The sequence below is a fragment of the Roseobacter sinensis genome (assembly GCF_025755255.1).
Classification (GTDB): Bacteria; Pseudomonadota; Alphaproteobacteria; order Rhodobacterales; family Rhodobacteraceae; genus Roseobacter; species Roseobacter sinensis.
Genome location: NZ_JALIEB010000011.1, coordinates 111,856 through 167,868, shown reverse-complemented (window position 1 = coordinate 167,868; position 56,013 = coordinate 111,856). Strand labels below are relative to the sequence as shown.

Genomic DNA, 56,013 nt, shown 5'->3' with positions numbered 1-56,013 from the left:
GCATTAAAACACTGAATCCGGATGACGCAAAGCCTTCGGCGGTTTCGTTTACAACTCGTTTACATCATGTTCACAACTTCGCTGCCTTTGGCGCGCAGATCGCAGCTACACTTCTTGACAAAAGACCGGCCCACACGACTGGGCAAGCTTACATAGGGAGGATGGACATGCTGCGCATGAAGCGTCGTGAGTTCTTGCAAACGTCTTCACTTGCGGGGGCGGGCGTTCTGGCTGCCAACAAGGCCTGGTCCCTCAACCGGCTCGAGCCCATCGAGGACACGCTTGGCGAGGATTATCCCTATCGCGACTGGGAAGATCTCTACCGCCGCGAATACACCTGGGACAAGATCGGCAAGGCGGCCCATTGCATCAACTGCGTCGGCAACTGCGCCTTCGATGTCTATGTCAAAGACGGCATCGTCATCCGCGAGGAACAGCTCGCCAAATACCCACAGATCAACCCCAATGTCCCGGACGCCAATCCGCGCGGCTGTCAAAAAGGCGCGATCCATTCGGCGGCCATGTATGAGGGTGATCGCCTTCGCTATCCGATGAAGCGCGTCGGCGAGCGCGGCGAAGGCAAATGGCAGCGCATGGAGTGGGACGAGATCACCGAAGAGATCGCAGACAAGGTGATCGACATCTTCGAGAACTACGGCCCCGGCAATTTGATGACCCACACGGGCTCTGGCAACCTGTCGATGGTCCGCTTCGCTGCACCCTACCGGTTTGCCTCGCTGGTGGGCGGTGTGCAGCTCGATATCTTCACCGATGTCGGCGATCTGAACACCGGCACGCATCTCGCCTATGGCAACCCGCTGGAAAGCTTCACCTCGGATGCCTGGTTCGATGCCGACTACATCATGATGTCGCTCTTCAATCCGAATGCGACGCGGATCCCGGATGCCCATTACATTTGGGAAGCGAAGTGGAACGGGGCGCGGGTCGTTTCCGTCGCGCCTGACTATAATCCATCTTCGATCCATGCGGATCTGTGGATGCCTATCAAGCCGGGCGCCGACCCGTTCCTGTCGATGGCTTTCGTGAACGTGATCATCGAGGAGGCGCTCTATAAGCCAGACTTCATGAAGGAACAGACCGATCTGCCGGTGCTGGTTCGGACTGACACGGGGATGATGCTGCGTGAGGCTGACCTCGTAGATGGCGGCTCGGATCAGAACTTCTATCACTGGGACCTGAACACAGACGCCGCTGTGATGATCAAGGGCTCAATGGGGGACGCCGCCAAGACCAAGACCATCGCGCTCGATGGCGTTGATCCCGCGCTGGAAGGCACCTTTACGGTCGACGGCATTGAGGTCACGACGGTCTTTGAGAAGGTCAAGGAAGAGGCCGCCAAGTTCACCCCTGAGGCGACGCAAGCTGACACTGGCATCGCCCCGGACATGGTCCGGCAAGAGGCCCGCGCCTTTGCAAATGCCAGGAAGGCGATCCTGATGCTGGGCTTCAACATCGGGCGCTATTCCAACGGAATATACACCGGTTGGGCGCAGTCGCTGATGCTTGCGCTCACCGGTCATGGCGGCAAAACCGGCGGCGTCGACACCTCTTGGATCGACTGGAAGCACATCCCCTGGCTCAGCCTTGCGCTCTATGGCTTTGAAAAATTTCCCCGGCTTGAGCCCGGCGGTATGGCCGAGTTCCAGCGTGGCCACATGATCGACCACGCCCGCAAGCATTTCGACAACGCCAAACTCAAGGAGCGCGTGGGCTTCGATCTCGATGAGATGGAAGAGATGATCAACGAGAGTATCTCGGAAGGCTGGATGCCATATAACGGCGAGATGAAGGGGCTGATCTCGATCGCCGACAACAAGTTCCGCCGCAACAAATTCGCCGACAAATATCGCGAGCGCATCCTCGAGGAGGTGAAGGACCTCTTCGTGGACATCAACGTGCGGATGGACAGCACCGCGCAATGGGCGGATTACCTGCTGCCCGCCGCAAGCCACTACGAGGCGTGGGATCTGCGATCGGTTGGTTACCACCGCTTCATCAACGTCTTCTCGCGTCCTGTCGACCCAATTGGCGAAGCCAAGCCCGACTGGGAAATCATGGTGCTCTTGTCGCAGAAGATCCAAGAGCGCGCCATCGCCCGAGGGATCACCGAAGGCTATGAAGACGGTGCTGTCACGCGCGATCTGCACACGATCTACGACGATTTCACCATGCAAGGCGCGCTGCTGACCGATTACGACGCTACCAAATGGCTCGTGGACAACAGCCCCGAGATGGGCGGTGTCACACTTGAGGATGCCGCCGAGCAGGGCTTTATCGTGATGACGGCAGAGGGTGGGAACAACCAGCCGATCCCGGTGGATGAGCCTTACAATCCCTTCGTCGCGCAGACAGAGGACAAGAAGCCCTATGAGACGCTCACAGGCCGCATCACCTTCTTCTGCGACCAGAAGACGTTCATGAGAATGGGCGCAACCGTGCCCACCGCGCGGCATCATGCGGGGGCAGAAGCGTCAAACTACCCGCTATCGTTTTATTCCCCGCACACACGCTGGGGCATTCATTCGAACTGGCGCTCGAACAAGTTCATGATGCGCCTGCAACGCGGCGAGCCCAACATCTACATCAACCCGCAACTCGCGGCCGAAAAGGGCATCACCGATGGCTCCAAGGTGCGGATCTTCAACGGGATTGGCGAGTTCTTTGCCCAGGCCAAGTTCTACCCCAGTCTGCCCACCACTGCGATCATGATGGAGCATGGCTGGGAGCCGCACCAATACGAGCAGGCCAAGCCCATGAACAACGCGATGGCGAGCCTGATCCAGCCGCTGGAGCTTGCGGGCGGCTGGGGGCACCTCGGCTTTAAGCTCTTCAAATGGAACGCAAATCAGTTGGCGCATGAAAGCAGCGTCGATGTGGAACCGGCGTAAGCCAGGATCGAGGGAGGATTAGATCATGGCTGTGAAACGTCAGCTTTCCATGGTGATGGACCTGAACAAATGCATCGGCTGCCACACCTGCACATCGGCCTGCAAGTTGCAGTGGACCAACCGAAATGGCCGCGAATACATGTACTGGAACAATGTCGAGACCATGCCGGGCACGGGCTATCCGAAGAATTACCAGGATATGGGCGGAGGTTTCGACGCGGACGGCGCCTTGAAGATGGGAACGGAGCCCACCGCCGAGGACTACGGCGTGCCTTGGGACTACAACTACGAAGAGGCGCTGATGACCGGGACCGACCCCTGGCTGCGCCCGAACGTAAAGCCCACTTGGGGTGCGAACTGGGACGAGGATGAGGGCGAAGGCGACTATCCGAACACCTACTATTTCTACCTGCCAAGGCTCTGCAATCATTGCGACAACCCGGCCTGCCTGGCGGCCTGTTCGCGGAATGCCATCTACAAGCGTCAGGAAGACGGGATCGTCCTGATCGACCAGGAACGCTGCCGCGGTTATCGCTATTGCGTCTCGGCCTGTCCCTACAAGAAGGTCTATTTCAACGAGGAAATCTCGAAGTCCGAGAAGTGCATCTTCTGCTACCCGCGCATCGAGAAAGGTCTCCCCACCGCGTGTGCGAAGCAGTGCGTCGGGCGTATCCGCTGGATTGGATATCGCGATGACGAGGCCGGGCCGATCCATACGCTGGTGGACAAGTACAAGGTGGCGCTGCCGCTGCATCCGGAGATGGGCACAAAGCCAAATGTTTTCTATGTTCCGCCATTGTCGCCGCCGAAGATCGGAGATGATGGCGAAGCTGCGGCTGAAAGCCGCGTCCCGCTCGACTATTTGGAGAGCCTTTTTGGCGACGGGGTCAACGCGGCGCTGGAGACGATCACCGCCGAGCGCGCGAAGAAGGCTGCGGGCGACGAAAGCGAGCTGATGGACACGCTCATCGGCTACCGGCACGCTGAAATGTTCAAGCTAAGCTGATGTCTATTGCTGCGAAAAAGCGCCCACCCATGGGCGACAGCCCCGCACGGGCCCGCGCGAAGGAAACGATCTGGCGCTTGTCCGCGCTGGCCTTCGGACATCCGTCGGAAGAGGTCTATCAGGCGGTGTCCTCCGGGGCGTTCCACACGGCCTTCTCGGACGCCTGGGCGGATGCCACCGGGTCGCCTTGGCCAAAGATGCCTGCCTCGCCGGATTACGCCAGCTTCGAGGCGGGCTATATCAGCGCATTCCTGCATGGTCGGGGCGGCAAGCCCAGTGCCGCGCTGCTCGCGGGCGACCACGAGCACATTCTGGCAGGGCTTTCACGGCCCGTTTTCATGCTGAATGTCGCGGCCTTCTACAAGCATTTCGGCCTGAAGGCCGCGACCGACGACGAGGGCAAGAATGACGAGCCAGACCATCTGGCGAGCATGCTCGAACTGATGGCGGTGCTTAGCCATCTTGAAGCGCGCGCGCTTGCGAGTGGCAAGGACACCAGCGGATATCGCCGGGCGCAGCGCGACTTTCTCTGCCGCTACTTGGGCACAACGTTGGAAACCGTGGCGGGGCTCTTGCGCCGCACGCCGATCCCGCATCTCGACCCGACATTGGCGCAGCTGGTTCAAGACCTTGCCCTGTGGTCCGAGATGCAGATCAACGAGTTAGAGGCACGCGTGGGTCTATTCCGCGATCCGGATGCGCCCAAACCACATGCCGCCCCCGCCGCTCAGGCGGAACAGAACCTCTGGGGATAGGGAGACTCAAGATGCCAACGAAATTTGTGACCTTGGCGACCTTAGCTATCTTAGCCGCGCCGACCATCTCCACCGCGCAGACGCTTGCGGAAGCGAATGTCAAACTGCTTGAACCCTACGACACGGTGAAGGTCTCGAAGATCCCCGACGGGATCTACTTGCGCAGCATCAACGACCCGGACGACATCATCTGGGAGCGGCTGCCTGAATATCGCGTGGAAATGAACCCGGCCTTTGCGGCACATGAATCCGTCGAACTGCGGATCAACTACGACGCTGAGACCACACAGCTTTACATGACATTGGCCAGGACGTCTGAACGGTTCTATGTGCGCCTGCGCTGGGTGGATGACACGCGCGACACGGCGACAACCTTCGGCCGGTTCCGCGATGGCGCCGCGGTGCAATTCTCGCTGGGTGATGACGAGACGTCCCCGGTGATGGGTGATGGCCCGGAGAATGCGGTGAACATCTGGTATTGGCGCGCTGACGACAATTCGGTTCAGAACCTGGCCGCTGGTGGGCCCGGCAGCACGACTTTACTCGACGAACAGCCCGTGACTGGCGAAGCGATGTACTTTGAAAACGACGGAGATCCAAACGAGTGGGTCGTGGTCATGTCGCGCGCCCTCGTATCGGAGGGTGCGCATACAGCTTCGTTCGATCGCGACATCGTGCCGATGGGCTTTGCGATTTGGCAAGGTGCCGAGCAACAGCGAGATGGCCTCAAAACTGTGCTCGACGGTTGGGTCCTTCTGGACATGTCGGCGGACTAGAGCATGCAGTTCCTGACGCCCGAAGAGAAAGCCAGCAAACCGCCCGAGGACTGCGGCCTTGGTCATGCTTGCGAATTTTGCCCGCAAGAAGCGGTGTGTCGGCTGGATAAACCGCATCACAACAAGGTCCTGATCGAAAACCGCCTGGCAGAGATCGACCAGATCATCGTCGTACTTGCCAACAAAGGCGGCGTCGGAAAAAGCACGGTCAGCGCCAATTTGGCAGCAGGGCTGGCCAAGGATGGGTTCCGCGTGGGCGTGGCCGATGCCGATATCCATGGGCCGAACCAAAGCCGGTTCTTTGGGTTTGCTGGCGCCAAGATCCGCAACTCGAAGGCCGGGCTGCAGACGCACGGATTTGTGGGCGACGGCTGCGCATACCCCGTTCAGGTCGGCTCGCTGGCCTTCATGCAGGAAGATGACACCAACCCCATCGTGTGGCGCGACGCCTACAAGCACGACTTCATCCACCACCTGATCGGCAGCTTTGACTGGGGTTCGCTCGACTTTTTGGTCATCGATATGCCGCCAGGGACGGGCAACGAGTTGATCACGCTGTGTGACATGCTGGAAGGCAGCGACGTCTCGGCACTTCTGGTTACCTCGCCGCAGGCGGTAGCGCAGATGGACAGTCTCAAGGCCGGGCGGTTTTGCAACGAGCGCGGGCTGCCTGTGATCGGCGCTGCCGTGAATATGGCGGGCGTGCAGTGCCCTCATTGCAAGGAAGAATTCCACCTATTCCCAGATGCCGGGGTGACCGAGGCATTGTCCTCTCTGGGGATCGAGAAAATTGCCGATATCCCCCTGGCCGCTGAACTGGCCCTGGGGTCTGATATGGGCGAGCCGATTGTCGTGGCGCAGCCCGACACGGTCGTGGCGCGGGCGTTTGCCCCGATAATCGCGCGCGTGGCCGCTCGGGGACGCAGGCGTTTCGAACAGGCCGTGGCGACCAGCATGACGGGTCTCTTTGCCGAGAACTTGAGCGATGCAGATATGCAGGCCGCGTTGGCGGACTTGCCGGACGGCAGGACATTAGAGGCAGAGATCTCGGCTTTGCTGGGGCAAGAGGCCGCGCGTCTGGGCCAAGCCAGCATGACAACGAAGGACAGCGACTGAATGGACGGAACGCAGGAAACCCTGTCGCGCCGCGGCCTGTTCCGCGGCCAGTTTGGCGCCACATCCCAAACGGAAGAGGGTTGGTATTCGGTCGAAGGCATCGCTGCAGGTCCAGGCGATGTGTTCTGGGACGGCTGGGCGGACGAACAGGGCGTCTTCGTCACCGGCGATGATGGCGTGATCTTCCATTTCGATGGCTCTGATTGGACGCGGCTGCAGTGCCCCGCGCCCGTGCCCATCCACGCACTTTGGGGCACGGACCGGAGCAATCTATGGGCCGTGGGCTGGATGGGACTGATCCTGCGCTTTGATGGCGAGACTTGGCATCAAGACCGCGGCTGCGTGGTGGATACCTCGGGCAAATACCCGTCGGTGCCCGACAACACGCCGCTTTTTGACATCTGCGGGCTGGAGGATGGACGCGCTTGGGCGGTCGGCGACCGCGGCACCATCCTGCACTTCGACGGTACCGACTGGCAGAGCGAAGACAGCGGCACCCGCGCGCATCTGCGCTCGGTTATCGCGCTTTCGGGCGGGCAGCTTTTGGCCTCGGGCGGGGATGGAACGGTGCTGCTGCGCGGCGATGGCGGAGATTGGCAGAAACTGGACAGCGCCGTATCCTCCAACTTCACCGCCGCCTTGGCCTTAGGTGATCGCAGCGCCTTGCTTGTGGGCGGGCGGTACTTTGTCGATGCCAACGGATTTCGCGGCGACGTCGTACTGTGGAATGGCGACACGTTCGAGACGCTGTTCCCAAGCGCCCAGTTCAGCCGGTTCCGCGAAATTGGGCGAACGGAGAAGGGCATCATCACGCTGGGTGATGCTGGACAAATCCACCTGATCCGGGAAGGCGAGGTTGCTCGGGTACAAAGCGGGACAAGTCATGATCTTTTGGGGTTGGTCTGCTTACCAACCGGCGAGGCACTGGCGGTCGGCGATTTCGGCACAGTTCTCGTCGGCGATGCAGAGGCGCTGGAATGCTTTGCACCGGCCATTGCCGCGGGAGAGGTCGCGCCGAATTGGACCCCACAAGAGAGCGGCACGGATCGGCAACTTTGGGGCATCTGGTGCGACCCGGAAGAGGGTGCGCTTTACGCATGTGGCGAAGAGGGCACCGTCCTGATCCGGGATCGTGGCCAGTGGGAGGCGCTGCCACCGGCAGGGGATCTCGGCATCCACGATCTGACACGCGCGCCTGATGGCGGGCTCTTGGCGGCCGGGCAGCTCGGCGAAATCCATCACTTCGACGGCAGCAGCTGGCGCAAGCATTTCGATCTCTTCATGGATGTGACGATCCTGTCGCTTTGGAAGCATGGAACGGACCAGATCTTTGCCGCCGGGGATGAGGGGCTGGTTCTGCATTGGGCGGGTGACAGCTGGGAACGGATGCCATCGGGAACCAAAAGCGCGCTTTATGGTCTCTGGGGGATGGACGCAGAGCATCTGCTCGCCGTCGGCGATTTCGGTCAGGTCATGCGCTGGAATGGTACCCGCTGGGATGAGTTCAACGCCGGGACCGAGCACTTCCTCTTCGATGTCTGGGGCCGCGCGCTGGACGATATCTTCATTGTGGGGCTGTCTGGGACCATTGGGCATTTTGATGGAAAGCGCTGGCAGATCACGCCGGCCCGGGCGCGCAGTGATCTGCTGGCCGTGACGGGGACTGAACACGACGTGGTGGCAGTTGGTGCCGCGGGCGTGGCAGCGCGCCATGACGGTCTGCGCTGGCATATGGAGCCAACGGGATCGACAGCGGGTCTTCGCGCAGCCACCGTAGATCGCGATGGCCGATATTATGCAGCAGGCGATGGCGGCACAATCCTGATCCGAGACCCTTCGTAACTGCGTTCGAGTGAGTTGAAACTTTCGACGATGATTTCAGACCTCATTTGGGACAGTTGATGCCCCCCCCGGGGGACCGAACGGGCCCGCGGTGTCCATTTTCCGCCCTCTGAAAGGATGGTCAAAACACACAATAAAGACGGGACGAAATTGCGTCACAAACCGGTCGAGGTCTTCCCAAAGGCCTCGTCGCTCGGTCTTGTTCCTCGGGCGCGAAGGTCTGAGCTATAGAGTCGCGAATGGCGGCTTTGAGAGCCCGCTCCGCAGCGACGGGCATGAGAAGGGAGCGGAAGCTCCGGGCCGTTCTCACCACGGTCAATGCTTGCTTTGCTGCGCTTCATGGCTGTTCGCGTACGTTGCAACATTCGGTACTTTGGGCTCGCATTCAGATTTCGCCGCTGCCGCGCCCAATCGCGGTTCTTCGGACGTGAACGGCAGCACATCGCGAAGTAAGCGGCGAGATCAGAGCGTTGGGCAAATCGGCCTCCGGTGACACACACCCACGGACCTTGCCGCAAGGGCATTAGGCGGCGATGAGCCCAGTTTGACTGATGCTGCACTACGCTCGAAGGTCCGTGTTGCATTACCGTCTGACGGCGCTCAATTGCAGCATTTTGGTTCTCGTCGAAGTTTCCGCGGACGCCTATCACAGCGCCATCATTGTCTCGGCGGAAGCGACGTTATAGCGTGGAGGCATTTCAACGAAGCGCAATTCAAACCATAGCGAGGGCCATCCTGTGATTTGCCGCACTGTCGTTAGTTTTTTTGTAACTGCCGGGTTTGTTACCACGGCGACCGCCCATGAACCCGTGATTTGGAACAACACCACGTATCAGGTGCGTTTGAGCGAGGAAGAGAGCGGCGGCGCTCTAGGGATCTTTATGGCGGAAATGGATGGACCAGGTGGTCCGCCCATGCATGTGCACGAAGATGCGGATGAAGCCTTTTACATCCTCGAGGGGCGCGCACGGTTTGTCGTCGATGGCCAAGAGATCGAGGTCGGCCCCGGAGATGTCGCGTTTGCGCCTGCCGGGGCAGAGCACACGTTTCGGATGCTGAGCGAAGAAGGCGGAAAGCAGATCACCATTCTCACGCCCGGAGGCTTTGAAGGGTTCTTCCAGGCGGTGGCCGCCGAAGAGTTGAAGATTCCTGCGGACATGGCACGCATCGGCGAGATTGCCGCCGATTTCCAGCTCCGGTTCACGGGTCCGCCGTTGGCACCGTAGCCACGGCATCGGTCGACGCTTGGCGAGAGTTTTGGCATGACCGTCTCAGTTGGGTAGTATGCCCCTGAGCTTGGATCGAGATTTCGTCACTTCGATAACGAGCCGCTCGCCCAAGTGCTACGGACCGGGGCAAATGACGCCGCGTTGGACAATCTCGCCACAAAAAAGTGATGCTCGGATGTACTTCGCTTTGTCGAATTCGGCGTGGCGCCAGTCGTGATCTCAATCAATCGTTCGATCCGCGTCCGGGCCTGCCCAAGCGCTGCGCGAACACGATGGCCCCATCTCTCGGGGATCGAGGTAAAGCTCTTTCAGGTTTTCACCAGGGTGCATTGGGTCTTCAAGCAAGCTCATCAGCATATCCTCTCAATGGTGGTCCACAATCTCGACATCGGCAGGGCAGTTCGGCGTCCAGACAGGGCAGATGAGCCATTGCCCGTTGATCCGCACGGAGTGTTGTCCAGCCCGGTTCTCTTTTGGTTCTTCCAGATGGTTGCCGGGTGGGAACCGAAAACTCTTCAAAACAACCGCACCATCCATCGCCGAGAGCACTGCCAGATTACATATCCAACAAGCACAAAGTCTTGTTTATCAAGAGGGCTTGTCCCCAATAATTATCACCGATCGGAGTTCAGAACGCTGGCCTTGGCGCACATGCAGCGAATTGGTGCTCCGTCCGCGTCTTGCTCATTGCCGTCCAGGTCCTTGCCGCACTACGAGCGAATGGCAGATATCGCCGCCGCTTTGCAGCGTCATGAATCTAGCGGTTGTACCGATTTTCGTGCTGCGTGCGCTTGCAGCACGAAATCACAACGACCGCCATGGGCACTTCTGCGACCTTTGACGCGCGACGCATCAATGACAGCGCGCTGCTCATTGTTGATCCTGGCGGAAGGGAGACAACCTGCTAGCGCCGATCAGCTTTGAATGATCGCTAGGCGGCAATATCGGAGCACAGGCTATCGAGTTGCCCCTTAGGAATGGATGCCCTTAGTTGTGGAGAGGCACATCGAGCTCGGGAAAGAACATTCACCGTTTTTGCCCGGGTTCATCATCATCTTTCAGTTTGGCAGCTTGACCCCACAAGGAGCCTGTCATATCACGGCAAAAGCAGAGCGGGCGTCGTATACTGGCTATTACCTCAGCCTTCCAAGCTGATGAAGCGGGTTCGATTCCCGCCGCCCGCTCCAACACGCTCCCCTGATACCACCGCACCACAGTTTCCGTCTTCGCGGGACGCGGCATATGCGCACTTTGCGCGCGGAAACGCAGCCGGTCTCTTGACCCTTTTGGCGCAGAAAGCCATGACAGATGGCGGAGGACGAAGGGATACACATGGCAGAGGCAACGCCCCCCGGACCCGGGCAAACCGAAGAACGTGCGAAATCGAAGAGGATTGGCGCGCTCGCAGCACTTTGGCCCTTCGTCTGGCCCTACCGCAGCTTGCTCTTTTGCGCCCTTGCCGCCCTAGTGATGACCGCGGTGGTGTCGCTCACGCTGCCCATGGCCGTGCGCCGGGTGGTCGACAATTTCGATACTGAAAACGCCTATATCCTCGACCAGTACTTCGCCGCGGCCCTGGGCATTGCGGCCCTGCTGGCAGTGGGGACGGGACTGCGCTATATGCTCGTCACCCGGCTGGGAGAGCGGGTCGTGGCCGACATCCGCAAGGCCGTCTTCGACCGCGTCATTTCCATGAGCCCTTCCTTTTTCGAGCAGGTGATGACCGGCGAAGTGCTGAGCCGGATCACCACCGATACCACGCTCATCCTCTCGGTCATCGGCTCCTCGGTCTCGATCGCGCTGCGCAACCTGCTGATCTTCGTCGGTGGGCTGGCGCTCATGCTGCTGACCTCGCCGAAGTTGACCGGGCTGGTGTTGCTGATCGTGCCGGCTGTGATCGTGCCCATCCTTGTACTCGGGCGCAGGTTGCGCGTGCTCAGCCGCGAAAACCAGGACTGGATCGCGGCCTCCTCCGGCAACGCATCGGAGACGCTGTCCGCAGTTCAGACCGTACAGGCCTTCACCCATGAGGCGGCCAGCCGTGCGCAATTCTCGCATGTGACAGAGCTCTCGTACAAGGCCGCGCGCCGTCGCATCTCGACCCGTGCGCTGATGACGGTGATCGTGATTTTCCTGGTCTTTGCCGGGATTGTTGGGGTGCTCTGGATCGGCGCGCGCGACGTGCGCGCCGGTGACATGACGCAGGGCGCGCTCGTGCAATTCGTGATCTACGCGGTGATGGTCGCAGCCGGCGTGGCGGCGCTCTCCGAGATCTGGGGAGAGTTGCAGCGCGCCGCTGGCGCCACCGAAAGGCTCGTGGAACTGCTGCAGACCAACGATACGGTTCAGGATCCGGAGGAGGGCTTGCCGCTGCCCGACCCCGTCAAGGGACGGATCGTGTTCGAGAACGTCACCTTCGACTACCCGTCGCGGCCGGGCATCCACGCGCTCGATGGCGTCAGCCTGACCATCGAACCCGGGGAGACGGTGGCCTTTGTCGGGCCATCCGGTGCCGGCAAGACCACCATTATCCAGATGATCCTGCGGTTCTACGATCCCGCTTCGGGGCGGATCCTGCTGGACGGCGTCGATCTGGCGCAGTTGCGCCGGGATACCTTCCGCAAGGCTGTCGCATTGGTGCCGCAGGACCCGGTGATCTTTGCCGCATCGGCCCGGGACAACATCCGCTTCGGCCGCCCCGAGGCAGCGGACGCGGAGATCGAGGCCGCGGCGCGGGCGGCCGCAGCCCATGACTTCATCGCCGCGCTGCCGGATGGGTATGACTCTTATCTTGGCGAACGCGGCGTGATGCTGTCGGGCGGGCAGAAGCAGCGCATTGCCATCGCGCGGGCGATCCTGCGGGATGCGCCCGTGTTGCTTCTGGACGAGGCGACAAGCGCGCTCGATGCAGAAAGCGAACGGGCAGTGCAGGCGGCCGTGGACACGCTGAGCGCTGGTCGCACCACGCTGATTGTCGCGCATCGCCTGGCAACCGTAAAGAAGGCCGACCGCATCATCGTGCTGGACGAAGGCCGCGTGGTCGCAAGCGGGCCGCACGACACGCTGGTGGCCGAAGATGGTCTCTACGCCCGTCTCGCACGGTTGCAGTTCACTGACGGGATGGCCGCAGAGTAGCGCGCAGGCCGCGCGGGATGTCCCTACGTCAGCCGCGTTTTACGCAGCGTCCCGTCGCTGCGGACAGGCTCTGAGCGCTTGCACAATGCCGTATTAGCCCGCATCCTCTCGGCCACGGAGAAAAGACCCCCGAAAAGGGGTTTCTGGGAGGACAATGAATGAGCTTTGCCGGGATCGAGGATCGCGATGCAATCGAAGCAGCGATGTCGTGGGAAGAGCGCCCGCTGCCCAAGACGCTTTACGGGATGCTGAGCCAGACCGCCGAGAGGTTTCCGAACCACAATGCGGTCAGCTATCAGATCTTCTCGGGCCCCAAGGACAAGGCCGAGACGCTGACCTGGTCCGCGCTGAAGGACCGGGTCAGCCAGGCGGCCAACCTCTTCCGCTCGCTCGGCGTTGGTGAGACCGATGTCGTGGCCTACGTGCTGCCGAACGCGAATGAGACGGTTCTGGCCTTGTTGGGTGGGGCCGTCGCGGGGATCGTGAACCCGATCAACCCGCTGCTGGATGCCGAGCAGATCGGATCGATCCTGCGCGAGACCAATGCGAAGGTGGTCGTGACCCTGCGGCCCTTCCCGAAGACCGACGTGGCGGACAAGACCGCTGAGGCGGTGGCACTGGCGCCCAACGTCAAGACCGTGCTGGAGGTGGATCTGCTGCGCTATCTGACGCCACCAAAGTCGTGGATCGTGCCGCTGATCCGCCCCAAGCGCAGCGTTCAGAACCAGGCCAGATACCTGAACTTCATGGACGAGTTGGCCAAGCAGCCCAAACCGCTCAGCTTTGCCGACAGCGCCGGTGACCGGGTGGCCTGCTATTTCCACACCGGTGGCACAACGGGGATGCCCAAGGTCGCGCAGCACCGTTACTCGGGGCTCATCTACAATGGTTGGGTGGGTACGGAGCTGCTCTTCAGCGAGGAAGACAATATCATCTGTCCGCTCCCGCTGTTTCACGTTTTCGCCTGCCACGTGATCCTCATGGCCGCGGTCTGTTCCGGTGCGCATGTGGTCTTCCCGACGCCGCAGGGTTATCGCGGCGAGGGGGTGATGGACAACTTCTGGAAGCTGGTGGAGCGCTGGAAGATCACCTTCGTCATTACAGTTCCGACGGCCATTTCGGCCAAGATGCAGCGCCCGATCAATGCCGATGTGAGCACGGTCAAGACGGCGTTTTCAGGCTCCGCCCCACTGCCGCTGGAGCTGTTCCGGCGCTTTGAGAAGGCCACGGGGGTCACGCTGGTGGAGGGGTACGGGTTGACCGAGGCGACCTGTCTCGTCTCCTGCAATCCGGTCGATGGCGAGAAGAAGGTTGGCAGCATCGGCATTCCGTTCCCCTACTGCAGGGTCAAGATCTACAAGGCGACCGAGAACGGGCCCGTGGAGGCCGACGTGGATGAGATCGGCGAGATCTGTGTCGCAAACCCGGGCGTTTACGTGGGTCACACCTACACCGAAGCCGAGAAGAACACCGAGCTCTACTTCGGCGAGTACCTGCGGACAGGCGATCTGGGCCGTGTCGATCCGGATGGCTATCTCTGGATCACCGGGCGCGCGAAGGATCTGATCATCCGCGGCGGGCACAACATCGACCCCGCCGAGATCGAGGAGGCGCTGCTGCATCACGAGGCGGTGGCATTCGCAGGCGCGATCGGTCAGCCCGATGCTCATGCGGGTGAGGTGCCCTGTGCCTTCGTCGAATTGGTCGAAGGGGCAAGCGTGACCGAGGATGAGCTTCTGGCACTCTGCCGCGAACATGTGCACGAGCGTGCAGCTCTTCCCAAGCATATGACCATCATGGATGAATTGCCCAAGACTGCGGTTGGCAAGATTTTCAAGCCGGATCTGCGCAAGCATGCGATCAAGCGCATCTACAATGAAGCGCTGGAAGAGGCTGGCGTCGCCGCTCGGGTCATTGCGGTTGTCGACGACAAGAAGCGCGGGCTGCTCGCTCAGATCGAGCCGAACGGGGCCGGCGAGGACGCCATCGCCCATGCGCTCAGTGCCTTTGTGCGGCCTTGGGAACTGGCCAGCACCGCCGTGGCCGCAGAGTAATCAGCGTAGGAACACAGGGGCTCGCATCGTCTCGGCGATGGGGGCCCCGAGCCGCGACAGGATCGTGGGGGCCAGCTGCAACTGGTCGATCACGTCCGTCGCATCCGGCCCTTCGGCGGTGCCGAAATAGTAAAGCGCTGTGTCCTGCTGCAAGGGATCACGCCCGCCGTGGTGGCCGCGCGCGTCCTGCCCATGATCTGCCGTTACGATCACCTCATAACCCGCGTTCCGCCAGCGGCTGATGTAGGGCGCCAGCATCGCGTCAAGCTGGTAACAGGCATGGTCCATCTCCCGGCAGTCGTGGAAGAACCGGTGCCCCATACTGTCGAGCGTGCAACTGTGCAGCATGCCGTAATCGAGCTTGAACCGCTCGCACAGCATGGACAGCGTCGCAAACAGGTCGGCGTCGGAAGGCGTCATCTGGTTGATCAGCCCATAGCCTGTCATCGTATGAAAGCGCCCGTGGTTGATGCTGCCGCTCTCCGGCTCATCGTATTCGATATCGCGCACGGGCTCGAAAGGCGCGCGGTTGAAGAACTCTGACCAGAAGGAATGCGCGACCGCGCCGGTGACGCCGCCAGCCTTGCGGACCTGCGTGAAGACGTCCGGCAGATCGAGGCGGAAGACGGTGCCGTTCCCACTGCACCCATGCTCCGCAGGCGTCACGCCTGTGTGGATCGAGGCATAGCAGCAGGCCGAGGTCGACGGCAGGACCGAGCGAAGTTTCCAGACGCGCGCATCGCCGCTGTCAACCCAGCCTTCGAGGTTACCGAAAAGCCGGCGCCAGTTCTGCCAGGGCACACCGTCGATGATGATCAATAGCAGTTTTCGGCGCATGGCGACCTCGCGGGACTGGGTTGTTCACCTGCCGGTAGCAGCCCCGACCGCGCGATGCCAGCGCAGATCTGTCGTGCCTGTGGCTCCGACTGTCTCCGATGGTTTTCGCCCGTGGGAGGCTGCGCGCGCAGACTGTCAGCCCAGCAGCCGTTCGATATGAGATTGATCCCGCCCGGCAAAGCCGCCGCGGCCGAGCGCCTCGCGACGCCGAAGGCTAGACCCTTGCGCCATCAGGCTGCTGTTGTCCCGGATCAGCGCGTTCTTGACACGTGTGAAGGCCGCTTCGAACCGCATGCCGATTGTATCGATGCGGAACGTGTCATGGAGGTTGATGTCGTCGGCGCTGATCCGGCTGCTGAGCCGCATCTGCCGTTGCGCCCTGTCGATCAGGGCGCAGGTGCGCGCCAAGGTGCCGCCCGTTTGAGTCGGTCTGAAGGCGAACTGGCAGCCCATCAACAGGGTCCGGTTGAGATCGAGGCGGAGTGGTTGGATCGCGAGCATATTGAAGAACAGGCTGCCATCCTTGCGGTAGTTGATGATGCAGCAGGAATCGCCCGCCCGGCGCTGGCAGGCATGGGCGATTTCGTCGGTCACCGTCCCGTCGGTGAGGCGCCCTTGAAGAAACCGGCAGTTCTTCCCGATGACCTCCTCAGCCCTGTACAGCGTGAGCGCTTCGAAGGCGCCGTTCACATAGATCAGGGGCGTGTCGTCCAGGTCCGGATCGGCGATGGAGATCGGAATGGGCAGGTCATCGCAAACAACGCGCAGCATTGGCAAGAGCCGCGACGCGACATCGAGATCGTCAAGCATGTGACTTCGTCCTTCTCGTCGATTTCATCGCGCGCTGTCTTTACAATTTGTTAAGGGAGCTAGGATGCGGCGGCCCTTTTTCAATTGCCCGACGCCACAAATCTGGACGTCTGATCACGGCGTTCCCACGGCATTGTGACAGCGCCGCCCCGGAAAGCTTTTGCCAGTCCAGTAAGGACGCCTTACCGTCTCGGCAAACGCGCGAAAGGGCCGCCCGTATGAGCAAACCCCGCAAATCGCATCGGCGCAAATCGACGCCCAAAGGTGGCGAGGCGAGGTCGTCCCGCCGCGATGTGTTGAGGTGGATAAGGAACGGCGCTGTTGGGGCGGTCGTTGTCGCGGGTGGCGGCTATGTCGCTGTCGGCTCGTTTCGCGCCTACGCTGCAGAGCATGACCTGAGCCGGTTGGGTCAGGGCAAACCCACCGTCGTCCAGGTCCACGATCCGCAATGCCCGACCTGCACGGCATTGCAGAAGCAGACCCGGCGGGCACTCACGGAATTCGGCGAGTGCGACCTGCTCTATCTGATCGCCGACATCACAACACCCGACGGCCAGGCCTTTGCGGTCCGCTACGGCGTGGGCAACGTGACGCTGCTGCTGTTCGACGCCGAAGGCGGGCTGCAGCAGGCGGTGCAGGGGATGCACTCCAAAGACCAGTTGATGCCGATCCTTCGCAGCCATCACGCATCCCATGCGATGATATCCGGCTAGGGCCCCGCCAGACGCGGGCGGAGTGGTCACGGAGTCCACCGTTGCAGAGCGGGCTTGAGGCTGCACTGATGCCACTGATGCGGCGCTAACCGGCGGCGCACTTGCGCCTCCTCGCCAACGACGTGGCCTGACGCTTTTCAACAGCGCCTGCGGCCTCTACGAAGGGGGCGTGTTCCATCGGCCGAGGGTTGAACCCCAATGGTGAGTTTTACGTACAGGACATTGACGCCGGATGATGCTGCGGCCTGGCAGGCGCTGAGGCTCGAAGGTGTGCGGGATTTCCCACTGGGCTTTCTGACGACCGTTGAGGAAGCGGTGGCGAGCCCCGAGCGGTGCCGCGAGATACTGCGCCATGGTGGGCTGCGGGGCGTTTTGGCAGATGAGACCCTTGTGGGCTTTTGCGGCTATCGGCCCCAGCAGCTGGAGCGCACGCGCCACAGGTGCGAGATAGGCCCCTTTTTCGTCACCCGTCGCTATCAGGGGGCCGGGGCCGCGACTGCGCTGATGCGGGGTGTGATCGACGAAGCCGAGGGCCGTGGTATCGCGCAGATAGAGCTCTTTGTCGACACGGAAAACCTGCGCGCCATTGCCTTCTACGAGCGGCAAGGCTTCCAGCGGATCGCGACATTCCGTGACAGCGTCCGCATTGACGGCAAGGCACGGCAGGATCACTTCATGACGCTCCGGCTCTAGGGATCATGCGGTTGGAGGCTCAGTGGCCCGCGCTTTCCATCTTGCGGTGTCTCAGCACCTCTTCGAGCCAGCCGAGCTTCATTTCAGGCACCGAACTCAGCAACAGGTCTGTGTAATCGTCGAAGGGCGGGGCGAGCACCTGCGACTTCGGCCCGTAGCGGACCACGCTGCCTTGATACATCACCGCGATGCTGTCCGCGATGGCGCGCACGGTGGCCAAATCATGAGTGATGAAGAGATAGGCGACGTCCTCGATCTTCTGCAGATCGAGCAGCAGTTTCAGAATGCCGTCAGCCACCAGCGGGTCGAGCGCCGAGGTGACCTCGTCGCAGATGATGAGCTTGGGTTTGGCAGCGAGCGCGCGAGCGATGCAGACACGCTGTTTCTGCCCGCCGGAGAGCTCGGCGGGGTAGCGGTCGATGAAGCCGTCGCCAAGCTCGATCTCATCGAGCAGCTCCTGGATGCGTTTCTGTTTCTCGGCACCTCTGAGGCCGAAATAGAACTCCAGCGGGCGCCCGATGATTGTGCCCACGGTCTGGCGCGGGTTCATTGCCGTGTCGGCCATCTGGTAGATCATCTGCAACTCTCGCAGATCTTCGACGGGTCGGGTCGCGAGATCGGGGGTGAGGGTGCGTCCGTCGAAGGTGATCCGGCCGGCGCTTGGGGGCAGGAGCCCGGTGATCACGCGGGCGAGGGTGGATTTGCCGGAACCGGATTCCCCCACTACGGCGAGAGTCTGGCCCGGGTGCAGCTCCACATTGATGTTCTTCAGCACGTCGAAGCTGAGGCCGCTGTAGCGGGCAGTGATGTTTTCGACCCGCAGGACGGGGGTATTGGTGGGTTGCTTCTCCTCGTGGCGGATCGAGCGCACGGAGACCAGCGCCCTTGTGTAGTCTTCCTGCGGGTCATTGATGATCTGGTCGGTGGTGCCGTATTCGACCATTGCACCCTGTTGCAGCACCATGATGTGATCCGAGACCTGGGCGACCACGGCGAGGTCATGGGTGATGTAGAGTGCGGCCACGCCGGTGTCGCGGATCGCCTCCTTGATCGCGGCGAGCACGTCGATCTGGGTGGTGACGTCGAGCGCCGTGGTGGGTTCGTCGAAGACCACCAGATCGGGCTCGGGGCAGAGGGCAAGCGCGGTCATGCAGCGCTGCAGCTGGCCGCCCGAGACCTGGTGCGGGTAGCGGTTGCCGATGGTCTCGGGCTCCGGCAGGCCGAGCTTGCGGAAGAGATCGACGGCACGGGCTTCGGCTTGCGCCTTGGTGAACTTGTTCTGGAAGATCGCCGCTTCGGTCACCTGTTCCATGATCTGCTTGGCCGGGTTGAAGGAGGCCGCGGCGGATTGGCTGACGTAGGTCACTTCGCCGCCTCGTAGGCGGCGGACGTCGCGGAAGGGGGCCTTGAGGATGTCGCGGCCGTTGACTTCGACGGTGCCGTCCGTGATCTCGACCCCGCCGCGCCCGTAGGCCATGGACGCAAGGCCGATGGTGGATTTGCCCGCACCAGATTCTCCGATGAGCCCGAGGACCTTGCCGGGCGCGAGGTCAAAATCGACGCCGTGCACGATCTCGATCTCGCGGGCTTTCTCGCCCGGAGGGTAGATGGTGGCGCCGATCTTGAGACCGCGGATTTTCAGGAGCGGATCAGTCATGGGGTGTCCTGTGATGGGGCGTCGGCTGGTCTGTTTGGCTGCGCCAAAGGCGCCCACCCGCCGACCCCCGGGCTCTTCAGTATCATCCGCGGCCTCCCTTCAGGGAGGTGGTGCGGTTCAGCACCCAGTCGGCCACGAGATTGATGGAGATGCAGAGGACCGCGATGGCATAGGCCGGGTAGAGGGCGGCGGCGATGCCGTAGTTGATGCCTTCCTTGTTCTCCTTCACGATGCCGCCCCAGTCCGCTTGCGGGGGTTGCACGCCGAGGCCGAGGAAGCTGAGGGTCGAGACGAAGAGGACCGCGAAGATGAAGCGCAGGCCCATTTCGGCGACCAGCGGAGAGAGCGCGTTGGGCAGGGTTTCGCGGAAGATGATCCAGCCGATCTTTTCGCCGCGCAGGCGGGCGGCCTCGACGTAGTCCATTACAGTGATATCGACGGCCACGGCGCGGGCGAGGCGGTAGACGCGGGTGCTGTCCAGAAGGCCCATGAGCACGATGAGAATGGGGATCGTCGTGGGCATGACCGAGAGCACGACGAGGGCGAAGATCAGCGTCGGGATCGACATGATAAGGTCGACGAAGCGGCTGAGGGTCTGGTCGATCCAGCCGCCGGAGACCGCGGCGAAGAAGCCCAGCACCGAGCCGATCACGAAGCTGAGTGCTGTGGCAGCGGTGGCGATGAAGATCGTGGTTTGGCCGCCGTAGATCATGCGGGAGAGCAGGTCGCGCCCGATGCTGTCGGTGCCGAGCAGGAAGCGGTCGGAGGGCGGTTCCCAGACGTCGCCGACCACTTCGGCCATGCCGTAGGGCGCGATGAGGGGCGCGAAGATGGCCGACAGGAAGAAGAGGCTGGTGAAGAAGAGGCCAATGAGGGCGGCGAGGGGGACTCTCATGCGGCGGGCTTTCGGGAATGACGGCGGGTCGGCGCTGTAGCGCTGGCGCGCGAGGCGCCCCGCCCGCCGTCCCATTCCTGGTACTCTATCTGCGAAGTCGTGTTGGACTCCGCAGGTTTGCTGGGCAAACCCGCTCTGTCCCCACCAAATGACCGCGTCAAGTCTCTGATTTGGCCTCGCATGAAAACTGCAAATGGGTGCTGGACCGCAGGTTCGCTTGGCGAACCCACTTGTCCCCACGAAATGAGTTTGGGACATCTTCGACGCTGCAAACTCATTTTGGATGCCTCAGTCTCGGGTTGGTGAGGATCGACACCAGATCGGCCACGAGGTTCAGCCCGATGTAGACGGCGGCGAAGATCAGCCCGCAGGCCTGCACCACCGGCACATCTCGCTTGCTGACGTGGTCGACAAGGTACTGGCCCATGCCGGGGTAGGCGAAGACCACCTCGACCACCACGACGCCCACCACCAGGTAGGCGAGGTTCAGCATCACCACATTCACGATCGGTGCGATGGCGTTTGGAAAGGCATGCTTTCGGATGATCCTGAGCATGCCGAGCCCCTTGAGTTCGGCCGTCTCGATATAGGCGGACTGCATCACGTTCAGGATTGCGGCCCGCGTCATGCGCATCATATGTGCCAGTACCACCAGCGTGAGCACCATCACCGGGATCGCGATGGCGTTGAGTTTCTGGCCCAGGCTCATGCTGTCGTTGATGATCGCAACCGAGGAAAACCAGCCCATCTGGATCGAGACCCAGTAGATCAGGACGTATCCGATCATAAACTCGGGGATGGAGATGGTGGTGAGCGTGACGGCCGAGATCAGCCGGTCCGGCCAGCGATCCTTGTAGCGTACCGCGAGCAGCCCAAGGAAGATCGCCAGCGGGACAGCGACCACCGCCGCCCAGAAGGCCAGGAACAGCGTGTTGCCCAAGCGGCTGCCGAGGCTTTCGGCGATGTCGCGCCCGTTGGTGAGCGCGGTGCCCAGATCGCCCTGCAACACCCCGCCGAGCCAGGTGAAATAGCGGGTCAGCGGCGGCTGATCCATGCCCAGTTCGGCGCGCAGGTTGGCGAGTGCCTCCGGGGTTGCGGACTGCCCGAGGATGGATTGTGCCACGTCTCCGGGCAGGATCGATGTGCCCACAAAGATCAGGATGGAGGCGGCAAAGAGCAGAAGGACGCCCAACGCGACGCGTTGGGCCACCAGGGTCACGATGGGGTGCATCGGCCGGACCGCCTCAGGCGTCCGTGAGCCAGCACTTGATCGGGGCCTTGTTATTCATCAGAGAGCCGTTGGGATCGTCGATCCAGCCTCCGACATTGGAGGCGATTGCGCCCACAAAGTCGTTGAACATCGGCAGGATCAGCCCACCTTCGTCGCGCAGCATGACGGCCATATCGGAGTAGATCGCCTTGCGCTTGGTCTCGTCGATCTCGGCGCGCGCGGCGAGCAGCATCTCGTCGAACTCGGGCCGCTTGAAGCGGGTGTCGTTCCAGTCCGCCGAAGAGAGATAGGCGGTGGAATACATCTGGTCCTGCACCGGGCGGCCGCCCCAGTAGCTGGCGCAGAAGGGCTGTACGTTCCAGACCTCGGACCAGTAGCCGTCGTCGGGCTCGCGCTTGATCTCCAACGGGATGCCGGCCGCCTGGGCCGACTGCTGGAAGAGAGCGGCGGCGTCCACCGCGCCCGGGAAGGCACCATCGGCCGTGCGCAGGATGATGGGCGAGCCGTCATGGCCGGATTTCTCGTAGTGTTCGGCGGCCTTGGCGAGGTCATGCTCGCGCTGCGGGATGGTTGCATCGAAGAGCGGATAGCTCTCGTTGATCGGGAAGTCGTTCCCGATCGAGCCGTAGCCACGCAGGATCTTGTCGACCATTTCCTGCCGGTTGATGGCATACTTCAGCGCCAGGCGAAGCTCGTTGTTGTCGAAGGGCGCTGTGTCGACATGCATGATGAAGACATAATGCCCGCGCCCGGCGACGGATTTCACGCTGAGGTTCGGCGCGCGGTCGAGCAGGCCCGCAACCTTGGGCTCGACCCGGTTGATCATGTGCACCTGGCCCGATTGCAGCGCGGCGGTGCGTGCGGTCGCATCGTTCAGGACCAACTGCTCGGTGAACTCGGCAAAGCCGCGGTTCTCGGCGTCCCAGTAGTCATCGCGGCGTTTGAAGCCGTGGCGCACGCCGGGCTCGTCGAACTCGATCGTATAGGGGCCGGTGCCGATGCCCGCGGCCGGGTCATCCATTCCACCGCCGGGTTGGATCATCAGGTGGTAGTCAGCCATCAGGTAGGGCAGATCGGCGTTGCCGGCGGTCAGGGTCACAATGAAGTTGTCGCCGTCGACCTTCATGTCCTCGATCCCACGCATGATCCCCAGCGCGCCGGATTGGCTGTCTTCGTTCGAGTGGCGCTGCATGGTCAGCATCACGTCTTCCGGCGTCATGTCCTTGCCGTTCGAGAAGGGGATGCCCTTGCGGATCTTGAAGACCCACTGCTTGGCGTCGGCGGAGCCTTCGACACTCTCGGCCATGCGCATCTCAAGGCTGCCGTCCGCGCCAACGTCGACCAGGGTCTCGCCCCAGTGCCGCAGGTTGTTGAGCGGCACTTCCGATGCCGTGAGCGCCGGGTCCTGCGTATTGGTGCTCTCGCCGCCCTGCGCGCCGAGCTTCAGGGTGCCGCCCCGCACCGGCCCTTCGGCCCTTGCTGCATTTGCGAGCATGCTATTGGCCACCGCCGCGGTCACACCCAGTGCTGCCGCCCGGCCGATGAAGTCGCGCCGCGTCATCAGCCCTTTGACCACGCGCGTGCTGAGGTGTTCCAGTTCGTTGTTCATTGGTCTCTCCCGGTTGGTGTACACGTTTCGTGCTCTATTTCTTTTGGCCAAGGCTTGCGCATTTCGCCCCGGCCCGCAAGGGCTTTTGGCCGAAACGATCCCAGCGGTCTCAGATATGATCGCGGGCGATCTGGTCGCTGTGATCCCGCTCGAATACGAGCGTGTCGTTCTCATAGGCTTCCATGCGCGCGCGCAGGTGGAAGTGCGTGGCGTCTGACCACATCTCGCAGTGCGCTTCCGTACGTAGGCGTATGCCATCACGTTCCAGTTCGTCGGTCCAGTGGCAGCGACCGCGGGCCGAGAGCGGGTCGTCCGGGTGAACCTGCCAGTGCTCGCGCGCAATGGAGCCGGTGATCAGCCCGTGATCCAGATCTCGGCTCTTGCCGAAGTCATCTTCGATATGCAGGCTTACCATTCCGGTGGCCATATCGGTTGTGCGGGTCCGGCTGTTCTGCGCTGGGCGCAGGCTTTCGGTGCGCTGGGGCGGGGCGGCATCGGGCGGTGGGAAGCGCACCTCCTCGCGACGGGCGGGCCGACGCACGGGCAGATGAAGGCTGCCGCCTTGCAGCGTGACCGTCGCAGCCACGGGTGCGGGCCAGATCAGCGGCCAGTAGGCGGTAGAGACCGCGAGCCGCAGCCTGTGTCCTTTCGGCAGGCGGTAGGCAATCGTGTCGAGCCAGAGCTCGACCGGCATGGGTGCACCCGGCGGCATGGGGCGAGGCTCCGACGGGTCTTCCCGCTGGCTGAGGTTCAGCACACCGTAGGTGATGCGGGTCGAGGCGCCATCGGGATGGACATCGCAGAGCCGCACGGCGATCTGCGCCTGGGCCTGGTCGCTCGAAAGTCGCAGCCGGACTTTGGGCGCCCCGAAGATATCGGTGTCCTGATCGGCGGCGGCGGTGTCGAATGTGGCGGATCTTGCGTCATCCTCGCGCTGATCGCCCGGCATCTCGGGGCCCAGCCAGATCGCACAGTATTCGCCGGCCTCGGCTCCGGTGTCCTGCGGCGAGGAAATGGGCACCGAGATCGGGCCGCGCCCGTCCGACAACCCGTGCTCGGACAGGTAAAGCGAGCGATGGGGGATATGCGCAGTGGCGCCATCGGCTTCGGCCACCCAGCGTCCGGGCCGCTCGGTGTACCAGCGCGCTGGCCGCACCGAGTCCATCAGGTAGGCGCGGTAGTCCGGATCCTCTTCAACACCCGTGTCGATGTCCTTCAGCCAGCGGTCCCACCATCGAAGGGCTTCCTGCAGAAAGCCGATGCGCGGCTCGGGCACGGCGAAATGCGGGTATTTGTGCACCCATGGGCCTACGATTCCCTTCGCGCCGGGCAGGGCCTGCACAAGTTGCGGGACGGCGTTCTTGTAGGCATCGCCCCAACCGCCGAGGGCAAGCACCTTGGCCTTGATCGCGGCGTAGTCCTCGATGACGGAGCCGTGCCGCCAATAGGCGTCGCGGCGCTGATGGCGCAGCCACGTGGCGGGCAGAAAGGGTTCGTTTTCGAGGCGGCTCATCCAGACGTCGCGCCAGTCCTCGCGCAACGCCGGGTCGGGGGCGCGGGAGGAGTAGGACCACATGGTGGCGCCCCAGCCCAGGTTTTCGTTCAACAGGCAGCCGCCCTTGTAGTGGATGTCATCGGCAAAGCGGTCGACGGTGGAGCAAAGCGTGATGACCGCCTTGAGCGGCTCGGGTGCCAGTGCCGCGACCTGCAGGCTGTTGAACCCGCCCCAGCTGATGCCCATCATGCCGACGGTGCCGCTGCACCAGGGCTCGGCAGCAAGCAGATGGATCAACTCGACCGCATCTGCCAACTCCTGCGCCGTGTATTCATCCGTCATCAGCCCGTCGCTGTCGCCGTTGCCGCGCATATCGACACGGACGCAGGCATAGCCACGCTGCGCGAACCAAGGATGCGTCAGCGCATCGCGCGCGGCCGTGCCGTCGCGTTTGCGGTAGGGCAGGTATTCGAGAACGACCGGAACCGGCTGATCAGCGGCATCGACCGGCCGCCAGATGCGGGCGGAGAGGCGGGTTCCGTCGGAGAGTGTGAGGCCGTGGTCCGGCAGCTCTTCGATATCGCGCAGGGGAGTGGCGGTGTTCATGCGCGGACGGTTGCTGCGCCTGGCGCGGTTGTCAAGCGTGGGAGGCGGTGGCCTGAAAGCCCACCGTACCCGTCTGTCATCAGCGTTGGTGCCGGCAGGTACGGTGGGCTTTCAGGCCACCGCCGGTTCCGCTAGCTCTTCACCGCGATCACCAGATCCATCACGTTGGTTCCTGTGGGACCGGTCGTCAGCAACGCGCCGTTCACCTCGAGCCACGTGCCTGCATCGGCATGGGCCAGAGCGTCTTCGGCATCCGTGGTCCAGGTGCCCCCATCGACAATGGCGCCGGCTGCATCTGTCGGCCCGTCGGTGCCGTCCGTTCCCGCAACGAGCACGCGCAGGCCGGGCGCGCCCGAGATCTCGCGCGCCAGAAGCAGGGCCAATGCCTGGTTGCGCCCCCCACGCCCCGGGTTTGGCGGCAGCACCACGGTTGGCTCGCCGCCGAAGAGATGCAGGCCGGGCTTTGCAGTCCGCAGGGCGGCACCAATGCGCGGCGCGAGCGCCGTGATGTCATCATAGAGCGTCTCGGCGTTTGTCTCGATGGAGAGGCCCGCGCGTGCCGCGGCCTCTGCCACCGCTGCGCGCGCGATAGCGTTGCTGGCCACAATCCGTGCGTCGAAGCTGAAGTCGCGCGTCTCGGGCGCGTCGCCGATACCCGAGCCGATGACGGCGAGGCTGTCCCCTTCGACGTCGGAGATCGCCAGCGTCGTTACCGATGCCCCACGAAAGGTGCTGAGCAGTTTGCCACCCTTGACGCGGCTGACGGCGGTGCGGGCGGCGTTCATCGCATGGATATCGGCCCCGGAGGCAAGCATTTCCTGCGCACGCGCCTTCAGCCCTGCCAGATCCAGATCGCCCTCGGCGGCTTCGGCCAAGGCCGAGGCCCCTCCCGAAACCAGCATCAAGAGGTGACGACCGGCGGCCATCCCGCCCACGACCTCGAGCAACCGCGCGCCGGCCGCAAGGCTGTTTTTGTCGAGGACCGGGTGGGCCGCCTCGATGAGCTCGGCGCCATCGGGCGCATCCTCTGCATGGTCGTATTTCGTCACGATCAGCATGGGCGCATCCGGAAAGAGATCATGCGCTGCGCGAGCCATCGCCGCCGCGGCCTTGCCCACGGCGACGATCTGATCAGGCCTAGGGCAGGGCTTTGCTGCAAGTGCGGCCCGGACCGCGCTGTCGCCGCGCACAGCGTTCACACCGGCCCAGAAAAGCCCTTCCAAATCCGCGCTCTGCATCTGCGCCTCCCTATGGCTGGTCCGTGTCCAGCCAGAGCGTGACCGGACCGTCATTCACCAGAGCCACTGCCATATCGGCGCCGAAGCGTCCAGTCTGCACGGGAACGTCCAGCGCACGGAGCGCCTCTGCGAAATGGGTGTAGAGTGACTGCGCCAGCTCGGGCGTGGCTGCGCCCGAGAACCCGGGCCTGTTGCCGCGCGAGGTATCTGCAGCCAACGTGAACTGGCTGACCACCAGCGCCGCGCCGCCGGTCTGCCCGAGGCTGAGGTTCATTTTGCCCGCGTCGTCCTTGAAGAGCCGCAGCTTGACGATCTTCGCGGCCAGCTTGTCGGCGACGCCCGTATCGTCACCGGGCATTGCGCAGACGAGGATGAGCAGGCCCGGTCCGATGGCGCCGATGACCTCACCCTCGACGCTGACAGAGGCCTCGGAGACCCGTTGCAGAACTGCGCGCATAAGATGTCTTTCTATTGAGTGAGAGCGGCCCCATAGCCGATGGCGGCGGCCACGATAAGCCCGAGGATCACGGCAATCGCGATCTTGATCGCTGACCAGGGGCGCTCGCCCTGCACCTTGCCGGTCCGGCCATTCACCACGAAGCGGTAGGTCTCGCCCCGGTACTTGTAGGCGGCGAGCCAGACCGGCAGCAGCACGTGTTTGAAGGTGATATCGCTCAGGTCGGTGTCGACGCGGTGGATGCGCTGACGGTCGCCGCCGATGTCGAAGCGGATGTCGCGGGCGATCACCTGGTCCATGCGCTGGCGCGCTTCGACAAAGCCGTCCTTGAGCGGGACCGCGTAGCCTTCGGCGCGGAAGCCTGCGAGGTATTCGGGCGCATAGGGCTGCATCTCGCTGAGATCCCAGGGCTCCAACGCGTCGGTGAAGCGTTTCGGCAAAGAGGTCGAGGCCAGCACCAGCACATCGTCGAAGAACCGTGCCACCCGGCCGCGCACCCCGCGCCAGCGCACCTTAGGCACGCGGATCTGCTGCCGCTTGCCGTCGCGCATGACCGTGCGTGTCTCGTAGTAGACCGTGCCGCGCTCGCCGGTGTATTGGCTCTTCGTATCGGCGTCGAAGGTCCAATAGGGCACATAGATGCCCTGCATCTTGCGGCCCTTGCGCGCGTAGTCCTGCAAGCCACCCGGCGCGAACCAGAGCCGCCCGAGCCAATGCGTCATCGCATCGCGCGCGCTGGTCTCGTCGAAGGCAAAGGGCAGCACCCCGCGCGGCTTGATGTGCCGATGGGTGCCTGTGTCGGTCACCACGGGCGTCGCGCAGAACGGGCATTCGGCTGCGTGCACATTCGGGTCGAATTCGACCTCCGCCGCGCAATTGGGGCATTTCGAGACGCGGGTCTCCTCCATCTCCATAGCCGGCAGGGCCTGGTTCAGGGCGGCCTCGAAATCCAGCTCCCTGATCTGCGTCTGGCCCCAAGGCCCCGCGTCGAGGCTCTGCGTGTTGCCGCAATGATCGCAGACCAGCTGTCGCCCGCCCGGGTCGAACCGCAGATCGCCGCCGCAGGCGTCGCAGGGGAAATGATGCTCGGCCAGGGGCGCCTGGGTCTCGGTCGTCATAACATGCCGTGCAGAGATGTCGGGGTCATGCGGCGCAGCGCGCCGTCGCCAAGCGCGGTATGCCGCCAGAGATGGAAGATCGCGTGCAGGGAAGAGGCGGCAACGAGGCTCACCATCAGGGTGCGCGTCGAGGGGCCGGGAAGAGCGGCCCCAACCACGACGGCCAGCGTACTGACCGAGGTCCAAGCCAAGAGCGCATACATGCCGCGGCTCAGCCAGGGGTGGGCCGCGCGCAATGCGCCGTCGAGCTTTGGGCCCGGACCGTTCATCAGGCCGAAGATGATGGCAAGTGCGACCATCGCCAGCCCGGCGAGACCAAAGGCGGCGTTGAGAGCAGCGCTCTCGCCGCCGGCAGCCAACGCCAGGACGAGCAGGGTCAGCACCGACCAGTGCAGCAGGATCGTCGCGCGCCGGCGGGTCATGGCGCGCGCGCCTCCGGCGCATGTGCGACGACGCGGAACTCGACCAATGCGCCCGGGCGGCGCAACCCCGCGACTTCCACCGCCGTCCAGGCGGGCAGGGGCGGCGCAAAGATCTGCTCCAGCGCGCCCTGAACAGCGGCGAAGGTGTTGGCAATGTCCAGATGATAGCTTGTCATCTCAACCACATCGCCCTCACCCGCCCCAGCGGCCACCAGCACGGTCTGCACCTTGTCCAATGCGACCCGTGTCTGATCGGCGGCATCGTCGGGCATCGTGCCATCCGCGCGGCCGCCGGTGGCGCCGGTGAGGAACAGAAAATCGCCGGCGCGGATGGCGGGCGAAAAGCCCGTCGCCGCAGCCGCCTGCTTCAGCGCATCGGGGATGATGGCCTGCCGCATGTTATGGTGCCGGGGGCGGCGGCGGTGGCGGCAGAACGGTGAAGAGCTGCGCCAGCTCCGCCACGTCTTCGGCGCGCATCCAGCCATCCTGACCCGGGGTCCAGACCATGCTTTCGCGGGTGAGCGCGCCATCGGCGGCCATGCGGCCAAGTGCGGCCTTCGAATAGGGGCCTTTGGTCTCGCCATTCTCGGCCACATGCCAGACATGCTCGATCGGCGGGGGCGGCGGGGGCACGGCGGCGGGGCCGGCGCCGCGTGCACCCCAAGGCCCCTGCTGGGCTGCGGCCTGGCCGATCTGCATGCCCAGACCTGCCCCGAGGCCCGCCTGGATGGCAGCGGCCCCCGCACCCTCGCGCCCGAGCGCTTCAGCCGCCTGGAACTGCATGTATTCGTTGAGATTTCCGATCACGCCCATGGAGGACCGCTTGTCCATCACGTCTTCCACAGCGGGGGGCAGCGAGATGTTTTCGATGTAGAGCTCGGGCATCGCCAGCCCGTATTCGGCGAGCTGGGTCGAGATTTCCTTGCCCACCAGCTGCCCCAGCTCGCGGGTGTTGGCGGCCATGTCCATGACCGGGATTCCGGCGCGGGCGAGCGTGCGCGAGAACTCCTGCACGAGGATGTTGCGAATCTGGAAGCTGATCTCATCCATGGTGAATTCGCCGTCGGTGCCAACGATCTCCACCAGGAATTTCGCCGGATCGGAGACCTTGATCGCATAGGTCCCGAAAGCGCGTAGACGCACCGGGCCGAACTCCGGATCGCGGCAGATGATCGGGTTCTTTGTCCCCCATTTCAGATCGTTGAAGCGGGTGGTGTTCACGAAATAGATCTCGGATTTGAACGGGCTGCGGAAGCCGTGGTCCCAATGCTGCAGGGTCGTCATGATCGGCATGTTGTTGGTCTCGAGCATGTAGAGACCGGGGGTGAAGACGTCCGCAAGCTGGCCTTCATGGACGAACACCGCCGCTTGCCCTTCGCGCACGGTCAGCTTGGCGCCGTATTTGATCTCGTGCCCCTCACGTTCGAACCGCCAGACCATCGTGTCGCGGGTGTTGTCCGTCCAGTGGATGACGTCGATGAATTCGCCGGAAAGAAAATCGAAAATTCCCATATCTGTCAGTCCTTTGCGTCGTGGTCTCAGCTCGGCCCTGTGGTCAGTTCCAGAGCGATGGTTCGGGCGATGGGGGCGGCCTCGGCGGCGCTCATGCCGGGGGAGAGGCGCGGATCGTAGAGCATCTTGAGCAGCAGCTCGTCGTGTTGGGTCAGCAGCGCAAACTCGTCGTCGTCGTTGAAGATCGACGGCCTGGCATCGCTGTCATTGGCCAGCCCCAGCGCCTGCGCCATCTCCTCGTGAATGCAGCTGAGGCGCAGAAGGCCAGGGTTCTCGGCCCGGATCACGGCGACGGCGGCGGTGTAGGTGTTGGCATCCGAGCCCGCCGCATAGGCCGCCACCGCGCAATAGGTGTCGCGCGACAGGTTGCGCAGCGCATTGAGGCTCTCGCGCGAGATCCCGGGGACGCGGGCGGCGGCGGCATCGAGGGCCGCGCCCCGGTCATCTTCGCTCGCCACGATCACGATGAAATTCGGCGCGCCGAAGCTCATGATCGGATGGCCGGTGATCTGGCTCAGCCGCCGCGCATAGTTGCGGATGGCGGTGCCATCGGCGTTGCGTTGCGATGGCGGGATCGAATTGCCGAAAATCGTGCCCACGCGCACCGGTGCGGACCACCGCCGCAGCGGGCTCTCGCCGCCGCGCCCGCGAAGCGCCGTGTCGTATTCGTTGAAAAAGACGATCCGTTCGAAATTGCGCGCCAGCATATCGGCGGTGAAGGGCGTATCGGCGCCGCCGCCGTCCTCGCGCAAGAGCCCCTGGCTCAGCTGCGCCGACTGCACCTGTACCAGATAGCTGCGCAGCGCCGCGCTTTTCTCCGATGTGGGTTGCAGCTGGGTCTCCGCCTGCACACTGGGCCGCGCGGGCGGCGTCTTCACCGCCAGCGGCGCCTGTGTCGCGTCACAGGCCACCAGCGCCGCGCTGGCGAAACCAAATGCGCCCCAGCGCAGAAAATTGCTGTGCGGCGCCATGGAGCCCTCAGTTGGGAACGGAGGTCGCGGCGGTGTCACCCAGCCCCGTTGCCTTGGCGCGGGCCGAGGCCAGCGTGTCGCGCAGCTTGGCCTCCATCTCCTGCAATTCGCTTTCGGCGGCAGCCCGGCGGGCTTTGCCTTCGTCGGCGATCTGCAGCGACTCCTCGATGGTGCCGATGAGGTCCGCATTGGCTTGCTTGACCGCTTCGATGTCGAAGACGCCGCGTTCCATCTCCTCGCGGATCACCTTGTTGCTTTCGCGCAGGTTCTTCGCGTTGGCGGTGAGCAGCTCGTTGGTCAGATCATTCGCCTGGCGTACCGCCTGCGCCGCCTCGGAGGACCGCTGGATTGTCACCGCCTGCGCCAGTTGCGTCTCCCACAGCGGCACGGTGTTCACCAGCGTCGAGTTGATCTTGGTCACCAGCGATTTGTCGTTCTCCTGTACCAGCCGGATCGAGGGCAGCGACTGCATGGTCACCTGCCGCGTGAGCTTCAGATCGTGCACCCGGCGCTCCAGGTCGTCGCGGGCGGCGCGCAGGTCGCGCAACTCCTGCGCGACCATCACCTGATTGTCCTCGGCCGCTTGCTCGACTTCCGCGGCTTTGGCGGGGATGGTCTTTTCATCCAGTTCGGCGAGCTTTTCCTCGCCCGCCGCGATGTAGAGCGCCAGCTCGTCGTAGAATTGCAAGGTCTTCTCGTAGAGCAGGTCGAGCGATTTGATGTCTTTCAGCAGCGTGTGCTCGTGTTTCAGAAGCTCGTCGGTGATCCGGTCGATCTGGCCCTGCACTTCTTCGAACTTCGCTGTGAATTTGGCGAAGGGCGCGGCCTTGCCCATCAGCTTTTCCCAGAAGCTGCGTTCGCGGCGCACGTCCAGCTCGGAAATCGAAAAGCCGCGGATCGTGGTCACGATGTTGCGCAAGCTGTCGCCCGCCGGGCCCACGTCCTTGTTGCGCACACCGCCCAGCATGGCCTGGCTGATCTCCTGCAGTTCGACCTGCGCGCGGGATCCGAACGCCACGATGGAATTGGTATCGCTCATGTCGATCTCGGCCATGCGCTTGGTGATCTCGGCACTGACCGGCGCGTCGGCCTCGGCCATGGGCACGATGGCATTGGCATCGGCGGGCTCCGGCAGGATGACGGCGGTCACCTCTTCGACCATCTTCAGGTCTTGGGCGGCTTTCTCGCGTGTCGATTCACTCATAGATGTCAGTCCTTTGTTGCGGGCGGCGTCAGTCCAGACGCACCCCTTCGCGTTGCAGACGGTCCCGCAGGACCTCGATTTCGACCGTGAGGTCGCTGTGGTCATCCAGCATCAGCTTGGTGGTGCGGTTGGTGAAATTTTCTTCCAGATCGTCCAGCAGGGCGAGATAGTCGCTGCGGGACTTTTCGTCCTGGTTGCGGGCGTAGATGTCGGCGAATTTGACGGAGGCATCGCGGGCCCCCAGCAGGTAGACACCGAGGTACTTGCGCGCCGCCGTGAGGTCGCGGGGATCGTCCTCGACCGTGCGGATGAGGTCGCGCACCACGGTCTGAAACTGCTCCATCCGGGCGGTAACCCGACGATCGCCCGCGCGTTTGAGCGCATCGGTCATGGCGGTCAGATGCGCCTCGGCCTCATCGACCACCCGGGCCACGCGGTCCTGCTGGAAGGTGTCGATGCCTTCCATGCCCTTGTCGCTCAGCGGGTCGATGCCGAAGGCCGCGAGATGCAGGCCACCTGCGGCGGCGCCAAAGAGCACGGCGGCGATGAGATTGCCGTCGTGGCTCAGCGCTGCGAGGCCCGTGCCGATGCCTGCCATCAGGGCCGCGGCAATCTTCCGCGGCATGGCTGGGCGGCGCGCGACCTTGCGCGCATGCCAGGCGGCTTCGGCCACCAGCCCGCCCCGCAAAAGCCACGCGCCGAGCCCCAGTGCCGCGGTGCCGGCAAGACCCAGGGCAAGCCCGAGCGCGCCTTGCGTCAAGGACATGAACAGCAGCACAACTGCGGGCAAAAACATCAGGTTGGCGCGTGCGCCCACCGGGTCGACCTTGGCGCCCGCATATGCGCTGCGGCGCGATGCACCGCTCGCGGTCGGGGCGCCTTGGGGGCTGTATTTTCCGCCGAACCGCTTTGCCATGCCGTCAGAGACCGCCGAGCAGGCCTGCGGCCACGCCCGTCATCAGGACGAGCAGCGCCACAAAGGCAAATTTCTGCATCGTGTTCGGCGTCATACTGTCTCCCCAGACCGACGTTGCCCCGAATATATGCCCATGCGGCTCGGCATGCCAGCCCGCTCTGCGGGCCGCGGCCTTTGCTGCCGCTTTCGGCGCGTTACACACCAAAGGTGGGGTGTGACACGGGCCACCGCGAGGGGGAATTTTCCGTCTCAGGTGTCAGCACGCCTTGGCGTATCCCGCTTGGGGCCCTGCGACCGGTTCCGCCGTTGGCGCAAGGCCCGCTGTGGCGTCTTGGCCGGCTCCTCCTTGTCGAGCCCGAGTTGGTCGCGCAAGATCCGGCGGCGCACCTCTTCGACCGCGCCCAACTTCAGATCGCCCAGCTGAAAGGGGCCATAGCTGATCCGGATCAGCCGGTTCACGGTCAGATCGATGGCGGCCAACGCGCGACGGATCTCGCGGTTCTTGCCTTCCCGCAACCCGATGGTCAGCCAGGCGTTGGAGCCCTGTTGCCGGTCGAGCGTCACGGTCATGGACTGGAACCTCTCACCCTCTACAGTCATCCCGGCGCGCAGCGGCTCCAGCATCGCGTCCGTTGGCCGCCCGTTCACCCGTACGCGGTAGCGGCGCAGCCAGCCGGTCGAGGGCAACTCCAGCCGCCGCTTGATACCCCCATCATTGGTGAGCAGCAGCAGCCCTTCGGAGTTGAGATCGAGCCGCCCGATGCTCATCACCCGCGGCATGTCCTCGGGCAGGGCGGAGTAGATCGTCTCGCGGCCCTTTTCGTCGCTGTCCGTGCTGACCAGCCCCGAAGGCTTGTGAAAGAGCCAGAGCCGGGGCGGCTCCGGTTCAGTCAAGGGTAAGCCATCGACGGCGATCTTGTCACTCTCAGTCACGTTGAGCGCCGGGCTGTCGATGACCTTACCGTTCACTGCGACGCGGCCTGCCGTGATCATCCGCTCCGCTTCACGGCGGCTGGCAACACCGGCGCGACTGAGGATCTTGGCGATACGGTCGCCTGTTGGGGGCTGTGGCTTGGACATGGGGCCTGCCATAGCGGCTTTGCGGGGCTTGCGAAAGGGGGCGCTTTGCGGGCAACTGGGCCCATGGAATTCAACACCCATATGCAAGCCGCACTCAGCGAAGCGCGGGCGGCGGCCAAGCGCGGTGAGGTGCCTGTGGGCGCGGTGGTTGTGGACCGGGCGGGCAAGGTCGTCGCGGCCGAGGGCAACCGCACGCGCGAGCTCAACGACCCCACGGCCCATGCGGAACTGCTCGCCATTCGCGCGGCCTGTGCGGCGGCAGGCTCCGAGCGGCTCCCCGATCACGCGCTCTATGTCACGCTGGAGCCTTGCGCGATGTGCGCCGCAGCCATCGCAGCAGCGCGGATTGCGCGCTTGTACTACGGCGCCAGCGATCCCAAATCCGGTGGGGTGGCGCAGGGCGCACGGGTCTTTGCACACCCGCAATGCCATCATGTGCCCGAAGTTTTCGACGGCATCGCCGCTGCGGAATCAGAGGCGTATCTGCGCGCTTTCTTCGCCGCGCGTCGGTAGGGTGGGCTTTCAGGCCACCCTTGGCTCAAACGCTGGGGAGACGGATGGACTGGACACGGCAGATCGACAGCTACTGCGAACGCCTCGACGCGTCCTATTGGGCCGAGCCGGTGAATGCGGTGACCAATCTCGCCTTCATCGTCGCGGCCCTGATCATGTGGCGGCGCAGCGGCGGGGATCGGATCGCACAGCTTCTCTGCGTCGTGCTCTTCGCAATTGGCGTCGGCAGCTACCTCTTCCACACCCACGCGCAAACCTGGGCGGCCATCGCGGATGTGACGCCGATCCTGTTCTACATCCTCATCTATATCTATGCGATCAACCGGGTGGGTTGGGGGCTGAGCCTCTGGCCTGCGCTTGGGCTGACTGCGCTCTTCTTTCCTTACGCCTGGCTCACGGTGCCGCTGTTCCAGTTGGTGCCCGGGATCGGCTCCTCCGCCGGCTATGCGCCGGTGGCGCTCCTCATCCTGATCTATGCGCTGCTGCTGCGCCGCCGCGCGCCCGAGCTTGCGCGCGGGCTGGCCATCGGGGCAGGCATTTTGATTGTCTCGATCACCTTCCGCTCGCTCGATCTGCCGCTCTGCCCCCAGATCCCGCTGGGCACGCATTTCATGTGGCATCTGCTCAATGGGCTCATGCTCGGCTGGATGATCGAGGTTTACCTACGCGCCACTCTTGGCAAGGCGCGCGCGGGCGGATAAACGCCTGCCCAAAGCAGACGAGGAATTGCGATGTCCATTGACGAGAGCACAGCCGCCCGCGTGGCCAAACTCGCCCGGATCAAGGTGGAGCCCGACGCGCTGCCCGCGCTCGCGGGTGAGTTCAACACCATTCTGGGCTTTATCGAGCAGCTCAACGAAGTGAATATCGAGGGTGTGGACCCCATGACCTCCGTCACCCCGCAGGTGCTCAAGCGCCGCGTGGACGAGGTCACCGACGGCAATCAGCAGGCCAAGGTGCTCTCGAACGCGCCCGATGCGCGCGAAGGCTTCTTTGCCGTGCCGAAGGTGGTCGAGTGATGACGAAACTGAACGAGCTGACCCTGAGTGCGGCGCGGGATGCCCTGCGCGCGGGCGAAACCACCTCGAAAGAGCTGACCGAGGCCTGTCTCACCGCCATCGACGCCGCTGGCGCGCTGAACGCGTTTGTCCATCACACGCCTGAGGTCGCGCTGGAGCGCGCCGTCGCAGCGGATGCGCGGCTGGCCAAAGGCGATGCCCCGGCCATGTGTGGCCTGCCCATCGGTATCAAAGACCTCTTCTGCACCAAAGGCGTGCCGTCCCAAGCCGGGTCGCGAATCCTCGAAGGCTTTCTGCCCGAATACGAATCCACGGTCAGCCAGAACCTCGCGGACGCGGGCGCGGTCATGCTGGGCAAGCTCAACATGGACGAGTTCGCGATGGGCTCGTCGAATGAGACCTCCACTTACGGCAATGCGGTCAACCCGTGGCGGCGCGGCAATGACGACGCGCAACTGACGCCGGGCGGCTCTTCGGGTGGCTCTGCCGCTGCCGTGGCGGCTGACCTCTGCCTCGCTGCGACCGGTACGGACACCGGCGGCTCCATTCGCCAGCCTGCGGCCTTTACCGGCACTGTTGGTATCAAGCCCACCTACGGGCGCTGCTCGCGCTGGGGAATCGTGGCATTCGCCTCCTCGCTCGACCAAGCGGGGCCGATGACCAAATCCGTGCGCGACGCGGCGATCATGCTGGAGGCCATGTGTGGCCACGACCCGAAAGACAGCACCTCCGCGGATCTTCCGGTGCCGAACTTCGAGGCGGCCCTCAGCGGAGACATCAATGGCAAGAAGATCGGCATTCCCAAGGAATACCGCATGGATGGGATGCCGGATGAGATCGAGACACTCTGGCAGGACGGCATCGCGATGATGAAGGACGCAGGCGCCGAGATCGTGGATATCTCGCTGCCGCACACGAAATACGCGCTGCCCGCCTACTACGTGATCGCACCCGCCGAGGCGTCGTCGAACCTCGCGCGCTACGACGGTGTGCGCTACGGCCACCGTGCCAAGCTCGACCAGGGCGACGGCATCACCGAGATGTACGAAAAGACCCGCGCCGAAGGCTTTGGCGATGAGGTCAAACGCCGGGTCATGATCGGCACCTACGTGCTGTCGGCAGGCTTCTACGATGCCTATTACAACCGGGCGCGCCGCGTGCGCACGCTGATCAAGCGCGACTTCGAGCAGGTTTTTGCGCAAGGCATCGATGCGATCCTCACGCCAGCCACCCCCTCGGCGGCATTTGGCCTGGGCGAGATGACCGACGCGGACCCGGTCGCGATGTACCTCAACGACGTCTTCACAGTCACCGTCAACCTCGCTGGCTTGCCAGGAATTGCCGTGCCCGCGGGGCTCGACAAGCAGGGGCTGCCGCTGGGTCTGCAGCTGATTGGACAGCCCTGGGCCGAGGCCGATCTGCTCTGCGCTGCACATGTTCTTGAGCAGGCGGCGGGCTTTGTGGCCAAGCCTGCGAAATGGTGGTAGTCTCTCCTGCCAGATGAGCAGAACAGGCAGAGATCTCATGACACCACGTGTCACTTTTGTGGCCCTCACCCTCGCGGCCCTCAGCGCCTGTGCGCCACAGGTGCCGGACAGCGGGCAGGGCGTCGGGTTTGACAATTCCTTCGAGGCGCAGCGTCAGCGCGACGCGGCGCTGGCCGGCAGTGATATTCGCGTGCCCGATACGGTGCGCCTGCCCGAGCCGGGTTCGGCCGAGGAAACCGCTGCCGCAACCACACGCATCCTGGCCCAAACCCGCCCCGGCGCGCCCGACAGCGCGGAGTTGAACTCCGGCGTGGCGCCTGTCCAGGCCAGCCCGTCCAACCCTCCGCCTGTGTCACTCGACAATCCCGGTATATCGGATGAGAACGACTTCGACGCGGTCTCGGAACGGCAGACCATCGAAAGCGACGCCGCCCGGATCGAGCGCAATCGCGCGCAATACGAAGTGGTCCAGCCGGAGGCCCTGCCGACCCGACCCGGCGATGAGCAGCCCAATATCGTCGCCTTCGCGCTCTCGACGAGCCATCCCAAGGGGCAAAGCGTATATGCCCGTGCGGGCTTCGGGGGGGAGGGGCGTGCAGCACGCAATTGTGCGGAATACGCCTCGCCCGACCTGGCGCAGATCGACTTCCTCTCACGCGGTGGCCCCACGCGCGATCGCCGCGGGCTCGACCCGGATGGGGACGGTTACGCCTGCGACTGGGATCCAGCCCCCTTCCGCAAGGCCTCCGAAGGCTGAAGGTGATCGACCGGCCCTCGCCGAATTTCGGGCCGCGCCGGGACGGGCTGCGTCCTTCAATCGTTGTCCTGCACTACACCGCCATGAGCTCGGCGGAAGCAGCGATCCAGCGGCTCTGCGATCCTGAAGCGCAGGTGTCGGCGCATTATGTGGTCTGCCGAAGCGGTGCGATCACGCGGCTCGTCGCCGAAGATCAGCGCGCCTGGCATGCGGGCGAGGGCGAATGGCGCGGGCAGCAGGACATCAACTCGCGGTCGGTCGGGATAGAGTTGGACAACACCGGGGATCATCCTTTCCCCGAGCCGCAAATGGCGGCGCTAGAGGGCCTTCTTCAAAGGATCATGGAGCGTTGGGACATCGCGCCCGAAAATGTGATCGGCCATTCGGATATGGCCCCGGGCCGCAAAAGCGACCCGGGGCCGCGGTTCGACTGGACCCGCCTGGCGCGACAGGGGCTGGCCGCCCAGGCGGGATACGAAGAGGGCCCTGGGGCCCCTGATTGTACGCTGTTTCGCCGCATTGCGCGCGACGCAGGCTTCACGGCGGATGTGGATCATGAGACACTTCTTGCTGCAGTCCGCCTGCGCTTTCGTCCGCACGCAACCGGGCCGCTTGCGCCGGAGGATTTCACCCCTCTCGGTCACGCGGCGCTCTGGACATAACCGGCTCCTTCACCCGTCCAAAAATACTCCCGCCGGAGGCTCCGCCCTCTCCACCCATTGACGCGCGCTGAAATAACGCGCATCACCGCCCCGCGCGGAAGGCCGGATGGCCGCGGCGCCGGGGAACCGGGGTCGAGGAAAGTCCGGACTCCAAAAAGCAACGGTGCCGGGTAACCCCCGGGCAGGGATCGGTGGGGAAACCCACCGGGAACCTGACGGACAGCGCCACAGAAATCAGACCGCCCTTGCACATCGCCATGCGATGCACGGGGGCAAGGGTGAAACGGTGGGGTAAGAGCCCACCGCGCCGCTGGCAACAGGGGCGGCACGGCAAGCCCCACCGGGAGCAATGCCAAATAGGGATCGCGCGTCGCAAGACGGGGCCGCTTTTGCCCCAGCAGATCCGGGTTGGCAGCTAGAGCCTCTGCGGCAACGCATGGGCGAGAGGAATGGTCATCGAACCGGGGCGCGCGCCTCGGGGAACAGAATCCGGCTTACAGGCCTTCCGCGCATGGTTCCTGGAAAGAGCGGACCACGGTCCAAGACGCCGCATGGCAGAGCATGGCCGGTCAGGTCTGAGCGCCGGGCGGGGCGGGCGGTGTCGCCGAACCTCATTTTCACCGAAATCCAAAAGCCTGAGGTCTTGCCGGTCAGAGCATTGGCGCGGGCGCCGAAACGGTGGATCCGTATGCAGCGTTTCGAGCGGCAATCGCCGGACCGCCAGGCTGGGCGGCGCCGGTCGCGCGGCGGTTCCGAAAACCAAGCATTTGCGGTTGACTCGCCCTCGCATCCGGGTAAAAGCCGGGCTTCAGGATTTTCAGCGACCGGTCCCGCGGGACGGGTCGCAGCAGGAGACGCACCATGGCCAAGCCAACCACGATCAAGATTCGTCTGAACTCCTCGGCGGGGACAGGCCATTTCTACGTGACCAAGAAGAATGCGCGCACGATGACCGAGAAGATGGTCGTGCGCAAATACGACCCGGTCGCCCGCAAGCACGTCGAATACAAGGAAGGCAAGATCAAGTAAGATCCGCCATTCCAAGGATGACGGGGCCGCGCTGCAACAGCGCGGCCTTTTACGTTCTGGAGGCAGTATGAAACGCGTGATGATTGTCGGTGGCCCTGGCTCGGGCAAGAGCACGCTCGCCCGGATCATGGGAGAGGGCACGGGCCTGCCGGTCCACCATATGGACCACCTTCACTGGCTGCCGGACTGGCAGGAGCGGCCGCGCGCTGACAAACTCGCCCTGGCTCACAACATCGAAACCTCCGAGGCCTGGATCTTCGAAGGCGGTCTTTCGGCGACCTATGGGCATCGCGCGGGCCGGGCCGATACGCTGATCTGGCTCGACCTGCCGGTGCTGCTGCGCCTGTGGCGGGTGACCTCGCGGATGATCCGCCATTACGGGCGGCGCCGACCCGATATGGCTGAAGGCTGTGTCGAAAAGCTGCACGGCGAGACCTTTGAATTCTACCACTACATCTGGCGTACGCGCCGCACACACCGCCACCGGCTCCAGGAGCTCATTGACAGGCATCCGCGCCTCGCCGTGCACCACCTGCGCTCGCCGGCTGAGGTGACCGCATTCATCCGCCACCTGCCGAGCCGGGCCGAGCACCGGCCAGCAACCCAAAGCATCTTGCCTTGAGCATGACTCATCGGTCGCAGCCTCCGGCTGATCGCCTGGCAGGAACTGGTCACGAGGGTACCGCAAGCTTCAGGCGAACGTCCGAAAGAAGCCAGTAACGAAAAAGGCCGGTCCCTTTCGGAACCGGCCCCGGATCGAGGATGTGCTGCCGTCTATTCGCGATTGCCGAACAATTGCAGCAGGAACATGAACATGTTGATGAAGTTCAGGTACAGGCTCAGTGCGCCCATGATTCCGGACTTCTGCAGCCACTCCTGGTCGCCATGATGCGCATGCGCCAGGTAGGTGTTCTTGATGTTCTGCGTGTCATAGGCGGTCAGTGCCGCGAAGATCAGCACGCCGAGGATCGAAATCGCGAACATGATCGCAGGCGACTGCAGGAAGATGTTCACCAGCATCGCGACCACTAGACCAATCACGCCCATGATCAGGAAGCTGCCCCAGCCGGAGATATCCTTTTTCGTGGTGTAGCCCCACAGCGAGAGGCCCGCGAAGGCGATCGACGTGATCAGGAATACCTGCGCAATCGACATGCCGGTGAAGGCCACGAAGATCCAGGCGATGGACAGGCCCATCACGGCTGCGAAGGCGTAAAAGAATAACTGTGCAGCCGCCGCCGAGAACTTGTTGATCATCGCGCTGAAGCCAAACACCATCGCGAGCGGCGCGAACATGATGATCCAGCCGAGGATGTTCGGCTGAAGCGTGACCGGATCGCGGAAGACCGCCAGCAGACCGGGCGCCGTGCCAACAGCCCAAGCCACAGCAAAGGTGATCAGCATGCCTACGGACATCGTGCCGTAGACCTTGTTCATATGGGCGCGCAGCCCCTCATCAATCTGGGCGGCGCGGGATCCGGCCGTCGACCGGATTGTATTCACGTCAGCCATTAAGACCTCCACTTGAAACACTTTGTGCGCGCAGACCTTCTACGCGCGCTCTGCGCTGAATATCGGTGGCGCAGAGCTCTATTTCAAGGTTTTTCGGTCGGGAATGTGCCGGTTTGGTAAGATTTGGATACCAAATCGTTAATGTGGCGGCGAAGCAGCGCTTGAGAGGCGAGAATCAGCTGTTTCTCCAGGTCTCCGGCACGTCCCAGAAGCCGCGACGGGCCTCGAATTGTGCCGCTTCGCTGTCGACGCCGATGTCTTCCAGCGCGCGGGCGTCGAGTCGGGCCAGCGCGCGGCGCGACCGCCAGAGCGACAGGTAGGTACCAAGACGAAAGTGGCGGCGGGGCAGGGCGGCGGCTCTGCGATATGTAACAGTGTCGATCAGGGACATCTCCCAGTTCCTTTCGTGATGATTGTTCCGCTTTGCATCAGCATACTTGATGTATATGGCAAACTGTGGTTCATTTTAGAAACGAATGTTTGTGAACTCTTTGATCAAGGTTGGTGATATGAGAAATCTCGACATAACCACGCTACGCTCCTTTGTTGCCGTCGCGGACGCCGGCGGTGTTACGCGCGCCGCCGGGTTCCTGCATCTGACCCAGTCCGCGGTCTCGATGCAGCTCAAACGCTTGGAAGAGCTTCTCGGCGTCGAGCTTCTGGACCGTTCCGGCCGCACCATCGCGCTGACGGCCTCGGGAGAGCAGCTGCTGATCTACGCGCGGCGCATGGTCGCTTTGAACGATGAGGTCGTCGGGCGGCTGACCGACCAGGCCTATGAAGGCGAGATCGTGCTCGGCGTTCCGCATGATATTGTCTATCCGGTCATCCCACAGGTGCTGAAGCAGTTCCACGCCGCCTTTCCGCGGGTCCGGGTGCGACTTGTCTCGTCCTATACCCGGGCCTTGAAAGAGATGTTCGAGAAGGGCGAGTGCGATCTCATTCTGACCACGGAGAAAGCGCTGGAGACCGGCGGGGAAATCCTGGATGAAAAGCCGCTGCGCTGGATTGGCGCTCCAGGCGGGACCGCGTGGCGGCAGACGCCGCTGAGGCTGGCGTTCGGCCGGCAATGCACCTTCCGGCCCCATGTGGTTGAAGCGCTCGATCTCGCGGAGATCCCTTGGGAGGTGATGGTCGAGACGGAAAGCGACAGAACGATCGAGGCGACGGTGAGCGCGGATCTGGCCGTGCACACGATGATCGAAGGCACTGAACCGCCCCACTTGCAACGTGTCGAACACAATGGCGCGCTGCCCGAGCTTCCGAGCCAGCTGATCAACCTTTATGGAGCGCAATCGAGCAAGAACGTGATGCACGACACCTTGGCCGATTTTTTGCGCCGCGCGTTTTCGAAGATGGATGCTTCGCGCCTCAAGATTGCCTGACGCATGTGGTTGCCCGTGCAGCGCGAGATTCGGGCAGATGTCCTTCGCAAGCCGACCTGCCGGACCCTCACATTTTCCCTTGGTCCGGCGGGATCTTGCCAATATCGCGTGAACGAGACAATTTCCGCCGATCCAGAGATGCGCTATGACAGCGGCGCAGCGGTGCCTGGCAGGATTTCTAGCCATCGTGGAAAAACCGCTGTCATTCATGCTTAAAATCAACTTAAGATTGAATTAATCCAGATAAATTTGACCAAATGCACAAAATTTTAATCGAATAGTGCGACGCTGGATTTCGTCTCAAAAAGCTCTGATTTCACTGGAAAAGACGCGCTATGATTGATTCGAACGGCCTCACGCTCACGCTATTGGGAGGCGATAATCATTGATCGAGGGTCGTTTTTCTCTATTGTTCAGCGGCAGAATGGTTGGTGGTGATCGCGGCTAGGTTGTGCCAAGGATGCAGTCCGGTCGGAAGGCCACGTTTTTAACAAGGTAAACGCAAGGGATAAGCAAATGGTACATGTCGTAGATGCTCACGTTGGAAAGCGTATTCGTCAACGCCGCTGGCTGGTTGGGATGACGCAGCAGAAACTGGCGGAAAGTGTCGGGATCAAGTTCCAGCAAATCCAAAAATACGAAACAGGTGCCAACCGCGTCAGCGCATCCCGTCTGTGGGACATCGCCGATGCGCTCGAGGTCGACGTTGCGTTTTTCTTCGAAGGTCTGAAGTCGGAAGATGGTGGTGCTGCCGCACAAGACAGCATTCCCGCCGACATGATGGGCGACAAGGAGGCTATGGATCTCGTCCGCTCCTACTATGCCATCCCGGAGAACCAGCGCCGGCGTTTGTTCGAACTGGCCCGCGTGTTGAGCGACGTCGCCTGATTGGCGGCGTGCGCAGGCAAGTTCTCATATTTTGACCCCGGCAGCCTTAGGAATTCGCCAGGGCTCTTGTCTCCGGGGTGTTCCGCTGGCACCAGTGCCGCATGACACTCGACCGCGACGCATCTGATTTCGTCATCATCGATTCAACGGCCCGTGCGATGGCAGATGCGGCGCGAGCCGCGATCCTGCCATACTTCCGTGCGCGCGGGCTTGTGCAGGACAACAAGCTCGCTGACGGCTTCGACCCCGTGACGGAGGCGGACCGGGCGGCCGAGAAGGCGATGCGCGCCGTGCTTGAGCGGCACCGGCCGGACGACGCGGTGCTGGGGGAAGAATTCGGCGCTTCTTCAGGAACAAGCGGGCTGACTTGGGTGCTCGATCCGATCGACGGCACCCGCGGTTTTGTCAGCGGCACGCCGACCTGGGGCGTCCTCATCGCGGTCTCCGATGCGGCGGGACCCTTCTACGGGCTGATTGACCAGCCCTACATCGGCGAGCGCTTCGTCGGCAGCGGTGCACGGGCCGAGCTCACCGGGCCGGCTGGCGTGGCCGAGATCGTGACCCGCACGACCTCTGATCTGGCGGAGGCCGTTGTCTTCACGACCTTCCCGGAAGTCGGCACGCCGGCGGAGGCCGCCGCGTTCCGCGCCGTGGCAGAGCGGGCGAAACTGACCCGCTATGGCATGGATTGCTACGCCTATGCGCTCGTTGCCGCCGGTCAGGTCGATCTCGTGATCGAAGCGGGCTTGCAGGCCTATGACATCCAGGCGCCCATCGCGCTCATCGAGGCCGCGGGCGGCGTGGTGACCAACTGGGAGGGGGAGCCCGCGCATGAGGGCGGCCGCGCCATCGCTGCGGCCAACCCGGAGCTGCACGCCAAGGCCCTCGCCGTATTGCGAGACGCGCTCGGATGAGCGCGTTGCTCTTGCGCAACGCCGATCATCTGGTGACCATGGACGATGAACGCCGCGAGTTGCGGGGTGCGGATGTCCTGATCGACGGTGGGGTCATCCGTGAGATCGGCGTCGGGCTGCGCCATGATGCGACCACCATCGACGTCTCGGGATGCGTCGTCACGCCGGGGCTGGTGAACACCCACCACCACCTCTACCAGACGCTGACCCGCGCCGTCCCTGCCGCCCAGGACGCGTTGCTCTTCGGCTGGCTCGAGACGCTCTATCCCATCTGGTCGAGCTACACGCCCGCGCATGTCTTTATCTCCGCACAGGTGGGGTTGGCGGAGCTCGCGCTCTCTGGGTGCAGCCTGACCAGCGATCATCTCTACCTGTATCCCAATGGGACACGGCTCGACGAGACCATTCACGCGGCCGCAGAGATCGGGCTGCGCTTCCAGCCGACGCGCGGAGCCATGAGCATTGGTCGCGCGCAGGGCGGGTTGCCGCCGGATGATCTGGTGGAGGACGAGGCCGATATTCTCGACGATTGTATCCGCGTGATCGACGCGTTCCACGATGGGTCTGCTGCGTCGATGTGCCGGGTGGGCATCGCACCCTGCTCGCCGTTTTCCGTCAGTCGCGATCTGATGCGCGATGCGGCTGCGCTCGCACGCGACAAAGGCGTCATGCTGCACACGCATCTGGCCGAGAACGACGAGGATGTCGCCTATTCTCTCAAGGCCTTCGGCTGCCGCCCGGGTCAGTATGCCGAGGATCTGGGATGGGTCGGGCCGGATGTCTGGCACGCACATTGCGTGAAGCTCGATGCCGAGGAGATCGCCCTCTTCGCCCGGACGGGCACCGGCGTGGCGCATTGTCCCTGCTCGAATTGCCGGTTGGGCAGCGGGATTGCTCCGGTTGCGGCGCTGCGCGGGGCGGGCGTGCCGGTTGGGCTCGGCGTCGACGGGTCGGCCAGCAATGACGCGAGCAATCTGGTGGCCGAGGCGCGGCAGGCGATGCTGTTGCAGCGGGTCGCACAGGGCGCCGATACGATGAGTGCCCGCGCCGCGCTGGAACTGGCGACACGGGGTGGGGCAGATGTGTTGGGGCGGCCCGAATGCGGCCGGATCTCTGTTGGCGCGCGGGCCGATCTGGCGGTCTGGGACGTCTCGGGGTTGGAGGCGTCGGGAAGCTGGGATCCCGCCGCGCTGCTGCTGGCAGGGCCGACGACGGTGCGCGATCTGTTTGTCGAGGGGCGTGCAGTGGTCCGCGACGGGCAGGTGACGACGCTTGATCTACCCAAACTGATCTCACGGCAGGCGGAGATGACCCGTGAATTGATGGAGGCGTTTTGATGCGAATTCTGGCGGTCCTGTTTCTGTGCTGTCTGGCAAGCGGCGGCTTCGCGGACCCGCAGGCAACGCAAGCGCTGAACGAGTACCGGGCGCGCGAAGGGCGCGCGCCCTTGGCCTATTCCGCCGCGCTGGAGGCAGCGGCGCGGGTGCATGCTGACGATATGGCTGCGCGCGGCTTCTTCGATCATCGCGGCAGCGACGGCTCGACAGTGGGCGCGCGGGTCACCGGGCAAGGCTATGGCTGGTGCTTTGTTGCCGAGAACATCGCGCAGGGGCAACGCACGCTGGGCGAGGTGATGCGATCCTGGGCCGGTTCGCGCGGCCACCGGCGGAACATGCTGGCGCGCGAGGCGCGTGAATTTGCGCTGGTCGAAGGGACGGGGCGCATTTGGGTCATGGTGCTGGCCGCGCCCGGCTGCTGACATCGTCGGCGCGCGTGTCGGGCCGGCCCTCCGGGGGGGATATTTTCAGCCAGAAGAAGCAGGTCGGTGTTTCTGCCCGCCGATCCAGACATCGGAGATGGCGCGGTCTTCGCCCATCATGATCGTCGGGAAGAGGGCCTCCCAGATGTCTTTGGCTTCAGCGGCGCGTTGCGCAATGGCGGGGGTGGAGGCGAGATCGAGGATGGTCAGATCCGCCTCGTGGCCCGGAGCCAACGTGCCGATCCTGTCGTGCAGATGCAGGCTGCGGGCCGCACCGCTCGTGGCCAGCCACATCAGCTGCGCGGGATGCAGCGCGCTCCCTCTGAGCTGCGCGATCTCATAGGCCGCGGCCATGGTGCGCAGCATCGAAAAGGACGACCCGCCCCCGGTGTCCGTGGCCAGCCCCACGGGAATGCACCGCGCGGCGAGCCCGGCCACATCCATGAGTCCCGAGCCGATGAAGCTGTTCGACGTCGGGCAATGCACCAGCGCCGCGCCGGTCTCGGCGATCCGGTCGATCTCGCGCGGCTCCAGGTGGATCGCATGACCGAAGACCGCGCGGGGGCCGAGGAGCCCGTGCGCCTCATAGGTGTCGAGGTAGTCGCGGGCCTGCGGAAAGAGCGCGCGCACCCAGGCGATCTCGGCCGGCTGTTCGCTGAGGTGGGTCTGCATGAGACACTCTGGGTGCTCCGCCCAGAGCGATCCCAGTGCGCTGAGCTGCTCCGGCGTCGACGTCGGCGAGAAGCGCGGCGTGATCGCATAAGTCGCGCGGCCCTGCCCCTGCCAGTGCGCAATCAGCGCCTTGCTGTCGTCATAGGCCGATTGCGCGGTGTCGCGCAGCCCCTCGGGCGCGTTGCGGTCCATGCAGGTCTTGCCCGCCACGGTGCGCATCCCCCGTGCCGCGGCCGCGTCGAAAAACGCATCCACGCTGTGGGCGTGGACCGTGGTGTAAGAGCACATGGTGGTCGTGCCGTGGCTCAGCGCCAGGTCGAGGTACCGGTTCGCGATCCGCGCGGCGTAGTCAGGATCTTCCAGCCGCATTTCCTCGGGAAAGGTGTAAGTGTTGAGCCAGTCAATGAGCTGCTTGCCCCAGCTCGCGATGATCGCCGTCTGCGGGTAGTGCACATGGGCATCTACGAAGCCGGGGCAAATGAGTTGCGGGCCATAATCGTGCACCTCGGCCTGCGGGGCGTCGCGGCGCAGGCGGTCGCGGTTGCCGACGGCCCGGATCAGCCCATCTTCGATCAGGACGGCGCCCGCGCTGTCGATCCGCACCGCCTCCCGCCAGGGCTGCCGGAACGGGTTGCCGCGGGCCTCGAAGGTCTGGCCGAGAAGGAGGCGGGGCGTGCTCATGGCCTCTTCTCTAGGCCCTTCGCAGCGCAGCCACAACGGGGAAGCGGGCGGCATTGTCACTGCGGGGGCGGCCCCGTATGGTCCGCGCAAGACAGGGGAGACGCGCATGTCAGATCAATCCACCGAACTGCAGCCGGAGGATGAAGACGAGGCCTATGTGCTGGGCCCCAAGGCCGTCGCGGCAATCCTTTATGCGGTGGACATCGACGATGCGGCCAAGCTTACCGAGCTCATGGAGCCGCTGCACCCGGCCGATATCGCGGACCTGCTCGAGCAGATCAACGCCTTCGACCGCTCGCGGCTGATCCGGCTTTACGGGCGGGAGTTTGACGGTGAGATCCTGTCGGAACTCGACGAGTCGATCCGCGAGGAGGTGATCGCGGTTCTGACGCCGCAGGTGCTGAGCCAGGCCGTGCGCGACATGGACAGCGACGATGTGGTCGATTTGGTGGAGGATCTGGAAGACCACCAGCAGGAGGCCATCCTCGAGGCGCTGCCCGATGTGGACCGGATGGCGGTGCAGCAGGCGCTCAGCTATCCGGAATACTCCGCCGGCCGCCTGATGCAGCGCGAGGTCGTGATGGCGCCCGAACACTGGACGGTGGGAGAGGCGATCGACTATCTGCGCAGCACGCCCGAGGAGGAGCTGCCCGCCCAGTTCTATCACATCGTGCTCGTGGACCCGCGCCTGCACCCCATCGGAAATGTCACCCTGGGCAAGCTGATGCGCTCGAAGCGCGAGGTGCGGCTGATGGATATCAAGGAGGAGACCTTCCAGATCATCCCGGTGCTGCAGGACGAATCCGACGTGGCCTATGCCTTCAACCAGTATCACCTGATTTCCGCGCCCGTGGTCGATGACGAGGAGCGGCTGATCGGCGTGATCACGATCGATGACGCCATGGCTGTGCTGGATGAGGAGCACGAGGAAGACATTCTGCGCCTGGCCGGTGTGGGTGAAGGCTCGCTCTCCGACCGGGTGATCGAGACCACCAAGCAGCGGCTGCCCTGGCTGGCGGTGAATCTGGTGACGGCGATTGCGGCGAGCCTGGTGATCGCGCAGTTCGAGGCGGCGATTGCCCAGATCGTGGCACTTGCGGTTCTCATGCCCATCGTCGCCTCGATGGGGGGCAATGCGGGCACGCAGTCGCTCACGGTGGCGGTGCGGGCGATTGCCACCAAGGACCTCACGGGCGCCAACGTCTGGCGGGTGATCCGGCGCGAGGTGCTGGTGGGGCTGATCAACGGCGTGGTCTTTGCCGTGGTCATGGGTGTCGTGGGTGTCATTTGGTTCGGCTCGCCCGCGCTGGGCTATGTGATTGCCGCCGCGATGGTGATCAACCTCGTCGTCGCAGGGCTTGCGGGCACCGTGATCCCGGTGATCCTCGAACGCGTCGGCATCGACCCGGCCCTGGCTTCGGGGGCCTTCGTGACGACCGTGACGGATGTGGTGGGCTTCTTCGCTTTCCTCGGGCTGGCTGTCGTGGTGCTGCTGTGAGCGATCTTGCCGGACAGAAGACGCAAGCCCGCCACGATGGCTTTGCGCGGCGCAAGGCGGCCCATGCGGCCGATCCGGGCACCGGGGCGGGCGTGCTCTCAGCCTTTCTGGCCGGTCATCGCGGGGTGCCGCTCTCGGGCTACATGCCGATCCGGACGGAGATCGACCCGCGCCCTGCCATGGCCGAGGCCGCGGCCTACGGGCCGGTCGGTATCCCGGTCATCCTCGGGGACGGGCAGCCGCTCGAGTTCGCGCGCTGGGAGCCTGATATGCCGCTGGTCGCGGGTGCCTTCGGAGCTCTGATCCCCGAAGAGAAAGTGGTCTTCGAACCCGAGATCGTGATCGTACCGCTGGTGGCCTTCGATGCGCGCGGCGGGCGGCTGGGCTATGGCGGTGGCTTCTATGACCGGACCCTCGCCCAGTTGCGGGCCAAACGCCCGACCCTTGCCGTGGGCTTTGCCTATGCCGCGCAGGAGGCCGACGCGCTGCCGCTGGAGCCGACGGACCAGCGGCTTGATTTCATTGTGACCGAGACGGGCATGACCGATCTGCGTCAGTCCTCTGGCGGTTCGTAGGTCAGGATATCTCCCGGCTGACAGTCGAGCACTTCGCAGATCCGGGCGAGCGTTTCGAAGCGGACGCCCTTCACCTTGCCGGACTTCAGCAGCGACACGTTCTGTTCGGTGATGCCCACACGCTCGGCCAGTTCCTTCGAGCGCATCTTGCGGCGGGCCAGCATCACATCCAGTGTGACGGTGATACGCTGCCCCTTGTCGTCCTCCGCGTCAGACAAAAGCCCTGTTTTCCTCTGCCATATGCGCGGCGTCGACCATGATGTGCCCAAGCGCCACCAGCATCAGGCCGAGGATAACCGCATAGATGTCGCCATCCTGAAAGCCTATGCCGAAAGTGATGCCCGTGGGATCCGCCCAATAGCGCAGCAGCGCCCGGGCGATCCCGTCGACCACCATGCTGACCGGGATGATTAGCACGAGCACCCAGCCGATGCGGCGCAGGCGGATCGCTGTCGTCTCGGTAAAGATGCCCGTGCCCGCACGCAGACCGGAAAAGAGCCTGCGGATCAGCAGGATCATCGCCACGGCCATGAAATCGGTGGTGAGCCAGATCAGACTGGCGAGCAGGGCGCTCGCGGTCGTCAGTCGCAGACCGTCGATCTCAAGCTCGAGTTCCTTGGCCAGTTCGCGCCCCAGTTGCAGCGGATCGGTAACCGACAGGAAGAGGAAATAGGCGGCAAGAAGCAGCGCCAGCCCCAGGGCGAGCGTGCTGAACCAGACGCCGGCGCGGGCGGTAGCGGCGATTTTGGCCTGTCTGTCGAGAGGGTTGGGCACGGGTGAGCACTCCACATAACAACATTGCTTGCAAAAATTATTGTAAAACAATAATTAAAACAAACTCAAGGTTAACTATTTGCCTTTCTACCAAATCATATGAGGTTTCACATGAACTATCGAGAGTTGTTTTTGTCGGGTGGCATTGTCGTCTCGCTCGCTCTGCCCGCAGATGCGCAGGATCGCTGGACAGGGTATTATGGCGGGGTGTCGTTCAACTTCACGGACACCTCCTCGGAGATTGCGGGCAGCAGCGTGCACAACCTGTCGGATGAGGGCTCGGGGTTCGGGATCTATGCGGGCTACGGCATTCGGCGCGGACCGAATTTTGTCTGGACCCCGGAGGTTGCGCTGTCTCGTCTCGAAACGCCGGGTGGCGCGTCTGATGCCACATTCGGCAGCACCGGGTTCGATGGGTCGTTCCTGCTGGAGCCGCGCATCCGGGCGGGCTATGCCACTCAGCGCGCCTACTACTACGGTATCGTTGGGCTCGGCATTACAGATGCTGGGCTAAGCCCGTCGGGCTCGGATGACGACGACCTGATCGGCTCCTTTGGCCTTGGGCTGGGGGCGGAGGTCGCCATCAACGACACATGGTCGACCCGTCTCGAAGCGGTGCATTACCAGTGGGATGCCTCCGAGCAGAATTTCAACGGGAACTTCCGCGAAACCGAGACCGACGCCACCGTGCTGCGGATCGGTCTGACGCGCCGGTTCTGAGGGGTTCGCGCCGACCAGGGCCGGACGCGCCGCAGTGGTGCGTCCGGCACCCGGATCGTGATTATTCTGCGCGCCGCCCCTTGCCCTTCTGAGGTGCGCGCCCTACCCATCGTCCATGAAGCTGTTGTTCCTCGGAGATGTGATGGGCCGTGCGGGCCGCCGCGCGATCACGGACAACCTGCCGCGTCTCCGGCAGGAGTGGAAGCTCGACTTCATTGTCATCAACGGCGAGAATGCGACCTCGGGCATCGGTCTGTCGGGGGCACACGCCAAGACCCTTCTCGAGGCGGGGGCCGATTGTATCACCCTCGGCGATCACGCGTTTGATCAGAAGGATATGCTCCAGTTCATCGAGCAGGAGCCGCGGGTCATCCGCCCGCTGAACTTCTCCAAGGCCGCGCCGGGCAAGGGCGCACGTCTGTTTACAGCGCAGAACGGGCGCAAGGTGCTGGTGGCCCAGGCGCTGGGGCAGGTGTTCATGAAACGCCCCTTCGACGATCCGTTCTCGGCGGTGGAGCCGGTGCTCAAGACGCATCCCCTCGGTGGACAGGCGGCGGCGGTCATTGTCGATATGCACTGCGAAGCGACTTCGGAGAAAATGGCGATGGGCCACTTTTGCGACGGGCGCGCGAGCCTCGTCGTGGGCACCCATACGCATGTGCCGACGGCCGATGCCATGGTGCTGCCGGGAGGCACGGCCTACCTGACCGATGCGGGCATGTGCGGCGACTACAACTCCGTCATCGGCATGGAGAAGGCCGAACCCCTGCGCCGCTTCATCACGGGCATGCCGCGCGAGCGTTTCATCCCTGCGGCGGGCGAGGCGACGCTGGCGGGCGTCTATGTCGAAACGGATGACCGGACGGGCAAGGCCGCGCGGATTGCGATGGTGCGCAACGGCGGACTGCTGGAGGCCGCAGCGCCGTGACCCTGTCCCGCGGAGAGGTTGCGCTGTTCACCGGCGTTCTTGTCCTGCTCGGGGCCGGCTGGGGGATGACCCAGCCGCTAACCAAGATTGCGGTCTCCACGGGCTACAAGCACTTCGGTCTGATCTTCTGGCAACTGGCGATCGGTGCAGCCCTCATGGCGGCCATCTGCGCGCTGCGTGGCACGAAGCTGCCGCGCGGACGCGCGCAGATCGGCATCTGCCTCATGGTCGCTCTGATCGGGACGATGATCCCGAACACCACATCCTATCAGGCCGCGGTGCATCTGCCCGCGGGCATCCTCTCGATCCTGCTCTCGATGGTGCCGATGTGGGCGTTCCCGATTGCGCTGCTGATGGGGCTCGACCTCTTTTCGTGGCGGCGCTTCATCGGGCTTGCACTTGGCCTCTGCGGCGTGCTTCTGATCGCGGCGCCGGGGGCGTCGGCGCTTGATCTTTCGGTGTTCTGGGTGCTCGTCGCGCTGGTCGCGGGCATCTGCTACGGGCTCGAAGGCAACCTTGTGGCCAAGTTCGGCACCGCCGGGATGGACCCGTTCCAGGTGCTCTACGGCGCCTCGCTGATGGGGGCGGTGATCATGCTGCCGGTCGCTCTGCTCTCCACACAGTGGATCCCCGCGGCGGAGTTGCTGACCCGCGAAGGCCAGGCCCTGATGCTGGCCTCGGTGATCCACGTGGTCGTCTACGCAGGCTATGTCTGGATGGTCGGGCGCGCAGGCTCGGTCTTTGCCGTGCAGGTGAGCTACCTTGTGACGGGCTTCGGGGTCCTGTGGGCGAAACTGATCCTCGATGAGGCCTATTCCACTGGCATCTGGGCGGCGCTGGCGCTGATGTTTGCCGGCATGTATCTGGTGCAGCCGCGCCCGAAAGCGGCGCTTGCCTCGGCCTGAGCAATTCGCCACACTCACCTGTGGTTGCATCGCATCAAAGGTCCTATCCCCTTGACCCCCTTGCTTGAATTGTCTCCCAACACCGGCGCATTTCTGACCCTCGGGGTAGTGGCGGTGATGTTCGCGCTCTTCGTGCGCGAGACATATCCAACCGAGGTGGTGGCCATCGCGGGTGCCGCGCTGATGCTGCTTCTGGGCGTTCTGCCTTACGAGACCGCGCTGGCGGTGCTGAGCAATCCCGCCCCCTGGACAATCGCCGCAATGTTCATCGTGATGGGGGCGCTGGTCCGCACCGGCGCGCTGGAGGTGCTGACCCGCATGGCCGAACGCTATGCCAAGACCCATCCGCGCGGGGCCGTCGTCGGGGTGATCCTCTCGGTCATGGGGGCCTCGGCGATCATGAACAACACGCCCGTTGTGGTCGTGATGATCCCCGTCGTGGTGCAACTGAGCCAGACCCTGGGCGCCAAGGCGTCGAAACTGCTGATCCCGCTCAGCTACGCGGCGATCATGGGCGGCTCGCTCACCCTGATCGGTACCTCAACCAATCTGCTGGTGGACGGGGTCGCGCGTACCCAGGGCCTGGAACCGTTCACGATTTTCGAGATCCTGCCCATCGGCCTCGTGGTCTGCCTTTGGGGTCTCATCTACCTCACCCTCTTTGCCAGACGGCTGCTGCCGGATCGGGACAGCATGGCGAACATGCTCTCGGACCGGTCGAAGATGAAGTTTTTCACCGAAGCCGTGATTCCGCCGGATTCGAACCTGATCGGGCGCGAGGTGCTGGGGGTGCAGCTCTTTAAACGGGAGGGTGTGCGGCTTGTCGACGTGGTCCGCGGTGACGCCTCGCTTCGGCACAATCTCAAGGATGTGACCTTGCAGGTCGGCGACCGCGTGGTGCTGCGCACGCAGATGACCGAGCTTCTGAGCCTGCAGGCCAACAAGGAACTGAAGCGCGTCGATCAGGTTTCGGCGGTCGAAACCACGACCGTGGAGGTGCTCATCACGCCCGGATGCCGGCTGGTGGGGCGCAGCCTGGGCAACATGCGCCTGCGCCGGCGGTACGGCGTCTACACGCTGGCCGTGCATCGGCGCAATCAGAACATCGGGCGGCAGCTCGAGGACCTTGTCGTGAAAGTGGGAGACACGCTGCTTCTGGAAGGGGCGCCAGAGGATATCAAACGGCTTGCGGCAGAGATGGATATGGTCGATGTCTCGCAACCCTCGGCCCGGGCCTTTCGGCGCAGCCACGCCCCGATCGCCATCCTCGCGCTGACAGGCATCGTCGCGCTGGCGGCCTTCAATGTCGCCCCGATCCTGCTGCTGGCAATCCTCGCGGTGGCCTTGGTGCTGGTGACGGGCTGCATCGACGCGGATGAGGCGTTCTCCTTCGTCGATGGCCGCCTCCTGGCGTTAATCTTTGCGATGCTCGCAGTCGGTGCTGCCCTGCAGCATTCAGGCGCAGTGGCGCTGATCGTGGATGCCGTTTCACCGACGCTGATGGCGATGCCGCCGACGGTGGTGGTTCTGGTGGTCTTCGTGATGACCTCGACGCTCACCGAGATCGTCTCGAACAACGCGGTTGCGGTGATCATGACGCCGCTGGCCATCGGGCTCGGCACTGCGCTCGGGCTCGATCCGCGCCCGCTGGTGGTGGCTGTGATGATCGCGGCCTCCTGTGCCTTTGCCACGCCGATCGGCTATCAGACCAACACGCTGGTCTACGGGCCAGGCGGGTATCGCTTCACCGATTTCATGCGGATCGGCGTGCCGCTGAACCTCAGTATGGCGCTGATCGTGTCGATGATGATCCCGCTCATCTGGCCGCTCTGACCGCTCATGCTGCTATGCAGAAATTGCAGGTCAGCTTTTCTCTTTTGCGCGTTGTTCATTAGGGGTTTCGACATCATGTTGGCGCTATCAGAACACCGGTTTTGATGAAAGGATGTCAGATGAACAGCATCATAGCACGACTAAAAACCGCGGCCGAAAAACGGGCCGAATTCAACCGCACCTATCACGAGCTGCGGTACATGCCACGCGAGACGGCGATTGATCTGGGGATGTTCCCGGAAGACGCCTATGATGTGGCCTATGCCCACGTCTACGGACGCTGAGCCAAAGGGTGTCAGAAGGGCGCCCACGAGATCCCCGACCCGCATTCGGCTGCCCGAATGCGGGTCTTTTCATGTCCGGGCTCAGAGCGGCCAGACGATCAGGATTACCGGGATCGACACCACCACCACGATAACCTCGAGCGGCAGGCCCATGCGCCAATAGTCTCCGAACCTGTAACCGCCGGGCCCGAGGATCAGCGTGTTGTTCTTGTGGCCGATCGGTGTGAGGAAGGCGGAGGAGGCGGCCACCGCCACGGCCATCAGGAAGGGGTCGGGCGAGACGTCGAGGCTTTGCGCCATCTGGATGCCAACCGGAGCCGCGACAATCGTCGTCGCGGTATTGTTGAGCACGTCCGACAGCGTCATCGTCACCACCATCAGGACGGTCAGCACCGCCCAGGCGGGCAATCCCCCGGTCCAGGACACCAGCGCATCCGCGATCAACTGCGTCCCGCCAGAGGTTTCCAGTGCTGCCCCGAGCGGGATCATCGACCCCAAGAGCACCACCACGGGCCAGCTGATGTGGGTGTAGAGCTCGTTGATGGGGACGATGCGCGTCAGCACATAGGCCACAACCACAAGCCCCAAGGCGATGGGCAGGTAGAGAAGGCCAAGACTGGCTGCCGCGACGGCTGCCGCGAAAAGCCCAATGGCAAGCCAGACCTTCCGGTTCTCGGTCACCGCAAGGCCGCGGTCGGCCAGCGGCAGGCAGCCTAGCCAGTCGGTCACGTCGGGGCCGGTATCGCGTGGAACCAGCAGCAGCAGGATGTCCCCGGTCTTCACTTCCGTCTGGCGCAGATGCTTGGTGATCCGTTTGCCTTGCCGCGAGATGCCCAGAAGCACCGTGCGCTGGCGCCAGGCCAAACCAATGGACTGCGCCGTCTTGCCGGTGATCCGCGCGGTTTCGGGCACCACCACTTCGATGATTTCAA

55 protein-coding genes, 1 tRNA gene and 1 other RNA gene (1 of these 57 only partly in view) are annotated in these 56,013 nt (G+C 63.7%); 33 read left to right on the top strand and 24 right to left on the bottom strand.

Annotated features, from left to right (window positions below):
• The first annotated feature begins 167 nt into the window (after positions 1 to 167).
• From MUB52_RS16520 to MUB52_RS16490, 7 genes are all read left to right on the top strand, one after another.
• Positions 168 to 2,909, top strand: a complete 2,742-nt coding sequence (locus MUB52_RS16520) for a molybdopterin-dependent oxidoreductase (RefSeq protein WP_263845344.1) — start codon at positions 168 to 170, stop codon at positions 2,907 to 2,909.
• Between the two features lie 25 nt (positions 2,910 to 2,934).
• Positions 2,935 to 3,915, top strand: a complete 981-nt coding sequence (gene clrB / locus MUB52_RS16515) for a chlorate reductase subunit beta (RefSeq protein WP_263845343.1) — start codon at positions 2,935 to 2,937, stop codon at positions 3,913 to 3,915.
• Positions 3,915 to 4,670 carry a molecular chaperone TorD family protein gene (locus MUB52_RS16510; RefSeq protein ID WP_263845342.1) on the top strand — a complete coding sequence of 252 codons (756 nt, stop codon included), beginning with the start codon at positions 3,915 to 3,917 and terminating at the stop codon, positions 4,668 to 4,670. Before clrB ends, MUB52_RS16510 begins: the two co-directional genes overlap by 1 nt.
• Before the next feature lie 11 nt (positions 4,671 to 4,681).
• The gene (locus MUB52_RS16505) at positions 4,682 to 5,446 is read left to right on the top strand and encodes an ethylbenzene dehydrogenase-related protein (RefSeq protein ID WP_263845341.1); all 765 of its coding nucleotides are present in this window, start codon (positions 4,682 to 4,684) and stop codon (positions 5,444 to 5,446) included.
• Positions 5,447 to 5,449: 3 nt separating this feature from the next.
• Positions 5,450 to 6,562: a P-loop NTPase gene (locus MUB52_RS16500; protein WP_263845340.1), complete on the top strand. Its 1,113-nt coding sequence runs from the start codon at positions 5,450 to 5,452 to the stop codon at positions 6,560 to 6,562.
• Positions 6,563 to 8,404, top strand: coding sequence for a WD40/YVTN/BNR-like repeat-containing protein (locus MUB52_RS16495; RefSeq protein ID WP_263845339.1), 1,842 nt, complete (start codon positions 6,563 to 6,565; stop codon positions 8,402 to 8,404). It begins immediately after the preceding gene.
• A gap of 737 nt (positions 8,405 to 9,141) precedes the next feature.
• Positions 9,142 to 9,630 carry a cupin domain-containing protein gene (locus tag MUB52_RS16490; RefSeq protein ID WP_318527440.1) on the top strand — a complete coding sequence of 163 codons (489 nt, stop codon included), beginning with the start codon at positions 9,142 to 9,144 and terminating at the stop codon, positions 9,628 to 9,630.
• Between the two features lie 366 nt (positions 9,631 to 9,996).
• On the opposite strand, the gene MUB52_RS24085 is transcribed toward MUB52_RS16490, so the two are convergent.
• Positions 9,997 to 10,170 (bottom strand): type II toxin-antitoxin system RelE/ParE family toxin, encoded by a 174-nt coding sequence (locus MUB52_RS24085; RefSeq protein ID WP_404818238.1) that lies wholly within the window; start codon positions 10,168 to 10,170, stop codon positions 9,997 to 9,999.
• Positions 10,171 to 10,745: 575 nt separating this feature from the next.
• Between MUB52_RS24085 and MUB52_RS16485 the strand changes: the two genes are divergently transcribed.
• The 3 genes from MUB52_RS16485 to MUB52_RS16475 all read left to right on the top strand — a co-directional run bounded on the left by MUB52_RS16485 (position 10,746) and on the right by MUB52_RS16475 (position 14,822).
• A tRNA-Gly gene (locus MUB52_RS16485) sits at positions 10,746 to 10,820 on the top strand.
• 145 nt (positions 10,821 to 10,965) lie between these two features.
• Complete coding sequence (locus MUB52_RS16480) at positions 10,966 to 12,768, top strand: ABC transporter transmembrane domain-containing protein (RefSeq protein WP_263845337.1); 1,803 nt, start codon at positions 10,966 to 10,968, stop codon at positions 12,766 to 12,768.
• 158 nt (positions 12,769 to 12,926) lie between these two features.
• Positions 12,927 to 14,822 (top strand): acyl-CoA synthetase, encoded by a 1,896-nt coding sequence (locus tag MUB52_RS16475; protein WP_263845336.1) that lies wholly within the window; start codon positions 12,927 to 12,929, stop codon positions 14,820 to 14,822.
• Here MUB52_RS16475 and MUB52_RS16470 read toward each other — a convergent pair whose 3' ends face one another.
• A complete protein-coding gene (locus MUB52_RS16470) occupies positions 14,823 to 15,659 on the bottom strand; it encodes an alkaline phosphatase family protein (RefSeq protein ID WP_263845335.1) in 837 nt (278 codons plus the stop codon). It abuts the gene before it with no gap.
• Between the two features lie 135 nt (positions 15,660 to 15,794).
• Positions 15,795 to 16,469 carry a PAS domain-containing protein gene (locus MUB52_RS16465; protein ID WP_263845334.1) on the bottom strand — a complete coding sequence of 225 codons (675 nt, stop codon included), beginning with the start codon at positions 16,467 to 16,469 and terminating at the stop codon, positions 15,795 to 15,797.
• A gap of 218 nt (positions 16,470 to 16,687) precedes the next feature.
• On the opposite strand from MUB52_RS16465, the gene MUB52_RS16460 reads away from it, so the two are divergent.
• Together MUB52_RS16460 and MUB52_RS16455 are read left to right on the top strand one after the other, a co-directional pair.
• Entirely contained in the window at positions 16,688 to 17,182 is a 495-nt protein-coding gene (locus tag MUB52_RS16460) for a thioredoxin family protein (RefSeq protein WP_263845333.1), read from the top strand.
• Between the two features lie 198 nt (positions 17,183 to 17,380).
• Positions 17,381 to 17,875 carry a GNAT family N-acetyltransferase gene (locus MUB52_RS16455; protein ID WP_263845332.1) on the top strand — a complete coding sequence of 165 codons (495 nt, stop codon included), beginning with the start codon at positions 17,381 to 17,383 and terminating at the stop codon, positions 17,873 to 17,875.
• A gap of 19 nt (positions 17,876 to 17,894) precedes the next feature.
• On the opposite strand, the gene MUB52_RS16450 is transcribed toward MUB52_RS16455, so the two are convergent.
• From MUB52_RS16450 to MUB52_RS16380, 15 genes are all read right to left on the bottom strand, one after another.
• The gene (locus tag MUB52_RS16450; protein WP_263845331.1) at positions 17,895 to 19,532 is read right to left on the bottom strand and encodes an ABC transporter ATP-binding protein; all 1,638 of its coding nucleotides are present in this window, start codon (positions 19,530 to 19,532) and stop codon (positions 17,895 to 17,897) included.
• Positions 19,533 to 19,614: 82 nt separating this feature from the next.
• The gene (locus MUB52_RS16445; RefSeq protein WP_263845330.1) at positions 19,615 to 20,427 is read right to left on the bottom strand and encodes an ABC transporter permease; all 813 of its coding nucleotides are present in this window, start codon (positions 20,425 to 20,427) and stop codon (positions 19,615 to 19,617) included.
• Positions 20,428 to 20,701: 274 nt separating this feature from the next.
• Entirely contained in the window at positions 20,702 to 21,658 is a 957-nt protein-coding gene (locus MUB52_RS16440) for an ABC transporter permease (RefSeq protein ID WP_263845329.1), read from the bottom strand.
• 13 nt (positions 21,659 to 21,671) lie between these two features.
• Positions 21,672 to 23,267: an ABC transporter substrate-binding protein gene (locus MUB52_RS16435; protein WP_263845328.1), complete on the bottom strand. Its 1,596-nt coding sequence runs from the start codon at positions 23,265 to 23,267 to the stop codon at positions 21,672 to 21,674.
• Positions 23,268 to 23,376: 109 nt separating this feature from the next.
• Entirely contained in the window at positions 23,377 to 25,368 is a 1,992-nt protein-coding gene (locus MUB52_RS16430) for a CocE/NonD family hydrolase (RefSeq protein WP_263845327.1), read from the bottom strand.
• 131 nt (positions 25,369 to 25,499) lie between these two features.
• Positions 25,500 to 26,606 carry a DUF4147 domain-containing protein gene (locus MUB52_RS16425; protein WP_263845326.1) on the bottom strand — a complete coding sequence of 369 codons (1,107 nt, stop codon included), beginning with the start codon at positions 26,604 to 26,606 and terminating at the stop codon, positions 25,500 to 25,502.
• A gap of 10 nt (positions 26,607 to 26,616) precedes the next feature.
• Complete coding sequence (gene dtd, locus MUB52_RS16420) at positions 26,617 to 27,063, bottom strand: D-aminoacyl-tRNA deacylase (RefSeq protein WP_263845325.1); 447 nt, start codon at positions 27,061 to 27,063, stop codon at positions 26,617 to 26,619.
• Positions 27,064 to 27,074: 11 nt separating this feature from the next.
• Positions 27,075 to 28,181 carry a primosomal protein N' (replication factor Y) - superfamily II helicase gene (locus MUB52_RS16415; protein ID WP_263845324.1) on the bottom strand — a complete coding sequence of 369 codons (1,107 nt, stop codon included), beginning with the start codon at positions 28,179 to 28,181 and terminating at the stop codon, positions 27,075 to 27,077.
• Complete coding sequence (locus MUB52_RS16410) at positions 28,178 to 28,603, bottom strand: hypothetical protein (protein ID WP_263845323.1); 426 nt, start codon at positions 28,601 to 28,603, stop codon at positions 28,178 to 28,180. Before MUB52_RS16410 ends, MUB52_RS16415 begins: the two co-directional genes overlap by 4 nt.
• Entirely contained in the window at positions 28,600 to 29,001 is a 402-nt protein-coding gene (locus MUB52_RS16405) for a Rid family hydrolase (protein ID WP_263845322.1), read from the bottom strand. Before MUB52_RS16405 ends, MUB52_RS16410 begins: the two co-directional genes overlap by 4 nt.
• Position 29,002: 1 nt before the next feature.
• Positions 29,003 to 30,115, bottom strand: coding sequence for an SPFH domain-containing protein (locus MUB52_RS16400; RefSeq protein WP_263845321.1), 1,113 nt, complete (start codon positions 30,113 to 30,115; stop codon positions 29,003 to 29,005).
• 26 nt (positions 30,116 to 30,141) lie between these two features.
• Positions 30,142 to 31,086 (bottom strand): DUF2927 domain-containing protein, encoded by a 945-nt coding sequence (locus tag MUB52_RS16395; RefSeq protein ID WP_263845320.1) that lies wholly within the window; start codon positions 31,084 to 31,086, stop codon positions 30,142 to 30,144.
• A gap of 7 nt (positions 31,087 to 31,093) precedes the next feature.
• A complete protein-coding gene (locus MUB52_RS16390; RefSeq protein WP_263845319.1) occupies positions 31,094 to 32,290 on the bottom strand; it encodes a toxic anion resistance protein in 1,197 nt (398 codons plus the stop codon).
• A gap of 28 nt (positions 32,291 to 32,318) precedes the next feature.
• Positions 32,319 to 33,206 (bottom strand): 5-bromo-4-chloroindolyl phosphate hydrolysis family protein, encoded by an 888-nt coding sequence (locus tag MUB52_RS16385; RefSeq protein WP_263845318.1) that lies wholly within the window; start codon positions 33,204 to 33,206, stop codon positions 32,319 to 32,321.
• A 249-nt stretch (positions 33,207 to 33,455) separates the two neighbouring features.
• Positions 33,456 to 34,286 carry a pseudouridine synthase gene (locus MUB52_RS16380; protein WP_263845317.1) on the bottom strand — a complete coding sequence of 277 codons (831 nt, stop codon included), beginning with the start codon at positions 34,284 to 34,286 and terminating at the stop codon, positions 33,456 to 33,458.
• 63 nt (positions 34,287 to 34,349) lie between these two features.
• Here MUB52_RS16380 and MUB52_RS16375 point away from each other — a divergent pair, with 63 nt between their 5' ends.
• From MUB52_RS16375 to MUB52_RS16335, 9 genes are all read left to right on the top strand, one after another.
• Entirely contained in the window at positions 34,350 to 34,799 is a 450-nt protein-coding gene (locus MUB52_RS16375) for a nucleoside deaminase (protein ID WP_263845316.1), read from the top strand.
• 44 nt (positions 34,800 to 34,843) lie between these two features.
• Positions 34,844 to 35,500, top strand: coding sequence for a ceramidase (locus tag MUB52_RS16370; protein WP_263845315.1), 657 nt, complete (start codon positions 34,844 to 34,846; stop codon positions 35,498 to 35,500).
• A gap of 30 nt (positions 35,501 to 35,530) precedes the next feature.
• On the top strand, positions 35,531 to 35,818 hold the full coding sequence (gene gatC / locus MUB52_RS16365) for an Asp-tRNA(Asn)/Glu-tRNA(Gln) amidotransferase subunit GatC (RefSeq protein WP_263845314.1): 288 nt from the start codon (positions 35,531 to 35,533) through the stop codon (positions 35,816 to 35,818).
• Entirely contained in the window at positions 35,818 to 37,305 is a 1,488-nt protein-coding gene (gene gatA, locus MUB52_RS16360) for an Asp-tRNA(Asn)/Glu-tRNA(Gln) amidotransferase subunit GatA (RefSeq protein WP_263845313.1), read from the top strand. Before gatC ends, gatA begins: the two co-directional genes overlap by 1 nt.
• 37 nt (positions 37,306 to 37,342) lie before the next feature.
• Entirely contained in the window at positions 37,343 to 38,062 is a 720-nt protein-coding gene (locus MUB52_RS16355) for a hypothetical protein (protein ID WP_263845312.1), read from the top strand.
• A gap of 2 nt (positions 38,063 to 38,064) precedes the next feature.
• Positions 38,065 to 38,724 carry an N-acetylmuramoyl-L-alanine amidase gene (locus tag MUB52_RS16350; RefSeq protein ID WP_263845311.1) on the top strand — a complete coding sequence of 220 codons (660 nt, stop codon included), beginning with the start codon at positions 38,065 to 38,067 and terminating at the stop codon, positions 38,722 to 38,724.
• Positions 38,725 to 38,818: 94 nt separating this feature from the next.
• Positions 38,819 to 39,237, top strand: an RNA gene (rnpB, locus tag MUB52_RS16345) — RNase P RNA component class A.
• Between the two features lie 348 nt (positions 39,238 to 39,585).
• Positions 39,586 to 39,753 (top strand): 50S ribosomal protein L33, encoded by a 168-nt coding sequence (gene rpmG, locus MUB52_RS16340; protein ID WP_011454349.1) that lies wholly within the window; start codon positions 39,586 to 39,588, stop codon positions 39,751 to 39,753.
• A gap of 67 nt (positions 39,754 to 39,820) precedes the next feature.
• On the top strand, positions 39,821 to 40,375 hold the full coding sequence (locus MUB52_RS16335; RefSeq protein WP_263845310.1) for a P-loop NTPase family protein: 555 nt from the start codon (positions 39,821 to 39,823) through the stop codon (positions 40,373 to 40,375).
• Positions 40,376 to 40,527: 152 nt separating this feature from the next.
• Here MUB52_RS16335 and MUB52_RS16330 read toward each other — a convergent pair whose 3' ends face one another.
• Positions 40,528 to 41,265 (bottom strand): Bax inhibitor-1/YccA family protein, encoded by a 738-nt coding sequence (locus MUB52_RS16330; RefSeq protein ID WP_263845309.1) that lies wholly within the window; start codon positions 41,263 to 41,265, stop codon positions 40,528 to 40,530.
• 175 nt (positions 41,266 to 41,440) lie between these two features.
• Complete coding sequence (locus MUB52_RS16325) at positions 41,441 to 41,656, bottom strand: DUF1127 domain-containing protein (RefSeq protein ID WP_263845308.1); 216 nt, start codon at positions 41,654 to 41,656, stop codon at positions 41,441 to 41,443.
• Positions 41,657 to 41,774: 118 nt separating this feature from the next.
• On the opposite strand from MUB52_RS16325, the gene MUB52_RS16320 reads away from it, so the two are divergent.
• From MUB52_RS16320 to MUB52_RS16300, 5 genes are all read left to right on the top strand, one after another.
• Positions 41,775 to 42,650 (top strand): LysR family transcriptional regulator, encoded by an 876-nt coding sequence (locus MUB52_RS16320; protein ID WP_263845307.1) that lies wholly within the window; start codon positions 41,775 to 41,777, stop codon positions 42,648 to 42,650.
• A 516-nt stretch (positions 42,651 to 43,166) separates the two neighbouring features.
• Positions 43,167 to 43,538, top strand: a complete 372-nt coding sequence (locus tag MUB52_RS16315) for a helix-turn-helix domain-containing protein (RefSeq protein ID WP_263845306.1) — start codon at positions 43,167 to 43,169, stop codon at positions 43,536 to 43,538.
• 101 nt (positions 43,539 to 43,639) lie between these two features.
• Positions 43,640 to 44,452, top strand: coding sequence for a histidinol-phosphatase (gene hisN, locus MUB52_RS16310; protein WP_263845305.1), 813 nt, complete (start codon positions 43,640 to 43,642; stop codon positions 44,450 to 44,452).
• The gene (locus MUB52_RS16305; protein WP_263845304.1) at positions 44,449 to 45,789 is read left to right on the top strand and encodes an 8-oxoguanine deaminase; all 1,341 of its coding nucleotides are present in this window, start codon (positions 44,449 to 44,451) and stop codon (positions 45,787 to 45,789) included. The genes hisN and MUB52_RS16305 overlap by 4 nt, the downstream gene beginning before the upstream one ends.
• Positions 45,789 to 46,211 (top strand): CAP domain-containing protein, encoded by a 423-nt coding sequence (locus MUB52_RS16300; protein WP_263845303.1) that lies wholly within the window; start codon positions 45,789 to 45,791, stop codon positions 46,209 to 46,211. Before MUB52_RS16305 ends, MUB52_RS16300 begins: the two co-directional genes overlap by 1 nt.
• A gap of 45 nt (positions 46,212 to 46,256) precedes the next feature.
• On the opposite strand, the gene guaD is transcribed toward MUB52_RS16300, so the two are convergent.
• Positions 46,257 to 47,564, bottom strand: a complete 1,308-nt coding sequence (guaD, locus tag MUB52_RS16295; protein WP_263845302.1) for a guanine deaminase — start codon at positions 47,562 to 47,564, stop codon at positions 46,257 to 46,259.
• A 106-nt stretch (positions 47,565 to 47,670) separates the two neighbouring features.
• Here guaD and mgtE point away from each other — a divergent pair, with 106 nt between their 5' ends.
• On the top strand, positions 47,671 to 49,062 hold the full coding sequence (gene mgtE / locus MUB52_RS16290) for a magnesium transporter (RefSeq protein WP_263845301.1): 1,392 nt from the start codon (positions 47,671 to 47,673) through the stop codon (positions 49,060 to 49,062).
• Complete coding sequence (locus tag MUB52_RS16285) at positions 49,059 to 49,637, top strand: 5-formyltetrahydrofolate cyclo-ligase (RefSeq protein ID WP_263845300.1); 579 nt, start codon at positions 49,059 to 49,061, stop codon at positions 49,635 to 49,637. Before mgtE ends, MUB52_RS16285 begins: the two co-directional genes overlap by 4 nt.
• Here the strand turns inward: MUB52_RS16285 and MUB52_RS16280 are convergent.
• Positions 49,616 to 49,855, bottom strand: a complete 240-nt coding sequence (locus MUB52_RS16280; protein ID WP_450103981.1) for a helix-turn-helix domain-containing protein — start codon at positions 49,853 to 49,855, stop codon at positions 49,616 to 49,618. The genes MUB52_RS16285 and MUB52_RS16280 overlap by 22 nt on opposite strands.
• The gene (locus MUB52_RS16275) at positions 49,848 to 50,411 is read right to left on the bottom strand and encodes a DUF2975 domain-containing protein (protein WP_263845299.1); all 564 of its coding nucleotides are present in this window, start codon (positions 50,409 to 50,411) and stop codon (positions 49,848 to 49,850) included. The genes MUB52_RS16280 and MUB52_RS16275 overlap by 8 nt, the downstream gene beginning before the upstream one ends.
• Before the next feature lie 111 nt (positions 50,412 to 50,522).
• Here MUB52_RS16275 and MUB52_RS16270 point away from each other — a divergent pair, with 111 nt between their 5' ends.
• From MUB52_RS16270 to MUB52_RS16250, 5 genes are all read left to right on the top strand, one after another.
• On the top strand, positions 50,523 to 51,131 hold the full coding sequence (locus MUB52_RS16270) for a porin family protein (protein WP_263845298.1): 609 nt from the start codon (positions 50,523 to 50,525) through the stop codon (positions 51,129 to 51,131).
• 115 nt (positions 51,132 to 51,246) lie between these two features.
• Entirely contained in the window at positions 51,247 to 52,059 is an 813-nt protein-coding gene (locus tag MUB52_RS16265; RefSeq protein WP_263845297.1) for a TIGR00282 family metallophosphoesterase, read from the top strand.
• On the top strand, positions 52,056 to 52,964 hold the full coding sequence (locus MUB52_RS16260; RefSeq protein WP_318527439.1) for a DMT family transporter: 909 nt from the start codon (positions 52,056 to 52,058) through the stop codon (positions 52,962 to 52,964). The genes MUB52_RS16265 and MUB52_RS16260 overlap by 4 nt, the downstream gene beginning before the upstream one ends.
• A 51-nt stretch (positions 52,965 to 53,015) precedes the next feature.
• Positions 53,016 to 54,797, top strand: a complete 1,782-nt coding sequence (locus tag MUB52_RS16255) for an SLC13 family permease (protein ID WP_263845296.1) — start codon at positions 53,016 to 53,018, stop codon at positions 54,795 to 54,797.
• A gap of 119 nt (positions 54,798 to 54,916) precedes the next feature.
• Positions 54,917 to 55,081, top strand: coding sequence for a hypothetical protein (locus MUB52_RS16250; RefSeq protein ID WP_263845295.1), 165 nt, complete (start codon positions 54,917 to 54,919; stop codon positions 55,079 to 55,081).
• An 81-nt stretch (positions 55,082 to 55,162) separates the two neighbouring features.
• Here MUB52_RS16250 and MUB52_RS16245 read toward each other — a convergent pair whose 3' ends face one another.
• Positions 55,163 to 56,013, bottom strand: the final stretch of a protein-coding gene (locus tag MUB52_RS16245; RefSeq protein WP_263845294.1) for an SLC13 family permease. 922 nt of this gene lie beyond the right edge of the window; 851 of the gene's 1,773 nt are visible here — the last part of the coding sequence; the start codon falls outside the window, past its right edge — the gene reads right to left on this strand; the stop codon is at positions 55,163 to 55,165.

Excerpts from the sequence above, each read along its gene's own strand:
- MUB52_RS16390 (WP_263845319.1), bottom strand. The coding sequence starts at position 32,290 with ATGAGTGAATCGACACGCGAGAAAGCCGCCCAAGACCTGAAGATGGTC.
- clrB (WP_263845343.1), top strand. The coding sequence starts at position 2,935 with ATGGCTGTGAAACGTCAGCTTTCCATGGTGATGGACCTGAACAAATGC.
- MUB52_RS16510 (WP_263845342.1), top strand. The coding sequence starts at position 3,915 with ATGTCTATTGCTGCGAAAAAGCGCCCACCCATGGGCGACAGCCCCGCA.
- MUB52_RS16410 (WP_263845323.1), bottom strand. The coding sequence starts at position 28,603 with ATGACCCGCCGGCGCGCGACGATCCTGCTGCACTGGTCGGTGCTGACC.
- MUB52_RS16325 (WP_263845308.1), bottom strand. The coding sequence starts at position 41,656 with ATGTCCCTGATCGACACTGTTACATATCGCAGAGCCGCCGCCCTGCCC.
- MUB52_RS16370 (WP_263845315.1), top strand. The coding sequence starts at position 34,844 with ATGGACTGGACACGGCAGATCGACAGCTACTGCGAACGCCTCGACGCG.
- MUB52_RS16505 (WP_263845341.1), top strand. The coding sequence starts at position 4,682 with ATGCCAACGAAATTTGTGACCTTGGCGACCTTAGCTATCTTAGCCGCG.
- MUB52_RS16400 (WP_263845321.1), bottom strand. The coding sequence starts at position 30,115 with ATGGGAATTTTCGATTTTCTTTCCGGCGAATTCATCGACGTCATCCAC.
- MUB52_RS16440 (WP_263845329.1), bottom strand. The coding sequence starts at position 21,658 with ATGCACCCCATCGTGACCCTGGTGGCCCAACGCGTCGCGTTGGGCGTC.
- gatC (WP_263845314.1), top strand. The coding sequence starts at position 35,531 with ATGTCCATTGACGAGAGCACAGCCGCCCGCGTGGCCAAACTCGCCCGG.
- MUB52_RS16470 (WP_263845335.1), bottom strand. The coding sequence starts at position 15,659 with ATGCGCCGAAAACTGCTATTGATCATCATCGACGGTGTGCCCTGGCAG.
- MUB52_RS16460 (WP_263845333.1), top strand. The coding sequence starts at position 16,688 with ATGAGCAAACCCCGCAAATCGCATCGGCGCAAATCGACGCCCAAAGGT.
- mgtE (WP_263845301.1), top strand. The coding sequence starts at position 47,671 with ATGTCAGATCAATCCACCGAACTGCAGCCGGAGGATGAAGACGAGGCC.
- MUB52_RS16300 (WP_263845303.1), top strand. The coding sequence starts at position 45,789 with ATGCGAATTCTGGCGGTCCTGTTTCTGTGCTGTCTGGCAAGCGGCGGC.
- MUB52_RS16465 (WP_263845334.1), bottom strand. The coding sequence starts at position 16,469 with ATGCTTGACGATCTCGATGTCGCGTCGCGGCTCTTGCCAATGCTGCGC.
- MUB52_RS16425 (WP_263845326.1), bottom strand. The coding sequence starts at position 26,606 with ATGCAGAGCGCGGATTTGGAAGGGCTTTTCTGGGCCGGTGTGAACGCT.
- MUB52_RS16445 (WP_263845330.1), bottom strand. The coding sequence starts at position 20,427 with ATGAGAGTCCCCCTCGCCGCCCTCATTGGCCTCTTCTTCACCAGCCTC.
- MUB52_RS16395 (WP_263845320.1), bottom strand. The coding sequence starts at position 31,086 with ATGGCGCCGCACAGCAATTTTCTGCGCTGGGGCGCATTTGGTTTCGCC.
- MUB52_RS16375 (WP_263845316.1), top strand. The coding sequence starts at position 34,350 with ATGGAATTCAACACCCATATGCAAGCCGCACTCAGCGAAGCGCGGGCG.
- hisN (WP_263845305.1), top strand. The coding sequence starts at position 43,640 with ATGACACTCGACCGCGACGCATCTGATTTCGTCATCATCGATTCAACG.
- MUB52_RS16435 (WP_263845328.1), bottom strand. The coding sequence starts at position 23,267 with ATGAACAACGAACTGGAACACCTCAGCACGCGCGTGGTCAAAGGGCTG.
- MUB52_RS16335 (WP_263845310.1), top strand. The coding sequence starts at position 39,821 with ATGAAACGCGTGATGATTGTCGGTGGCCCTGGCTCGGGCAAGAGCACG.
- MUB52_RS16270 (WP_263845298.1), top strand. The coding sequence starts at position 50,523 with ATGAACTATCGAGAGTTGTTTTTGTCGGGTGGCATTGTCGTCTCGCTC.
- MUB52_RS16315 (WP_263845306.1), top strand. The coding sequence starts at position 43,167 with ATGGTACATGTCGTAGATGCTCACGTTGGAAAGCGTATTCGTCAACGC.
- MUB52_RS16415 (WP_263845324.1), bottom strand. The coding sequence starts at position 28,181 with ATGACGACCGAGACCCAGGCGCCCCTGGCCGAGCATCATTTCCCCTGC.
- MUB52_RS16480 (WP_263845337.1), top strand. The coding sequence starts at position 10,966 with ATGGCAGAGGCAACGCCCCCCGGACCCGGGCAAACCGAAGAACGTGCG.
- MUB52_RS24085 (WP_404818238.1), bottom strand. The coding sequence starts at position 10,170 with ATGGATGGTGCGGTTGTTTTGAAGAGTTTTCGGTTCCCACCCGGCAAC.
- MUB52_RS16495 (WP_263845339.1), top strand. The coding sequence starts at position 6,563 with ATGGACGGAACGCAGGAAACCCTGTCGCGCCGCGGCCTGTTCCGCGGC.
- MUB52_RS16380 (WP_263845317.1), bottom strand. The coding sequence starts at position 34,286 with ATGTCCAAGCCACAGCCCCCAACAGGCGACCGTATCGCCAAGATCCTC.
- dtd (WP_263845325.1), bottom strand. The coding sequence starts at position 27,063 with ATGCGCGCAGTTCTGCAACGGGTCTCCGAGGCCTCTGTCAGCGTCGAG.
- MUB52_RS16455 (WP_263845332.1), top strand. The coding sequence starts at position 17,381 with ATGGTGAGTTTTACGTACAGGACATTGACGCCGGATGATGCTGCGGCC.
- gatA (WP_263845313.1), top strand. The coding sequence starts at position 35,818 with ATGACGAAACTGAACGAGCTGACCCTGAGTGCGGCGCGGGATGCCCTG.
- MUB52_RS16320 (WP_263845307.1), top strand. The coding sequence starts at position 41,775 with ATGAGAAATCTCGACATAACCACGCTACGCTCCTTTGTTGCCGTCGCG.
- MUB52_RS16250 (WP_263845295.1), top strand. The coding sequence starts at position 54,917 with ATGAACAGCATCATAGCACGACTAAAAACCGCGGCCGAAAAACGGGCC.
- MUB52_RS16305 (WP_263845304.1), top strand. The coding sequence starts at position 44,449 with ATGAGCGCGTTGCTCTTGCGCAACGCCGATCATCTGGTGACCATGGAC.
- MUB52_RS16355 (WP_263845312.1), top strand. The coding sequence starts at position 37,343 with ATGACACCACGTGTCACTTTTGTGGCCCTCACCCTCGCGGCCCTCAGC.
- MUB52_RS16500 (WP_263845340.1), top strand. The coding sequence starts at position 5,450 with ATGCAGTTCCTGACGCCCGAAGAGAAAGCCAGCAAACCGCCCGAGGAC.
- MUB52_RS16520 (WP_263845344.1), top strand. The coding sequence starts at position 168 with ATGCTGCGCATGAAGCGTCGTGAGTTCTTGCAAACGTCTTCACTTGCG.
- MUB52_RS16405 (WP_263845322.1), bottom strand. The coding sequence starts at position 29,001 with ATGCGGCAGGCCATCATCCCCGATGCGCTGAAGCAGGCGGCTGCGGCG.
- MUB52_RS16475 (WP_263845336.1), top strand. The coding sequence starts at position 12,927 with ATGAGCTTTGCCGGGATCGAGGATCGCGATGCAATCGAAGCAGCGATG.
- rpmG (WP_011454349.1), top strand. The coding sequence starts at position 39,586 with ATGGCCAAGCCAACCACGATCAAGATTCGTCTGAACTCCTCGGCGGGG.
- guaD (WP_263845302.1), bottom strand. The coding sequence starts at position 47,564 with ATGAGCACGCCCCGCCTCCTTCTCGGCCAGACCTTCGAGGCCCGCGGC.
- MUB52_RS16385 (WP_263845318.1), bottom strand. The coding sequence starts at position 33,206 with ATGGCAAAGCGGTTCGGCGGAAAATACAGCCCCCAAGGCGCCCCGACC.
- MUB52_RS16265 (WP_263845297.1), top strand. The coding sequence starts at position 51,247 with ATGAAGCTGTTGTTCCTCGGAGATGTGATGGGCCGTGCGGGCCGCCGC.
- MUB52_RS16330 (WP_263845309.1), bottom strand. The coding sequence starts at position 41,265 with ATGGCTGACGTGAATACAATCCGGTCGACGGCCGGATCCCGCGCCGCC.
- MUB52_RS16430 (WP_263845327.1), bottom strand. The coding sequence starts at position 25,368 with ATGAACACCGCCACTCCCCTGCGCGATATCGAAGAGCTGCCGGACCAC.
- MUB52_RS16450 (WP_263845331.1), bottom strand. The coding sequence starts at position 19,532 with ATGACTGATCCGCTCCTGAAAATCCGCGGTCTCAAGATCGGCGCCACC.